General features: G+C 53.4%; 47 protein-coding genes. 21 read left to right on the forward strand and 26 right to left on the reverse strand.

The features are described from left to right. Positions 1–41: 41 nt before the first annotated feature. Positions 42–839: a M48 family metallopeptidase gene (locus NNL38_RS16720; protein ID WP_255391565.1), complete on the forward strand. Its 798-nt coding sequence runs from the start codon at positions 42–44 to the stop codon at positions 837–839. 73 nt (positions 840–912) lie between these two features. Here NNL38_RS16720 and NNL38_RS16725 read toward each other — a convergent pair whose 3' ends face one another. From NNL38_RS16725 to NNL38_RS16735, 3 genes are all read right to left on the reverse strand, one after another. Beyond that, a complete protein-coding gene (locus tag NNL38_RS16725; RefSeq protein ID WP_255391566.1) occupies positions 913–1,908 on the reverse strand; it encodes an OmpA family protein in 996 nt (331 codons plus the stop codon). A gap of 230 nt (positions 1,909–2,138) precedes the next feature. Beyond that, complete coding sequence (locus NNL38_RS16730) at positions 2,139–2,582, reverse strand: PAS domain-containing protein (protein ID WP_255391567.1); 444 nt, start codon at positions 2,580–2,582, stop codon at positions 2,139–2,141. 3 nt (positions 2,583–2,585) lie between these two features. Then, positions 2,586–3,590, reverse strand: a complete 1,005-nt coding sequence (locus NNL38_RS16735) for a response regulator (protein WP_255391568.1) — start codon at positions 3,588–3,590, stop codon at positions 2,586–2,588. Positions 3,591–3,811: 221 nt separating this feature from the next. Here NNL38_RS16735 and NNL38_RS16740 point away from each other — a divergent pair, with 221 nt between their 5' ends. Continuing rightward, positions 3,812–5,308, forward strand: a complete 1,497-nt coding sequence (locus tag NNL38_RS16740) for an FAD-dependent oxidoreductase (protein ID WP_369414629.1) — start codon at positions 3,812–3,814, stop codon at positions 5,306–5,308. Between the two features lie 84 nt (positions 5,309–5,392). Here NNL38_RS16740 and NNL38_RS16745 read toward each other — a convergent pair whose 3' ends face one another. From NNL38_RS16745 to NNL38_RS16755, 3 genes are all read right to left on the reverse strand, one after another. Continuing rightward, entirely contained in the window at positions 5,393–5,707 is a 315-nt protein-coding gene (locus NNL38_RS16745) for a cupin domain-containing protein (RefSeq protein WP_255391569.1), read from the reverse strand. An 83-nt stretch (positions 5,708–5,790) separates the two neighbouring features. Further along, positions 5,791–6,453, reverse strand: coding sequence for a chromosome segregation ATPase (locus NNL38_RS16750; protein ID WP_255391570.1), 663 nt, complete (start codon positions 6,451–6,453; stop codon positions 5,791–5,793). Positions 6,454–6,673: 220 nt separating this feature from the next. Next, entirely contained in the window at positions 6,674–7,732 is a 1,059-nt protein-coding gene (locus NNL38_RS16755; RefSeq protein WP_255391571.1) for a PTS sugar transporter subunit IIC, read from the reverse strand. 299 nt (positions 7,733–8,031) lie between these two features. Here NNL38_RS16755 and NNL38_RS16760 point away from each other — a divergent pair, with 299 nt between their 5' ends. Beyond that, on the forward strand, positions 8,032–8,937 hold the full coding sequence (locus tag NNL38_RS16760; RefSeq protein WP_255391572.1) for a DNA ligase: 906 nt from the start codon (positions 8,032–8,034) through the stop codon (positions 8,935–8,937). Positions 8,938–9,007: 70 nt separating this feature from the next. Here the strand turns inward: NNL38_RS16760 and NNL38_RS16765 are convergent, their stop codons facing one another. Next, positions 9,008–10,900, reverse strand: coding sequence for a methyl-accepting chemotaxis protein (locus NNL38_RS16765; RefSeq protein WP_255391573.1), 1,893 nt, complete (start codon positions 10,898–10,900; stop codon positions 9,008–9,010). Between the two features lie 226 nt (positions 10,901–11,126). Between NNL38_RS16765 and NNL38_RS16770 the strand changes: the two genes are divergently transcribed. From NNL38_RS16770 to NNL38_RS16780, 3 genes are read left to right on the forward strand one after another with little or no spacing between them, the layout of a single operon-like run. Continuing rightward, positions 11,127–11,492, forward strand: coding sequence for a PepSY domain-containing protein (locus tag NNL38_RS16770; RefSeq protein ID WP_255391574.1), 366 nt, complete (start codon positions 11,127–11,129; stop codon positions 11,490–11,492). Continuing rightward, complete coding sequence (locus NNL38_RS16775) at positions 11,489–12,148, forward strand: response regulator transcription factor (protein WP_255391575.1); 660 nt, start codon at positions 11,489–11,491, stop codon at positions 12,146–12,148. The genes NNL38_RS16770 and NNL38_RS16775 overlap by 4 nt, the downstream gene beginning before the upstream one ends. Continuing rightward, positions 12,138–13,481: an ATP-binding protein gene (locus NNL38_RS16780; RefSeq protein WP_255391576.1), complete on the forward strand. Its 1,344-nt coding sequence runs from the start codon at positions 12,138–12,140 to the stop codon at positions 13,479–13,481. The genes NNL38_RS16775 and NNL38_RS16780 overlap by 11 nt, the downstream gene beginning before the upstream one ends. A gap of 58 nt (positions 13,482–13,539) precedes the next feature. On the opposite strand, the gene NNL38_RS16785 is transcribed toward NNL38_RS16780, so the two are convergent. Further along, entirely contained in the window at positions 13,540–13,779 is a 240-nt protein-coding gene (locus NNL38_RS16785) for a hypothetical protein (RefSeq protein ID WP_255391577.1), read from the reverse strand. A gap of 265 nt (positions 13,780–14,044) precedes the next feature. On the opposite strand from NNL38_RS16785, the gene NNL38_RS16790 reads away from it, so the two are divergent. The 3 genes from NNL38_RS16790 (at position 14,045) to NNL38_RS16800 (ending at position 17,680) form a co-directional block, all read left to right on the forward strand. Beyond that, complete coding sequence (locus NNL38_RS16790) at positions 14,045–15,691, forward strand: ABC-ATPase domain-containing protein (protein WP_255391578.1); 1,647 nt, start codon at positions 14,045–14,047, stop codon at positions 15,689–15,691. 202 nt (positions 15,692–15,893) lie between these two features. After that, positions 15,894–16,814, forward strand: a complete 921-nt coding sequence (locus tag NNL38_RS16795; RefSeq protein ID WP_255392266.1) for a lipase family alpha/beta hydrolase — start codon at positions 15,894–15,896, stop codon at positions 16,812–16,814. A 2-nt stretch (positions 16,815–16,816) separates the two neighbouring features. Then, on the forward strand, positions 16,817–17,680 hold the full coding sequence (locus NNL38_RS16800) for a lipase secretion chaperone (protein WP_255391579.1): 864 nt from the start codon (positions 16,817–16,819) through the stop codon (positions 17,678–17,680). Between the two features lie 43 nt (positions 17,681–17,723). Here the strand turns inward: NNL38_RS16800 and ltrA are convergent, their stop codons facing one another. From ltrA to NNL38_RS16825, 5 genes are all read right to left on the reverse strand, one after another. Beyond that, positions 17,724–19,016, reverse strand: a complete 1,293-nt coding sequence (ltrA, locus tag NNL38_RS16805; RefSeq protein ID WP_369414631.1) for a group II intron reverse transcriptase/maturase — start codon at positions 19,014–19,016, stop codon at positions 17,724–17,726. Between the two features lie 624 nt (positions 19,017–19,640). Then, positions 19,641–21,215 (reverse strand): methyl-accepting chemotaxis protein, encoded by a 1,575-nt coding sequence (locus tag NNL38_RS16810; protein WP_255391580.1) that lies wholly within the window; start codon positions 21,213–21,215, stop codon positions 19,641–19,643. Positions 21,216–21,487: 272 nt separating this feature from the next. Beyond that, positions 21,488–23,635: a 1,4-alpha-glucan branching protein GlgB gene (gene glgB, locus NNL38_RS16815; RefSeq protein WP_255391581.1), complete on the reverse strand. Its 2,148-nt coding sequence runs from the start codon at positions 23,633–23,635 to the stop codon at positions 21,488–21,490. Between the two features lie 60 nt (positions 23,636–23,695). Further along, on the reverse strand, positions 23,696–25,876 hold the full coding sequence (gene malQ / locus NNL38_RS16820; RefSeq protein WP_255391582.1) for a 4-alpha-glucanotransferase: 2,181 nt from the start codon (positions 25,874–25,876) through the stop codon (positions 23,696–23,698). Between the two features lie 84 nt (positions 25,877–25,960). Further along, entirely contained in the window at positions 25,961–28,420 is a 2,460-nt protein-coding gene (locus NNL38_RS16825) for a glycogen/starch/alpha-glucan phosphorylase (protein ID WP_255391583.1), read from the reverse strand. A gap of 481 nt (positions 28,421–28,901) precedes the next feature. Between NNL38_RS16825 and malT the strand changes: the two genes are divergently transcribed. The 5 genes from malT to NNL38_RS16850 all read left to right on the forward strand — a co-directional run bounded on the left by malT (position 28,902) and on the right by NNL38_RS16850 (position 34,867). Next, on the forward strand, positions 28,902–31,610 hold the full coding sequence (malT, locus tag NNL38_RS16830; protein ID WP_255391584.1) for an HTH-type transcriptional regulator MalT: 2,709 nt from the start codon (positions 28,902–28,904) through the stop codon (positions 31,608–31,610). Between the two features lie 52 nt (positions 31,611–31,662). Next, the gene (locus NNL38_RS16835) at positions 31,663–32,340 is read left to right on the forward strand and encodes a DUF4336 domain-containing protein (protein WP_255391585.1); all 678 of its coding nucleotides are present in this window, start codon (positions 31,663–31,665) and stop codon (positions 32,338–32,340) included. A gap of 148 nt (positions 32,341–32,488) precedes the next feature. Beyond that, positions 32,489–32,773, forward strand: a complete 285-nt coding sequence (locus tag NNL38_RS16840; RefSeq protein ID WP_255391586.1) for a D-fructose-6-phosphate amidotransferase — start codon at positions 32,489–32,491, stop codon at positions 32,771–32,773. Positions 32,774–32,965: 192 nt separating this feature from the next. Next, positions 32,966–34,030, forward strand: a complete 1,065-nt coding sequence (locus tag NNL38_RS16845) for a M14 family zinc carboxypeptidase (RefSeq protein WP_255391587.1) — start codon at positions 32,966–32,968, stop codon at positions 34,028–34,030. 15 nt (positions 34,031–34,045) lie between these two features. Beyond that, on the forward strand, positions 34,046–34,867 hold the full coding sequence (locus tag NNL38_RS16850; protein WP_255391588.1) for an alpha/beta fold hydrolase: 822 nt from the start codon (positions 34,046–34,048) through the stop codon (positions 34,865–34,867). Positions 34,868–34,942: 75 nt separating this feature from the next. Here the strand turns inward: NNL38_RS16850 and NNL38_RS16855 are convergent, their stop codons facing one another. The 5 genes from NNL38_RS16855 to NNL38_RS16875 form a co-directional block, all read right to left on the reverse strand. After that, the gene (locus tag NNL38_RS16855; protein ID WP_255391590.1) at positions 34,943–35,599 is read right to left on the reverse strand and encodes a CAP domain-containing protein; all 657 of its coding nucleotides are present in this window, start codon (positions 35,597–35,599) and stop codon (positions 34,943–34,945) included. A 634-nt stretch (positions 35,600–36,233) separates the two neighbouring features. Then, on the reverse strand, positions 36,234–37,313 hold the full coding sequence (modC, locus tag NNL38_RS16860; protein WP_255391591.1) for a molybdenum ABC transporter ATP-binding protein ModC: 1,080 nt from the start codon (positions 37,311–37,313) through the stop codon (positions 36,234–36,236). After that, positions 37,307–37,999 (reverse strand): molybdate ABC transporter permease subunit, encoded by a 693-nt coding sequence (modB, locus tag NNL38_RS16865; protein ID WP_255391592.1) that lies wholly within the window; start codon positions 37,997–37,999, stop codon positions 37,307–37,309. The genes modC and modB overlap by 7 nt, the downstream gene beginning before the upstream one ends. Beyond that, complete coding sequence (gene modA, locus NNL38_RS16870; RefSeq protein ID WP_255392268.1) at positions 37,989–38,756, reverse strand: molybdate ABC transporter substrate-binding protein; 768 nt, start codon at positions 38,754–38,756, stop codon at positions 37,989–37,991. The genes modB and modA overlap by 11 nt, the downstream gene beginning before the upstream one ends. A gap of 120 nt (positions 38,757–38,876) precedes the next feature. Then, the gene (locus NNL38_RS16875) at positions 38,877–39,569 is read right to left on the reverse strand and encodes an FMN-dependent NADH-azoreductase (RefSeq protein ID WP_255391593.1); all 693 of its coding nucleotides are present in this window, start codon (positions 39,567–39,569) and stop codon (positions 38,877–38,879) included. A gap of 116 nt (positions 39,570–39,685) precedes the next feature. On the opposite strand from NNL38_RS16875, the gene NNL38_RS16880 reads away from it, so the two are divergent. After that, complete coding sequence (locus tag NNL38_RS16880) at positions 39,686–40,621, forward strand: LysR substrate-binding domain-containing protein (protein ID WP_255391594.1); 936 nt, start codon at positions 39,686–39,688, stop codon at positions 40,619–40,621. A 136-nt stretch (positions 40,622–40,757) separates the two neighbouring features. Here the strand turns inward: NNL38_RS16880 and NNL38_RS16885 are convergent, their stop codons facing one another. Next, positions 40,758–41,672, reverse strand: a complete 915-nt coding sequence (locus tag NNL38_RS16885; protein ID WP_255391595.1) for a LysR family transcriptional regulator — start codon at positions 41,670–41,672, stop codon at positions 40,758–40,760. A 90-nt stretch (positions 41,673–41,762) separates the two neighbouring features. Here NNL38_RS16885 and NNL38_RS16890 point away from each other — a divergent pair, with 90 nt between their 5' ends. Continuing rightward, positions 41,763–42,686 (forward strand): DMT family transporter, encoded by a 924-nt coding sequence (locus NNL38_RS16890; RefSeq protein WP_255391596.1) that lies wholly within the window; start codon positions 41,763–41,765, stop codon positions 42,684–42,686. Positions 42,687–42,910: 224 nt separating this feature from the next. Here the strand turns inward: NNL38_RS16890 and NNL38_RS16895 are convergent, their stop codons facing one another. Beyond that, positions 42,911–44,050: an MFS transporter gene (locus NNL38_RS16895; protein WP_255392269.1), complete on the reverse strand. Its 1,140-nt coding sequence runs from the start codon at positions 44,048–44,050 to the stop codon at positions 42,911–42,913. 21 nt (positions 44,051–44,071) lie between these two features. On the opposite strand from NNL38_RS16895, the gene NNL38_RS16900 reads away from it, so the two are divergent. Then, positions 44,072–44,290 (forward strand): hypothetical protein, encoded by a 219-nt coding sequence (locus NNL38_RS16900; RefSeq protein WP_255391597.1) that lies wholly within the window; start codon positions 44,072–44,074, stop codon positions 44,288–44,290. A gap of 336 nt (positions 44,291–44,626) precedes the next feature. Here the strand turns inward: NNL38_RS16900 and NNL38_RS16905 are convergent, their stop codons facing one another. The 3 genes from NNL38_RS16905 to NNL38_RS16915 form a co-directional block, all read right to left on the reverse strand. After that, the gene (locus NNL38_RS16905) at positions 44,627–45,478 is read right to left on the reverse strand and encodes a GNAT family N-acetyltransferase (RefSeq protein ID WP_255391598.1); all 852 of its coding nucleotides are present in this window, start codon (positions 45,476–45,478) and stop codon (positions 44,627–44,629) included. A gap of 168 nt (positions 45,479–45,646) precedes the next feature. Next, positions 45,647–47,479, reverse strand: coding sequence for a SagB/ThcOx family dehydrogenase (locus NNL38_RS16910; RefSeq protein ID WP_255391599.1), 1,833 nt, complete (start codon positions 47,477–47,479; stop codon positions 45,647–45,649). Further along, on the reverse strand, positions 47,476–49,635 hold the full coding sequence (locus NNL38_RS16915; RefSeq protein WP_255391600.1) for a thioredoxin domain-containing protein: 2,160 nt from the start codon (positions 49,633–49,635) through the stop codon (positions 47,476–47,478). The genes NNL38_RS16910 and NNL38_RS16915 overlap by 4 nt, the downstream gene beginning before the upstream one ends. Before the next feature lie 454 nt (positions 49,636–50,089). Between NNL38_RS16915 and NNL38_RS16920 the strand changes: the two genes are divergently transcribed. The 4 genes from NNL38_RS16920 (at position 50,090) to NNL38_RS16935 (ending at position 53,567) form a co-directional block, all read left to right on the forward strand. After that, positions 50,090–50,377, forward strand: coding sequence for a hypothetical protein (locus NNL38_RS16920; protein ID WP_255391601.1), 288 nt, complete (start codon positions 50,090–50,092; stop codon positions 50,375–50,377). A gap of 150 nt (positions 50,378–50,527) precedes the next feature. Beyond that, the gene (locus NNL38_RS16925; RefSeq protein WP_255392270.1) at positions 50,528–51,550 is read left to right on the forward strand and encodes an efflux RND transporter periplasmic adaptor subunit; all 1,023 of its coding nucleotides are present in this window, start codon (positions 50,528–50,530) and stop codon (positions 51,548–51,550) included. A 10-nt stretch (positions 51,551–51,560) separates the two neighbouring features. Continuing rightward, on the forward strand, positions 51,561–52,814 hold the full coding sequence (locus tag NNL38_RS16930; protein WP_255391602.1) for an ABC transporter permease: 1,254 nt from the start codon (positions 51,561–51,563) through the stop codon (positions 52,812–52,814). Between the two features lie 9 nt (positions 52,815–52,823). Next, complete coding sequence (locus tag NNL38_RS16935; protein WP_255391604.1) at positions 52,824–53,567, forward strand: ABC transporter ATP-binding protein; 744 nt, start codon at positions 52,824–52,826, stop codon at positions 53,565–53,567. 25 nt (positions 53,568–53,592) lie between these two features. Here the strand turns inward: NNL38_RS16935 and NNL38_RS16940 are convergent, their stop codons facing one another. The 3 genes from NNL38_RS16940 to dsdA form a co-directional block, all read right to left on the reverse strand. Beyond that, complete coding sequence (locus NNL38_RS16940; RefSeq protein WP_255392330.1) at positions 53,593–54,636, reverse strand: chromosome partitioning protein ParA; 1,044 nt, start codon at positions 54,634–54,636, stop codon at positions 53,593–53,595. After that, a complete protein-coding gene (locus tag NNL38_RS16945) occupies positions 54,582–55,907 on the reverse strand; it encodes a sphingomyelin phosphodiesterase (protein ID WP_255391605.1) in 1,326 nt (441 codons plus the stop codon). The genes NNL38_RS16940 and NNL38_RS16945 overlap by 55 nt, the downstream gene beginning before the upstream one ends. A gap of 266 nt (positions 55,908–56,173) precedes the next feature. Beyond that, entirely contained in the window at positions 56,174–57,505 is a 1,332-nt protein-coding gene (gene dsdA / locus NNL38_RS16950; RefSeq protein WP_255391606.1) for a D-serine ammonia-lyase, read from the reverse strand. Positions 57,506–57,671 lie beyond the last annotated feature (166 nt).

Raw genomic sequence — 57,671 nt, forward strand, 5'->3', positions numbered from 1 at the left:
ATCGGTCGCTATTTCTATACTTGAATGGAAGGAGCCGGAACATGAATCCACTAAACGCGATACGCAAAGCAACCCTGTTGGCCGCCACTATCGCCCTGGCTAGCTGCGTCAGCTCACCGACCGGCCGGCAGCAGGTCTTACTTTTTTCCAGCCAGGATATGTCTCAGCTGGGCGCTCGCTCTTTTGAAGAGATTAAACAACAAGAGACTATCAATCAGGAGCCAGCGACCAACCGCTACGTCCAATGCGTTACCAACAGCATCACTGCCAAGCTGGACTCCAGCCTGCCAGGGCAATGGGAAGTGGTGGTGTTTGACAGTGAGCAAGTCAATGCTTTTGCGCTGCCGGGCGGGAAAATTGGCGTTTATACCGGGTTGTTGAACGTGGCCAAAAACCAGGATCAATTAGCGACTGTGATAGGCCATGAAATTGGCCATGTCCTGGCTCAACACAGCAATGAACGCCTATCGCGGAGCCAACTGGCCAATGTCGGCTTACAATTGTCGAGTGTGGCATTCAGCGGCACCGAGTACCACGATCTCGCGATGGCCGGGCTAGGTCTTGGGGTCCAGTACGGTGTGTTAATGCCATACGGCAGAGCACAGGAGTCGGAATCAGACATCATTGGACTACACCTGATGGCCAAGGCTGGCTTTAACCCCAATGAAAGTATCAGTCTGTGGCAGAATATGGCGGCGGCTTCAGGTCGTGGACAGCCGCCGGAACTGCTGTCGACACACCCTTCTCATGCATCCCGGATTGCGGATCTAAAGGCAGAGATCAACAAACTCCCCAGTTTCAACGCCCCCCGCCCGAACTGTGAGCGCCCGGCGAGCTGACCGCAACACACAAAAAGCGCCATACAGGCGCTTTTTACCATTGGCATCAGATGCCTTACAATCCGCTGGCAGCTTAATTTCTCAACTCAAACCCCGGCGTGTACACTTCAACCCGGCGGTTTTTCGCCTGCCCTGCAGCCGTATCATTCGGGGCAATCGGCTCACTTTCCCCTTTGCCCATAACTACAATACGATCTTGGGTCAGCCCGAAGTGGCCTTTAAGGTACTGGGCAACAGCCGCCGCGCGTTCTTCCGACAGCTTGAGGTTATATGCATCGGTGCCTCGGGCATCGGTGTGACCAACGACATAGAGTTTCGAGTCCGGATATTCGGTCAAACGCGTTGCAATCGGCTTCATCAGGGCAATATCTTCCGGGGAGATCGATTTGCTGTCAAAAGCAAACGGTAGATTTACACTGATCGCCGGTACTTTGGTTACCGTCGGAGTTGGCTCTGGCATCGGTTCAGGTTCCGACATCGGTTCCGGTTCAATCACAGGCACCGGCGCCGCAGCTCCCCAATGATAAACCAGACTCACACCATAGAAATGAATGTCGGTTTCGCCAGGCGCGGTATCACCCAGCTGGTGATAATACTGATACTCTAACCGGGTCGATAAGCTGTCATTGAAGTAATATTCAGCCCCGATACCCGCCGTTGCAGCAACGCCTTTGTCATCCTTATCCAGAACACTATTATCGACATCAAAAATGAAACCACCGAGCTTACCGTATAGATCCACCACCGGAGATGCCGCCCAGGTAAATTTACCGACAAAATCCACGCCTTGTACTTCCACCCCGCCACTGCCGTTTTTAACATCAGCCTGGCCTAAATAAGTATATCCACCCTCGACGCTAAACCAGTCGTTTTGCTGGAAGCCGATAAATACACCACCGCCCCAATCATCCCGATCAAAGTTGCTTTCAGCACCATCCAGCGCCTTGTCGAAATTATCATAATTCGTGCCGCCAACTCGGGCACCGGCATACCATGGATGATCTGTTGCAGCATTCACCGCCCCCGAAACCAAGAGAACAAGGGGAAGGATTTTGAATTTTTTTGTCATATCTGGATATTCCTATTGAGTTATTTTTACACCACTACCTCTATTGGTTTAGAACGGAAACAACAGGTTGACAAGCAAACAACGGGAAAATATGTCCAAAAAAAGCCTTCTAACACATTGATCAGAAGGCTGATTCTCAATGTTAAGACAGATCTTAGGAAAGGAACAGCACCTTTCCATTATCTTGTTGTCAGGTGCTGTGAGGAAAAATTGGTACTTTTTTGTGCAACCTATCCAGAGAGCTTCCCTTCCGCGATCGCCTCCGCCGTTGCATCTTCGACCGCCATGAACAAATACTCCACCTCACCCTTGGGCGACGTCATCGGGTTCAGCGTGACATTCTGATACATATAGGGTGCCTGCTGGGTGATCGGCCTGACATTGCGACATTTGAACAAATAAGGCCGCTGACGCCAGATCACAAAACTACGGCACCCCAACTCAAACACCGGCTTGGATTTGCTTTTAAACCAGTATGCCGGGATCTCCGGGAACAGGCTGAACAGGTTTTGACCAATCGCTTCATGGGGTTGAATCCCGCTATGATGGGTCATAAAACCATTCCAGACATGCACGGTATACGTTTTATCCAGCACCACCAGGCCAATATCAACATGCTGAACCATGTCAACCATCCAGTGGAACTGTTCAAATTCTGCAGGGAGTGAATACATGGTTTAGTCCTCGTCCATCAGGTATGACAACTTGTTATCGAGCAACGGTAGTGATTCATCAACAAACATCAGTAACATATCGCATTTAATCTGAGTCCCTTCAATCCCGTAACTCACCTCAAACGTCATGGTTCTGCGCCAACTGCCCTCCGCCAATGAGATCATCTCTTCAATCGGGCGATGCTGGCCCAGTAACACCGGATGGCTCTGGAAAAACTTCACTTCCGCTTGCTGCCCCAAGCCTTTGAGAAAAGAGCCGACCAACAAATTGCTGACATCCATCAGCAGCTCTAGCTCACTGTCACCTTCATGCTCAACCGGATAATCCATCATGGCGGTGAGATCTTTCATACTGGAATCACTGAGCAGCACCAAGGCTTCCCCGGCAATCCCCTCGCCACTAAACCCCTGGCAGATCCCCGACATGGTGCTGTTGCTGGCCAGGTGTCGCAGAGTCATTTGCAGCTCACTGACTTCAAAGACATTCACATTCGGTAGCGGCAGATTCACAAATACATTAAAGTGCCGAGCCAGCGCATCGGCGGCGCGACCGATCGCGACGTTTGCCACCTCCAGGTAAATATCCCGCCGTTTCAAAGCCGGAGTCGACACCCGCTGGATCACGGTATCGAGCCCCGGCGACTCGGGCGAGATCAACCCTTGCAGTTGCGCTTTCAGCAGGCCTTTATCCACTGGCTTTTGCAAAAATGCTTTCGCGCCCAGGGCCTGGACCCTCGCCTGGGCTTGCGGTTGAATATCCCCCGAAACAACGACCACCGGAACGTCAATGCCCCGCTGCTGTATGTTTTCCAACGTTTGGTAACCATCCATTTCCGGCATCGTCAGATCCAGAAACATGAGGTCGAATGGCTGTTCCCCGAGACACTGTAACGCCTCCAAACCATTGACCGCGAAGGTTACTGTCGCCTCCATTGAAGCTGGCAATGCCCGGGCCATCTGCTTACGCGCCAGTGCCGAGTCATCACAAATTAAGATTGAGGTCGCCATACAAGATCCTTAGGCAGGTAAATAATGCCCGTTTGTAATAGTTATACTTTAAAGAGATATCTCTGCTGTGATGATAGCAGCTAGGAAACACACATTTACAATGTAAATGTCCACAGGCCAGTTGATTTTTAGGCACCTAAACCGTCAAGTATTTAAAACGTGATCAAGGCACAGTAAAATGGGAACCATTCTCAAGGTATGACAAAAGCGACTTTCAGCAGATGATGCATGTTAACGGTTCCCACAGTACTGATCCGCAGCAGCCTTTCAAAATCGGTGTTGTCGGTGGTGGTATCGCAGGCTCAACGATTGCCCTTCGCCTGGCAGAGCTGGGAATTGAAGTCCAGTTATTTGAATCCGGCACCAGTCTGGTCAACGGTCCGCCGATTTGCCACCTCCATGCTGGCGGCAACCTGTACCGCGAAATCTCCGATCAGCAGTGCCTGACCTTGCTTCACGAATCAATTGATACCCTCCGAATCTTTCCCCATGCCGCCAACATTCGTCCGACAGTCATTGCCGTGCCTCAGCAAGACCCGGGGGATCCGGCAGCCTTGCTCCCACGCCTGAACCTGCTACAACAAGCTTACCAAACCATCGTGGCTGAGAATCCGGCCAACGAAGTGCTGGGTGATCCTGCGCACTACTATAAGCTCTATCACCGGGATGAGTTAGAACAACTCGCGCGGATGCCTCTGCCGGAAACCCCGGCTTCGCTTGATGACTGGATGATCCCCGTCGCCAGAAACCTGGAATTTGACGCGTTCAAATTCCCGCTGGTTCTGGTTCAGGAATACGGGCTGAGTGTCTTCCGTTTGGCGGCGACGGCGACCCTGGCTGCCGAGAAAATTCCACACTGCCAAGTAGAAACAGAAGCGCAGGTCATTGATATTCAACAGGATAGCAGTACCGGTCGCTGGTCTGTGACTTACCAGCAATACAAGCCATTATACCAGGATCATCGCACGTACACGACGGAAGTGGATTATCTGATCAACGCCTGCGGGTTCAGAACGGGACAACTGGATGATATGGCGCAGCTGCCGCGGGATCGCATGGTCGAGTTCAAGGCCGCCTATATTACCCACTGGGCCGAGTGTGAAGGTGTGTGGCCGGAAGTGATTTTTCATGGCCAGCGCGGAACCCCCCAGGGAATGGCGCAGCTGACCCCTTATCCAGACGGCTACTTCCAGCTCCACGGCATGACACCAGAAATCACCCTGTTTCAAGATGGCCTGGCTCGCAGTACCGAAAGCAGTGCGCAGCCCGTGCTTAGACAGCGTTTTATCCGCAAGCTTCGGGATGGCTGGCAAGCTGATGAAATTGATACCCGAACCTCACGCGCTATTGCCCATATGGCTCAGTTCGTACCGGCATATCAAAGTGCAACCGTTGGCGGTAACCCACTGTTCGGTGCCCAGCAGATCCCCGGTAATGATCCTTCCCTGCGTGCAGCGGATCTGTCTTTTGCTGGCCAACGCTATGCCCGGGCAGAAGTTGTTAAAGCGTCCTCTGCCCTATCTGCCGCCAACCAGGTTCTCTCTCAACTGATTGAAGAAAAGCTGTTACCAGCACCAGCCAAGTTGAAATTATCCCTGGAGCAACAGCTTCCAATCATGACTGGCTTACCCCCTGATGCCGTCATTCAGAAAGCCGAACAACTTGCCGAGGAGAGAAAATACCCGACCGCCATGGCACGGCTGTATCAAGCCAGTTGAGCTGTTTCACTGACAGATATCCCACAATCCAGATAAACGGCCTGCCTTGAGGCCGTTTCTTCCACCCTGCTTTCTCTCAAGAAACTACTGATAAAAGACCGCCAGCCAGATCGTCTCCTGGTCCGGTGTAGTCCAGGAAACCTGATGACGTTCATGGGCCGGGATATTGAGGTAATCCCCTTCCTGTAAGTGAACCTCCCGTTGATCGGCTTCAAACAAGATTCTCGCTTCCCCTTTCACCACCAACACCCATTCATGTTCATCCTGATCGTACCAATCCCCTTTCGGCGTTGTGTGACCACGCGAGAGAATTCGTTCAATCCGCACCGAAGAGGTTTTGATAATATCTTCAAATACTTCTTCGGGTAATGACGCCGGAATGCGGTTCAAAAGGTTCATAGTGACTTCCACTCCCATAAAAAAATCAGATAAAAAAGGCGAAGCCTGAGCTTCGCCTGATCTGTATGCAATGAAGCAACACCTTACTTTTTCGGTAAACTGACTTCAATCTTTTGATTGAGCGCATCCAGCTCTTTTTGCAGCGCCGTCAACTGTGCTTCTTTTTCGGCGACAGCCCGGAGTTTGGCATTAAATTTGTCGCAATCAGCCTGTGAGACCCAGTTCCAACCCGATCCGGACTTAAACTCGTCACAAGCTTGCTTGAATTCATTGGCCACCCGTTTGGCTTTCTTCACATCAGCTTCGGCCTGAGCCACCTGCTTTTGCAGCAACAACTGCTGTTGGTACAGGGCTTTTGAGTCGCTTAAAACTGTTTGCTGTTTTTCCGCCGTTGATTTGAGTGCGACCACCTGTGTATCCAGCTGCTTTTTGCTCACCGCCAGCTTCTTCTGCTGCTGTTTCAGCGATGAGAACTGCTTTTCATAAGCTGCTTTCTGCTTCTCAAAATCTGCCTTGGCTTGTGTCAGTTGCTCATTCAACTGCTCAATTTCCAGTGCTTTCTCCGCCTCATATGTTTCGAAGCGCTCTTCCAACTGTTGATGTTTGGCCGCCCAATCGGCATTTTTCTGTTGCAGCGTCTCATACTCTTCCTGCGTCGGTCCCGGTGAGCGATACCAAACAGCCGAAGCAAGAACACCACCCAAGATAAACCCGGCCAATAATGAAGCTTTCCAAGACGATGTCATACCCATACCACCCACAAATAAATCATCCCTTTTCAAATCAGATCACAGCAGCGGCTCGAAGCAGGCTCAGCGATCAAACCGTTTCATCATATTAATAGACGAATGATATCAGTCAGATACTCGGGTTATGTCAGCTTTCTATCAAATTATCAAAATTGAAGCAGCGACGGAAACAAAAAAGGAGCAGAACCCTGCCCCTTCTCACGTTCTAAAAGCGGGGTTACTTCGAATTGAGGTTCAGCGTCAGATCGCCGGGCTTAATCCAGCCGACCTTGCGCATCAACTCCGCAATGACCCAGGTGATCAGCGCCGGCAGCAAGAGGTGCAACAAAAGGATTGATCCGTAGATTTCACCGCCCTGCCAACCGGCATTATCCAGCGCAATAAAAGACTGGATCTGTCCGACCAGTCCGGAGGTCCCCATCCCGGCCCCCAGCGGCGTGTTTTCCATCGCGAACACCACCGTGGCGAGCGGGCCAAGGATCGCAGAGGCGATAATCGGTGGCAGCCAGACTTTGTAGTTCTTCACGATATTCGGCATTTGCAGCATGGATGTACCCAGGCCCTGAGCAACTACCCCGCCCCAGCGGTTTTCCCGGAAGCTCATCACAGCGAAACCAACCATCTGCGCGCAGCAACCCACCGTGGCCGCACCTGCCGCCAGCCCGTTCAGGCTCAGCATAATCGCAATGGCCGCACTACTGATCGGCAGCGTTAATGCCATGCCCATCAGCACAGCCACCACAGCGCCCATGAGTAAAGGTTGCAGTTGGGTTGCGGACATAATCACATCCCCCAGTGCTCCCATCATCGCAGCAACGGAAGGACCGACCATGGTCCCGACGCCAACGCCGACGATCACCGTTACAGCTGGCGTCAATAAGATATCCACTTTGGTTTCATTGGCCACCAGCTTGCCGCATTCTGTTGCCGCGACAGTTGCGATAAACGCTCCGACCGGGCCACCCAGCGCGGCACCCGCAGCACCCGCCGTGGTGGCCGAAAACAGGACTAGGGGCGGCGCTTTCAGCGCATAAGCCACGGCAACCCCAATCGCCGGCCCGGTCATCTGTCTCGCGATCGGCCACAAGGTCTCCGAGAACAACGGAATGCCGAATTTGGCACCCAGCGTATTCAAAATCGAGCCAATCAGTAAAGAAGAAAACAGGCCAAGTGCCATAAAGCTCATGGCATGCACCAGGTAAGTTCGTGGAGAAATGTCGATCTGTTTTCGGCGGAGCAAGTCACCCACGGAGGTTTGCGCTAATTGCATGGTCATACGTCACTGTATCAAAAGGTCGAGGGGCTGAATTATCAAAGCAGCTGATTTTACCTGAGCTCGCCAGCCTCAGCCATATTCAACCGGGTTATCAAGTGGTTATATATGCATGTTTTCAGCCTAAAGCTCCGCCCCCAAAATGGACCGCCTTCACAACGACGCCACCTCAGGAGAGCTGGCTTGCGGCTGCACTTGATCGCTCGCCGCAAATTCAGCCATGAATACGCCAAGACTATTTACGGCCGACCGCCAGCTTCATAACGTCACCTGTAATCAATACGACTTATCCAGGTGATCACATGGCAGAACCGACACTGACTATGCCTGTTTCCGGCCTGTCCCAGTTGGCAGCGCTCATCTCGCTCTTCATCTCACCGTTTCACCTCCAGGCCGCCGATGCGCCGGCCCTGATGAAAGCCACAACCTTCGACAGTCAGCAACTGGCCAGCAACACCGGACTCACCGACCCTATTGACGCTTATTTCGTCAGCGAGAAGCTCGATGGTATTCGCGCCCACTGGACCGGAACACAGCTGGTGACCCGTACTGGTAACCCAATTCATGCGCCTGAGTGGTTTCTCGCAGCCTTCCCCGAAGGCATCGCTCTGGATGGCGAACTCTGGGCCGGGCGCGATCAGTTTCAGCGGGTAACCACCACCGTGCTGGATCAGCAGCCCAACCCGGAGCAATGGCAGCACATTCAATTCATGGCCTTTGATCTGCCAAGCTCCGACGAGCCCTTTCAGCAGCGCCTGAACTTACTCACCCAACACATCAAGCGGATTCAGCAACCTTTTATTCAACTGGTGCCGCAACAGCGTTATGCCAGCCTGGCCGAGCTGGAATCAGCTCTGGACCAGCTCACCGCCGATCAGGGAGAAGGCCTGATCCTGCAACATCGACACAACCGCTATCAGCCCGGACGCGCAAGCCAGTTACTGAAACTCAAACACTATCAGGACGCAGAAGCGGTCGTCATTGGCTACGAGGAGGGGAAAGGGAAATACCACGGGCAGATGGGATCGGTCTGGGTCCTCACCGCAGACAATCAGAAATTTAAAATCGGCTCCGGATTCAGTGACAACGAGCGGCTCAACCCGCCACCGCTCGGCAGTACGATCCAGTTCCGCTACAGCGGTTATACCAGCAGCGGCCTCCCCCGCTTTGCACGTTATATTCGCCAGCGAAGTAGCCCGGAGAGCTAGGTGGTGCCAACGCCTCAGGCCTAAAAAAGCCGCTCCATTGAGCGGCTTGTTGATCAGTCTGGATACAGGCTTAAAGCTTATAGCGTTTCACCTCGAGTTCCAGCTTATCCGCCAGGCGCTTCAGTCCGTCGGCCTGACTCGCCGCTTCCTGAGCTTCCTGCGCCAGCTGATTTGCCACTTCCTGAACCCCCTCGGTATTTCGACTAATCTCAGCTGTGACACTGGACTGCTCTTCAGCCGCCGAAGCAATCTGGGTCGCCATATCACTAATCACATTAATCTCGCGGGCAATACTATTGATACTGGTTCCTGCCGCATCAACATCCTGTACACTGGTTTCAGCCAGATGATGACTGTCAGACATCACCATGACCGCCTGCTTGGTGGTCGATTGCAGCGTTTCGATCATCCCTTGAATTTCTTCCGTTGAAGTATGGGTCCGCTGCGACAGCACCCGGACTTCGTCAGCAACGACGGCAAAACCCCGGCCTTGATCACCGGCCCGTGCCGCTTCAATCGCTGCATTGAGCGCCAGCAAGTTGGTTTGCTCTGCAATATCACGAATCGTCGCCAGAATTGAGCTGATCTTCAGTGCATGTTCGTTCAGATCCTCAATGATCCCCACCGCACTGTTCACTTCCTGGGCCAGATTCCCGATCGACGCCTGGCTCTGGCTGACCTGCCCGTGTCCTTCCTGAGACATGGTCACTGCATTCTCCGCGGTTTTGGCCGTATTGTCGGCGTTCCCCGCAATTTCATGCGTTGCGCTGGCCATTTCAGTCACGGCCGTCGCCACCATAGTGATCTCATCCTGCTGACGACGAATACGCTCGCTCCGCTCTGAAGCCGCTCCCGCGGTTTCCGCCGCAGAGTGATTCAGTTGCAGGGTAATATCGCGCAAGTTCATCGCCATGGTATGCAGGCGCGAAACGAAATGGTTGAAGTTCTCAGCCAGACGCCCGACTTCATCGTCAGAGTGAACGGCAATCCGCACCGTCAGATCACCATCCCCATCAGCGATGTCAGACAAAGCTGATGAAACACGATCCAACCCTTGCAGCAGTTTGCTCACCAGCCAGGCAGTAAACACAGAAACGGTCACCAGGATCAGCAAACCTATCAGACTCAGCTGGATCAATAGCGCCTGCAAAGGCGCTTCCAGCGTTGCTTTATCCATCACCAGAGTAATGGCCCATCCGGTATTTGGGATTACATCAACCACAACCGCCTTATCGCGGCCATCCAACTGGGTAAAGAGCAGCTCTCCGGATACTGCTGCTTGCTTGAGGGCCTGAACATTCATCCCGCGGCCCAGTTCGGCTAACGATTTCATTTGCATCGCATTGTCAGGATGGGCAACAACCCGATCGCTGTTCAGGTCAAGCAGCATGGCATAGCCGTCACCCGAGACTTGAATATCCAAAATATCCTTCACCAGTTTATCCAAGGCCAGGTTTGCACCAACCACACCCAGCATCTCGCCATTCATATAAACCGGCTCAGCCAGGGTTACGACGAGTGTTTGCATGGTGTGACTCACATACGGCATAGTAGTGATCTGTTTCCCGGCGGCAGACGCTTCTTTATACCAGCCGCGGCTGCGCGGATCATAACCCGCTTTATTTAATGCCGGATCATGGCGGTGCATCACACCATCCCGCGTGCCGTAATAGGCCAGACCAAAACCACCCGATATCAGAGTCTGCTTGAGGTGTCCGACGATATCCAGATTCGGCTCCCGCTCAATCGCGTTCACAGTCGCTTCGACCGCATACTGGCGTCCATTGAACCAATCTCCGATCCCTTTACTATACGCTTCCGCCGTACGAAGCCCTTCACTTTCAATCCCCTGCCAGGCTTGCTCTTTCAGGGTCTGATAAGCGATCCCGCCAAATACCAGGATCGTCACAAATATTAACGACAAGCTTGATAACACAAGCTTCATCTTCAGGGTTAAGCGCATAGAACATCCTACTAATCACTACATTCATCAAGGTTAAAAATATATATGCGCACAGAATAATATGCTACCTGTAACCCTTTAGGATGAGTGAAAGATCACTGAATCTTCAGGCGCAGTACCCATTTTTATTTGTGACGCGCCATTATTACGTGAAAACGTTAAAGTAATACGGCAAAGACGCCTTAATTCATTTTCGATTCATCAAGATACCCGTACAATCCGAACTATGCTTATCAATCAATTATTACGGCCCCTGTTCTTGGCCCTCTGCCTGCTCTGGGCGCTGCTTGCGCCCCTTGGCAGCTTTGCTGCGCCGGCAATTGAGATCGAAGAAGATCAGGACGAAGTGATCCAAGCCGTGCAGCAAGGTCTTATCCAACCCTATTCCGCGCTGCAACAAGTCGTCGCGCGTCAACTGCATGGGCGAATTATCAAGGTCGAGCTTGAAGAAGATGACGGGATCTGGGTGTATGAACTCAAGCTGATCGATCCCAAGAACAACATCATTAAAGTTGAATATGATGCGAAGTCACTGACAATGATAGAAATCAAAGGCCGTAACCTGGAAAACATTATCAAGGTAGCAGAATGAAAATACTGGTTGTCGAAGACGAACTCACCCTGGGTGAGCAAATTGTTCACGGTCTGGAGCAAACCGGCTGGGTGGCGGAACTTTCCACCGACGGCATTGATGCACTCTATCGCGCCACATCCGAGCCATGGGACGCCATTGTCCTGGATCTGGGACTGCCAATGCTGGACGGTTTGACTGTTCTCAAAGGGATCCGTGAGGAGAATGTCAGCTGTCCGGTGGTGATCCTCAGTGCCCGTAATGAGCTGACTCAGCGAGTCGAAGGCCTCAATGCCGGCGCTGATGACTACCTCACTAAACCATTTCAGATGGTGGAGTTGGTTGCCCGCCTGCGCGCGCAGCTGAGGCGCTCTTCCGGCAATGCCTCCCCCGTAATCCAAGCCAATGGGATCAGCCTCGATACCCGAACCTCAAAAGTGCTCTATCAGGGAGAAGCGATTGAGCTTACAGCCCTGGAATTTAAAGTACTCTCTTATATGATGCACCACGTCAATAAGGTCATTTCACGGACCGAGCTGGTCGAACATATCTATAAGCAGGATTTTGATCGGGACTCCAATACCATTGAAGTCTTTATCGGCCGGATCCGCCGCAAAATAAAAAGTGACGTGATTCAAACGGTTCGGGGGCTTGGATACCGCATCAATGCCGATTAAGTTCATGACCCGGCAACTGCCCAGCCTGCGCAGTCGCCTGCTGCTGGCAGCAACAGTCTGGTTAGTCGCAATCACACTGGCCGCGGGGTACCTGGTCCCCAGCTTTATCAAGAGTTATCTGATTGACCAGGAGGCGCAGCAACTCGCGCTGTATGTCGATGAGCTAACCGCGCGTGTCGAGTTCAACCCGAATGGCCGTATCACACTGCCGGAGCGACTGTCCAATCCGAGATTTCGCTCCCCGTATAGTGGCTTGTACTGGACCGTGATCGTCAACGACAACCAGTTCCGCTCCCGCTCCCTGTGGGATGCACGCATTACCGGGGATAAAGCCAGCGGCTATACGGGACCGAAACAGCAATCCCTGTTGGTGGTCCAGCGCACGATCCTGCTGCCGGAAAGCGACGCTCCCGTGACCTTAATGGTGGCTTCGGACCAAGCCAAGCTCAATGCGACCTTACAGCAACTGACCCAGGGGCTCTGGTTGATCCTGCTGATCATGGCCGCCGGCATCCTGCTCCTGATCTGGCTGCAGATCAGTTGGTCCCTGCTCCCCCTGCGAACGCTGCAACAAAGCCTCAAACAGGTCCGGGATGGCCAGGCCACTGAGCTGGCCGGGGTGTATCCACTGGAAGTCAAACCTGTCATTGACGATCTCAACGCCCTCCTGTTCCACTATCAGGAGCTGCTGGAGCGGGCCCGAAACCATGCCGGGAATCTCTCCCATGCGTTGAAAACGCCGATCGCAATCCTCAACAATGAAGTTACCAATCTTGAGCCGCAAGACAGACAAAAGCTATCTCCAGCGCTGACCCAGCTTCAGCAACACATTGACTACCACCTGGGCCGTGCGCGTATGGCGGGAGCTGCCAACATCTTAGCCGCCAGGACTCTCGCCTCACCCCGGGTGGATGCCATTGCGATGGCGATGGACAAAGTCTATGCCGTTCGCGGCGTCACGCTGGTCAATGAACTCGACAGTGAACTGAGCGTCGCGGTGGAAACGCGGGATCTGGATGAGATGGTAGGCAACCTGATTGAGAACAGTTACAAGTGGGCCAATCAGCTGATCCGTGTTCACCAGACCGAACAAGATCAGCACACAGTTAAAATCTCAATTGAAGATGACGGTCCGGGTATGGCCAGTCAGAATTACGCCGCGGTTTTGCAGCGCGGCGTCAAACTCGATGAGACAACGCCGGGCAGCGGGCTGGGGCTCAGTATTGTCAATGAGCTGGCGCACAGCTACCGGGGCAAACTGACGCTGACTCACAGCTCGCTCGGCGGCATCAAGGCCGTGCTGGAGCTGCCCCGTCCGCGAAGCAAGGCCTAACATTGCCATGTTAGTTTCTGGCAAAACGGTGATGCATCCACACGCTGCCAGAAACGGGCTATACCGGCCACAGGGTGAGGTTCACGATCCGGATAATCACACCGAGGATAAACGCACTCACGCCGAGCCGGTACGCTTTATATTCTGCGACATTCATACTGACACGCTGATAGAACATTTTCGCAACCCCGGTCCAGTCGCGGGTTCGCTTTCCATACTGGAAAATGCTCCTGGTGATCAGCATCAGCCCGCAAGCAATCAGTATGATTTCCGCAAATTGTAATGTGGTTTCCGGCATGACTTCTCCCTTCCTCGCTGTACTCCGTCCAGCTTTCAAGGTAACGCCTTTCGGTGATTTCACAATTAGACCAAAGTGGAAACTCAATTCACGGTATTCTGACCTCCTTACTTGAGCTTTCCCCGACTCAATTGTGAAAGCATCGCACCTTTCATTCGACAAAGCCGCTATGCTTCGGGAATGAAAAGAGATAAAGATACCGATTAACAAACCTTTCGTGTAAAATCCGCCCCCCGGAATTCTCAACGAACGATATCGAGGCGATATGCAATTACTCGAAGCCAAACTACAAAAAATTGACCGTCATAACTACCGCAGCTATTCCAGCTTACGCGGAGAATATCATTTCGTTGACTTCGACTTTTTCATTGATACAACCCAGGCCGATCCATTCGCCCCGGCTTCGCGAGTCCGCGCCCGTCGCAAATGGTCTCTGACCGATCTGGCCTGGCTCAAAGCGCAATCCGCCGACTATCAGCGCGCTGCGCGTGACTTCATCGCCCGTCAATTTGCTGATCTTGCCCAACAGGTCAATGAAATTCAGATTGACCGCCCAGGTCAGACCATCCTGGACCGAACCGCCGTTGTCTTTGATGACGAAGGGATTGAACTTCGCTTCCGCATTGATCTGCCATCCGATGGCCGCACCATTATTGCCAAGAAAACGGCCAATCTGCTGACCTTCACCATGCCGAAGATCATTCGCCGCGCGACCATTGCCCGTGAGCTGCCGATGGATGAGCTGAAACGTCATTGTGAAACGGTCGAAGATCAGGTCGCACTACGCCGCCAGCTCAAAGACAAAAACCTGGTCGCCTTTGTTGCCGATGAGTCGATTCTGCCACGGCTGGCGGGCAACAGCGAATTGCCGCTGCCTGATGCCATCCCTTTCGTCAGCCCGGAAAACCTGGCGGTTGAACTTGAAGCGCCGCATAAAGGCAAACTGCGCGGCATGGGGATCCCGAAAGGTATCACCATGATTGTCGGCGGTGGCTTCCATGGTAAATCAACCCTGCTGAATGCCATTGAGTCTTCGGTTTATGACCACATTCCAGGCGATGGCCGTGACTTTATCGTTACCGATGAAACTGCGACCAAAATCCGCGCTGAGGATGGCCGCTGTGTCCACCAGGTCGATTTGAGCCCGTACATCAGCAACCTGCCGATGGGCAAAGAGACCAGCGCGTTCAGCACCCAGAATGCATCGGGTTCAACCTCTCAGGCCTCCTGGCTGCAAGAATCCCTTGAAGCCGGTGCTCAGACCCTGCTGATCGATGAAGATACCTCGGCGTCAAACTTTATGATCCGCGATGAGCGGATGCAGGCACTGATTGCCAAAAGTGATGAACCGATCACGCCGCTGGTGGACCGGATCTCCCTGATCCGAGACCAGCTCGATGTCTCTGTGCTTCTGGTGATGGGGGGCTCCGGCGATTACCTGGATGTAGCCGATACCGTGATTCAGATGCACAACTACGAAGCGATCGATGTCACCGAAAAAGCGCGCAAAGTGGTCGCCTCACATCCCACCCGCCGCCAGCTGGAAGGATCAGCTGAATTGCGCCTGCCACGAACCCGTAAACTGAACCGTTCGGCACTGCAAACCATGCTGGAAGACGGTAAATTCCGGATCCAGGTCAAGGGCAAGAATGCACTACGTTTCGGCCGCGAGTTTATAGATTTACAAGCACTGGAGCAGGTTGCTGATGCAAGCCAACTGCACACGGTCGGCTGGCTGTGGTTCCTGCTTGCACAGCAAAAAGGCTGGGAAAGCTCGCCATGCAAAGCCTTCGGCAAATTACTCGATGACAACTGGTTCCAGATGATGCCCAAACATGGCGATCTGGCCAAGCCACGGGTGATTGAAGTCATGGCTGTTCTCAACCGGATGCGCGCGGCTGAGTTCAAGTAAGCCTCTCGCCCAAACGCATCAAAGCACAATCACGGCGGCCCTCAGGCCGCCTTTTTTATGCTGTTGAAAACCCGGCCATTTATTGGCAGCTGATCACAATTCAATCATTTATCAATTCGTTTTGCCGGGAATGGACTAGGCTGAATTTTACTCATCGGAGGTCTAACAAGGAGAGTCAACTTTGAAACGTATCCTCACCCTCATGCTGTTTTGCCTGCTGCCGCTGACCGGCTTTGCCGGCACATCAGCCACCAGTCTCAGCCAGAAAGGCTATACCGAAACAAAATACCCAATCGTCCTGGTCCATGGCCTGTTCGGCTTTGACAGCCTGGCCGGGATTGATTACTTTTACGGCATTCCCCAAGCCCTGAGCAAAAGCGGGGCGACCGTGTATGTCGCCCAAGTCTCAGCGACCAACAGCACAGAGCTTCGCGGCGAGCAACTGCTGGCGCAAGTCGAGGAAGTACTTGCCATCAGCGGTGCAGAAAAAGTCAACCTGATCGGCCATAGCCATGGCGGCCCCACCGCGCGCTATGTTGCCTCCGTTGCCCCTGAGTTGGTCGCATCCGTCACCAGTGTTGGTGGCGTCCACAAAGGCTCCCGGATCGCTGACATTGTGCGCGGCAAAGTCGCTCCAGGTTCCTTGCCGGAAAATTTTGCAGTCACCCTTGCCGAAGGCCTGGTGTCTCTGATCAACTTGCTCTCCGGCGGCAGCGATCTGCCTCAGGATCCGCTGGCCTCCCTGGCAGCCCTGACCACCGAAGGCTCGCTGGCTTTCAACCAGAAGTATCCGGAAGGGGTGCCACAAAGCGACTGCGGTGAAGGCGATTACGTGGCAGACAATGGTGTGTACTACTATTCCTGGACCGGGACTCATAACTTCACCAACGCACTGGATCCGACAGATGCAGCCATCATGGTGCTGGGCCTGGCGTTTGATGAACCCAATGACGGGCTGGTGAGCCAGTGCAGTACCCACCTTGGCAAAGTGATCCGCAACGACTACAAAATGAATCACTTAGACGAGATCAACGGCCTGCTGGGTGTTACGCATCTGTTTGAGACCGCGCCGACCACGCTGTATCGTCAACACGCCAATCGTTTACAGTTACAAGGATTGTAATCATGAAAAAGACCGTACTGGCGGCCCTGGGTGTTATCGCGACCGTTGGTACGGTCGCTTCTATCCCACCCTCCGATGAGCCATCAAAAACCACGGCTGCTTCGCAGCTGGATACCCAAGTCGATCAGGAATCATCCCGGGATACCTTCGAGTATTTTCTGTCAGGGCTTGGCGAAATCAATTTGCCTGCAGTCAATGATCATTTTGAATCTTACAACCAGTCTCAAGCAGCACCACTGCAGATTGATGAAGGTTTATTTCAGCGCTTTGTTGACTATAAAGCCGCGCTACAATCACTGGATTCGCCTGATTTCGTCACCTTGACGCCAGCAGCGCTGCAAGCCTTGCACGATCGGCTACTGACACTGCAACAACAATTTTTCTCAACCGAGCAGCAGGCACAACTTTTTGCCGAAGAGAACCAGCTCAGACAGCTGGCGCTCACCCGGTTAATGCTCAAACAGCAAGCCGACAGCGAGGCCGATTTTCAAACCCTGTGGCAGCAGGAAATTGATCGCCTGCCCCCCGACCTGAAACAGAGTTATCACAACGCCAGGCTGTTAGGAGCGCTCCAGCAAACCTATACCCTTTCACCACAGGCGCGCTACCTCCAGCAAGAGGCATTAGTCGGACCGGAAGCGGCCGATCGGTTAGCCAAACTTTCACAACAGCGCCAGACGTTTCAGGATACCCTGCAACAGTATCTGGCTCACCGCGATACGATCCTCGCCGATCCCGGTTTCACGGTTCAGGAACAAGCGGCGGAAATCCGTCGACTTCGGGAGGCCAGTTTTCCCGCGCATCAGCACCGCAGGGTGATCGCATTAGAATCAATGCAAAACCAGCCACGACACCAACTGAACTAACACGTAAAATCGAGTAGGAGGAGGCCTCACGGCCTCCGTCCTCTCACACCACCGTACAAGCGTGGGTCGCATACGGCGGTTCCGAATATATTTTCAGTGACTCGTACCCATCTCGCAACGAGTACAGACCCATCTCCTTGAACCATTTCATTGGCATGGCCTGATTGAGCTGGGGCGATAAAGCCAAGTGCCACCACCCTTTATCTGACATCGCCAGCTTCCACGCATTGCGTTCGCTTACACCCTCTTGGCGTAACCATGTCGCTATACTGTATCTGCGCTTGCGCTGCTTGAGGCGATAGCACCGTAAGCGCCGCCTTATCCATTCATCCAAGCGCTGCATCGCGCTTTTCCGTATGGCAAGCTTGAAGTAGTGTTGCCAACCTCTTAGGTATTGAGTGAGTTCGACTAGGACTGTCTTCAACTCTCGCCCTCGATTCCGCTTCGTTATTTGACGCACTCGCTTCTTCATCTGAGTTTGTGCTGTCTTCGAGATATGGATGCTTCCATCTCGTTGAAAGCGATGGCCTAGGTAAGTCCGCTCTGTCACTCTCGTTGCCGCACTTTTCTCACGGTTAACCCTGAGTTTCAGTTTCTGCTCCAAGAACTCCGTGATTGAGGCTTTTACTCGATTGGCGGCTTCCTCACTGTGCACGTAGATTTGGCAGTCGTCTGCATATCGGCAGAACTTATGCCCTCTTCGCTCAAGCTCTTTATCCAACTCATCTAATACGATATTTGATAGCAGCGGAGATAATGGTCCACCCTGTGGCGTCCCTCGTTGCCTCTGCTCAACTAACCCGTTTCGCATTATGCCTGCCTGTAGGTATGACCTGACCAGCTTCAGGACCCGTTTATCTGTGATGTCCTCCGATAGCCTGTGCATCAGTTTATCGTGGTTCACAGTATCGAAGTATTTCGCCAGGTCTATGTCGACTACATAACCCCGCCCCTCCCTGATGTAGTGGCTTGCTGCCACCAATGCATGGTGGGTACTGCGGTTAGGCCTGAACCCATAACTGTTGCTTGAGAACTGAGGTTCGTAGATATCTGTCAGTACTAAGGTAATGGCCTGTTGGACTACCCTATCAAGTACAGTTGGGATACCTAGCTGCCTCACTCCCCCGCTAGGTTTGGGAATTTCTACACCCAGAACGGGTTGGGGTTGGTAGCTCCCGTCCAGAAGGCTCTGGCGGAGCGCTTGCCCATTAGAAGACTGCCGAAGCATCGAGATAGTCGCTGTTATGTCGAGTTTATCAACCCCAGCACATCCCTTGTTCTTCTTCACTCTTCTCAGGGCTTGGTTCAGATTTGTTGAGGAGCAGATCCGCTCCATCAACTGAGTTGAGGTCACCAAGACTCGTCCTCCTGTCTACGCCGATCATGCTTGTCATTCTTCGTGGCCATGAGCGTCACTTGCGGTGTTGCCCAGTAGTACGTAGAGATGTTGTTCATCTTGCTATGACCCCACATGATTGAGTGTCTAGTGACTGCTTCTTGATATATTCAGTTCCGGCCTTCCCTTGGGTTGTACTTCCCCAAGGTACTATGCCTTCTGCTGACTTCTTATTACCCGTCACACAACATCACTGTTGTATTAGTCTCATCCGAGACAGGTCGTAAGATCTCCCGAGGTAAGACGTTGTTCTTTCCCTTGGCTGTGCCTGATTTACCCGTACACACTTCCCGTCGAGGCATTGGGCTGTTCTATATATTGCTAGGTTACCCAAGTTGTACTGGCCTACTATCAGGTTTCTGTTCGTCACACCCAAGTTTTGCCGTTTGCTTCCTTCAGATCCCACCTCACGGTGGGCACCCTTGCATAGGCTAACGGTTCTCGCTCGACTGAGTCCGTAGAGGACTTTCACCTCCTAGAACAACGCCATGCTCGGCGCACAAGAAAGAGGACGATTGGCAAGAGCCAATCGTCCTCAATAAGTCACGTTGTAACTTGAATACATCAGGCCCGCTTAAACTGCACCATCAGGCGCTGCAGCGCTTCCAGCCGTTCAACCAGCATCCGGGTACTTTCTACCGAACGATCACTGGTTTCAGCCGTTGCCACCGACAATCCACTGATCTGCTCAACATTGTGGGCAATTTCATCACTGACACCGGCCTGCTCTTCTACCGCGGAGGCGATTTGATGACTGCTGTCGGTAACCTGATCCAATACGGCATTGATCTCCTTCAAGCGCTCACCGGTTTCGTTCGCCTGCTGACGACATTGCTCCGACAGCTCCCCGCCTCGCTCAACCGCCTTGACCGCCTGACCGGCCGTTTCCTGCAGCCGATTGATCATCTGGTGGATCTCACTGGTTGAAGACTGAGTTTTTTGCGCCAGCGAACGCACTTCATCGGCGACCACCGCAAAGCCGCGGCCAGCTTCCCCGGCCCGCGCCGCTTCAATCGCAGCATTGAGCGCCAGCAAGTTGGTCTGATCAGCAATCGAGCCGATCACATCGAGGATACCCTCAATCTGGCGACTGCTTTCAGACAGGTTATTAATCACGGTTTTCGAATTTTCCAGCTCCTGGTACAGCGACTGTACGGAATCCATGGTGGTTTCCACACTTCGCTGCCCGCTGATAGCCACATCCTGCGCCTGGGTGGTCAGCGTCGAGGCCTGCGCCGCACTTTCAGCCACTTCACGGATGGAAGCGCTCATTTGGCCCATGGCAACACTCACCTCCTCCGTCGCTTGCGACTGGCGGGCTAAGTTGGTTTTAATTTGCTGGGCATTAGCAAATTCATCTTCCGCCGACAGCAGTATATCTCCGGAAGTCTCACTGGCCCGGCCGACAATCGCCCGCAGTTCAGCCTTTCGCATCCGCAGCGCTAGTTCTATCTGGGAAAAGTCATCCAGCTTTCCGGTATAAATCGGTTCCATCAGCGGATTTTCGTACGCTTCCCGGGCATGCTGACGGATCGTTTTCAACCGCGAATTTGCCTGGACACTCAGCGCGACCCCAGCCAGAAGCGTCAGAAATAACAGCGCGGAGTACAGGGTTGGTACTTCGACAAAAACTGGCACCAGAGAGCCGATCAATGCCGCCCCCAGTAAGGCGCTGATCCACACCCCCTGACGAAATCGGAAGTTTCGCCCGCTTTGCTGATCCAAACTGGCATAGGCCTTCGCCGCCCGTTTAGCCTCATCATCCGTCGGACGACTTCGCACCGATTGGTATTCAACAATCTGCCCCTGCGCATCAGTAATGGGGGTGACAAACGCTGATACCCAGTAATAATCGCCATTCTTGCAGCGATTCTTGACCAACCCCATCCAGCTTTTGCCGGCCTGGACATATTGCCAAAGCTGACCGAATGCTTTCTTCGGCATGTCACGGTGTCTGACCAGGTTATGCAGATTGCCGACCAGCTCTTCTTCGGCATACCCGGCCACATCGCAGAAGTTTTGGTTGGCGTAGGTGATACAACTTTTCGGATCTGTGGTAGAAATCAGATCGAGTGTCTCTGAATATTCAACAGCTCGGCCCTCCTGGAGGGCCGAGTCTGAGTGGTTATTTATTGTCATTCTTAACTCTTGTCGTTATCTTTTTTATCGTACTGAAGACTGAAAGTAACTTTTGTGAAACATTATTGCGCAATGATAGTGACATCCATTCCATTGTAATACTTTGATGTGGGATAATTTTGACACTTTAAGGTCAAAAAAATAACACTGCCGCACAAACACAAGCAAAGGCTGCTATACGTCTTTTCGGTCTATAGAACGACAAAGCCCGCGATAGTGATCACGGGCTTGAAGAGTTTGAATACATTCAATATCGAAATTGTGGTGAAAAGCTATTTTTCCCTGAAGGAAAAGAACAGCGTCGACAACGGCGGCAAATCCAGTGTAATTGAATATGACAACCCGTGATGCGGCTCTGAAGCCGTAGTGGCACTCACGGTCACCGGCGCCTGACTGCCCCAATACTGCTGATCATCGGTATTGAGCAACAATTCATATTCACCGGCTGCCGGAACCCCCAGGGTATAGCCAGGCCGGGGTACCGGGGTAAAGTTCGAGACCACCAGCACTTTGTCACCATTCAGCGCAAAACGCTCATGGGCCAGCACACTTTGCTCGGCATCATCCTGCACCCGCCATTCAAACCCTGCCGGGGAGCAATCTTGCTCGTACAGTGCCGGTGTTCGGGTGTACAGGTGGTTCAGATCCCGAACCAAAGCCTGCATCCCGTGGTGACGCGGATACTGTAACCAATGCCATTCGAGCTGTCCTTCATGGGCCCACTCGGCACTTTGTGCAATTTCAGCCCCCATAAAGTTAAGCTTCTTGCCCGGCTGGCCGTACATATAGCCCATAAACGCGCGCAGATTGGCGGTTTGTTGCCATTCATCACCCGGCATTTTATTGAGCAGTGATCCCTTGCCGTAGACCACCTCATCATGAGACAGCGACAATACATAGTTTTCGCTGAAGGCATACACCATCGGGAAAGTGATCGTATTGTGATGATGCTGACGATGCACCGGCTCTTCTTTCATATAGGAGAGACTGTCGTGCATCCAGCCCATATTCCACTTAAAGCCAAAGCCCAAACCGCCGAGATCGGTCGGCTTGGAGACCCCCGGATAAGCGGTCGACTCTTCCGCAATGGTCATTGCATTCGGATAGAGGCGATACACTTCCTCGTTCATCCAACGAAGCAGGCTCACAGCGTCAAAATTAACGTTGCCCCCTTCATGGTTCGGGATCCACTGGTCATGCTCGCGGGAATAATCCAGGTACAGCATGGATGCCACTGCATCCACCCGCAGACCGTCAATGTGGTAGTGCTCAAACCAGAACAGTGCGTTCGAGACCAAGAAGCGACGGACATGGTCGCGGCCGTAGTCATAAATGTAACTTTGCCAATCCTGATGCCAGCCACGGCGCGGATCCGGATCGTTAAACAACGCCGTGCCGTCAAAGTTCGCCAAACCATGATCGTCCGACGGGAAATGCGCCGGCACCCAGTCCAACACTACACCAATGCCAGCCTGGTGACATTGATCGACAAAATACTTAAAGTCATCCGGCGAGCCGTAACGGCTGGTCGGCGCAAACAGGCCAATCGGCTGATAACCCCAGGAGCCGTAAAACGGATGCTCGGAAATTGGCATCAGTTCCACATGGGTGTACCCCATTTCCGTCAGGTACGGGATCAACTCATCGGCCAGTTCACGGTAATTGAGAAAATCACCATTGTCTTTGGTGCGCCAGGAGCCGGCATGCAATTCATAGAATGACAGCGCTTGCTGATGCTTGGCAGTAACCGGCCGTGATTGCCACGATTGATCCTGCCATTGATAGCGAGACTGATCATAAACCACCGAGGCGAAAGACGGATACTGCTCACCGTGATAACCCCAGGGATCAGCTTTATGCGGCAATCCTTCACCCAGACTGTCTTTCAGTTCGAACTTATACAGCTCGCCTTCAGCCAACCCCGGAATAAACAGCCCCCACAAACCGTGATCCAGCTTTTGCAGCGGATGGCGACGGCCATCCCAGGCATTAAAGTGACCGACCACGCTTACCGCCGATGCATTCGGCGCAAACACCAGGAAACGAACCCCGGTGACCGGTTGCCCGCCTCGATTCAGCGTCACCAATTGCGCCCCCATTTCACTGTGCATCAAGGCAGGCGTGGTCAGTGCCTCATCAGCTGGGAGTAACTGATGAAATTGGTACGGGTCAACGAAGGTCTGGCGGCTATCCGGCCAGCAGACTTCGAGCTGATACAATGCCGTGGTAAAGTCGGCGTCGTCTGACAGGATGAAACCGCTGTCCGCATCTCGGATCATCGGAAAACGTTCACCGTCGGCGGCGATAGCCACCACGCTGTCTGCACCGGGCATCCATACCCGAAGCGCGATCTCATCCGATTGGTATTGTGGGCCTAAGAAAGAAAATGGGTCTGAAAATGCAGCTCTTTCGAGCTGCATGTATTCCTTGTTCCTGCGGGTCACTGTCATGGTGGTGTCCAACGCGTCACTCCTGGTTGACTATTGGTGGGCGGCTTTTTCTCGTGTTTCGGTCAAACGTCGAGTCAGGTCAATAATATGCTGGCGGGTAAAAATATCGTCCAGCGTAGTCGACAGCTTACGGCGCCAGTTCGGGTACTCATCCACAGTGCCCGGAATGTTGACCGGCTGATCCATTTCCAGCCAGTCTTCCAGCTGCAAACTCAGCAATGCACTGCCGCCAGCTGCCAGGTGAAGCTGCATCCCTTCGCTCAAGTAGCGATCCATCGGGACATATGCAGCATCATGCCCAACCCCTTCTGGAAGATAACCATGCCATGCCAAACTATCAAGGATTTTTTGTTTGCTCTCGGCACGGCCATCAAACAGGCCTTGCAGTTGTGCTTCGTCCGGATACAGCCCCAGCTCTTTACCCATCTTCAGGTCATCACAGTGCCAGAAACCACGCAAAGTTGGCATGTCGTGGGTACACAGGGCCGCCATCGACTGTTGCGGATAATGCTCAGGCGAGTAGAAGCCGCCATCTTCCGCCGTCTCAAAGAAGAAGACTTTGTAAGAGTGGATCCCGGCTGTTGCCAGCTTGTCGACGATCTCATCCGGCACCGTTCCCAGGTCTTCACCAATCACCGTACACTGATGACGGTGGCTTTCCAGCGCCAGGATCGCCATCATATCTTCTACCGGGTAGTAGATGTACGCCCCGTCTTTTGCGCCCTCACCTTTCGGGATCCACCACAGGCGCAACAAGCCCAAAACGTGGTCGATGCGAAGGGCACCACAACTGCGCATGTTGGCACGGAGCAACTGGACAAAAGGCTCGTAGGCAGTTTCTTTCAGCACTTCCGGGTTCAGTGGCGGCAAGCCCCAGTTCTGGCCCAGTGGACCCAGGATATCCGGCGGCGCACCGACACTCACATCCTGACACAGGGCACCGTGATCCGCCCAGGTTTCAGCACCGGAGTCACAGACGCCAACGGCCAGATCACGGTAAAGGCCGATAACCATGCCTTTCTCTTCAGCCAGTTCATTCACCTCAGCCAGTTGCGTGTCGGCAACCCACTGCAGATACATGTACAACTGTACGTCTTTGCCGTGTTGCTTAATAAAGGTTTGTACCGCCGGATTGTCGAAATGGCGATAGGCTTCCGGGAACACCGGCCAGCCCCAGACATGCTCATCATCCTGTTTGAGGTGTGCATGCAGGGCATCAAACGCGGCCTGATGCAGCAGGCTTTCCCCACCGCGCTCGACAAACTCGAGGAATTGCTGGGCACGGGCCGTATTCTGCTCCAGGTGGCGCGCCTGGAAGGTCTCAAACAACATCGGCAGCACTGCCATTTTCAGGCAGGATACTTCGCTGTAGTTGACCCAGTTTGCATCACGCGCTTCGGTCAGGCGCTGCTGAAATTCCTGGCTGCCAACCAGTTGCTGCGCGGCATCACATTGACCAAACTCAGGCACCGAGCTGACATCAATGTACATCAGGTTCAGCCAGCGACGTGACGACGGGCTGTAAGGGCTCGCCCCTTCCGGGTTGGCCGGGAACAGTGAGTGAATCGGGTTCAGGCCGACAAAATCTCCCCCGCGCGCAGCCACATCCGCGACCAGTTGCTTGAGATCGCCAAAATCACCAATCCCCCAGTTATGATTGGTCCGGATCGAGTACAGCTGAACGCTGGTGCCCCAAAGTTTCTTGTCATTGAGCAAGGCTTCCTGCTTATAACAAGATTGAGGCGTGACGATCAAAGTCATTTCAAACGGAGATTTACGACGCTTACGATACACTTCAAGCTTATGATAGCCCCAGGCCAGTTCACTTGGCAGCGCAAACACCAGCGGGCCGCCGTCTTCGCGGTCATCACTGATCAGCTGAGATTGCAGCCAGCCTTCCATCACTTCGCCCTGCTCGGTTTCCAGACGCCAGCTGAAATCGCTGATGCGGGCACTGAGGCCCAAGTACATCGCGATATGCATCGGCTCACCACTGCGGATCACCTTCACCGGCGCCAGCACATCCGGGCGCTGTTTTTTGTTGGCGGACTCCAACAAAGCTTCATCACTTTTGGTGTCGTAGCCCAAGGCAGCCAGCAGACGACGGATCGTTTCGCTGTCCACCTTGGCTTCATCTCCCCAGGCACTGACATAGCTATCGGCAATACCAACCATGTCAGCTACTTGTTTTAATACTTGATCGTCTTTCATCGTTCTCTCCGATAGCGGCCTTGCGACCGCTACGATGTTAGGGTCATTGCTGATATCTATCCAGACGTTATCACCAGCGGTGAATTAACGGCTTACCGGCTCGAGCTTCCAGATGTTATTGGCATAATCACGGATACTCCGGTCTGAGCTGAACTTGCTCATCAGGGCTGTGTTGAGAATCGCTTTACGAGCCCACGTTTTCTGATCGCGATATTCTGCGTCAATTTTCTCGTGCGTTTTCACGTAGTCCGCAAAGTCAGCCAGCACCAGGTAAGGGTCACCACCGTCCAGCAGATTATGGCGAATCGCGGCCAGTTGCCCCGGATAGCCCGGTGTGAACTCATCGGTCTCCAGCACATCCAGCGCAGCGCGAAGCAGGCTATCAGCATGGTAGTAGCGGTAAGGGTCGTAGCCCTCTTGTTTTAGTTTTTGAACTTCATCGACCAGCAGGCCGAAGATAAAGATGTTGTCATCGCCAACTTCTTCGCGCATTTCAACATTGGCGCCATCCATGGTGCCGATGGTCAGGGCGCCATTCATCGCAAACTTCATATTGCCGGTACCGGAAGCTTCCTTACCTGCGGTAGAGATCTGCTCGGAGACATCTGCCGCCGGGAACAGGATTTCTGCCAGGCTGACGCGGTAATCCGGAATGAACACCACTTTCAGTTTACCTTTCAGACGCGGATCATTGTTCACCTTGGCGGCCACCTGGTTAATGGCAAAGATAATGTCTTTGGCCAGGGCATAGCCCGGCGCTGCCTTGGCACCGAAGAAGAACACGCGCGGGTGCATGTCAAACGTCGGATCGTTGATCAGACGATGATACAGCGACAGGATGTGCAGCAGATTCAGGTGCTGGCGTTTGTACTCATGCAGACGTTTGATCTGAATATCAAAGATAGCATTGGTATCGAGGTCGATATCCATGTTCTCTTTCACCCAGTCAGCCAGGCGCTGCTTGTTCTCTTGCTTCACCGCCATGTAACGCTTCTGGAATGCTTCATCGTCGGCAAACTTGGTCAGATCTGCCACTTTTTCCAGCTTCAGTGGCCAGTCCTCGCCCACTTTCTCACTGATCAGGGCGGACAGACCCGGGTTACAGTACTTAATCCAGCGGCGCGGCGTGACCCCGTTGGTCACATTGGTCAGGCGGCCCGGGAACAGCTCGTTGAATTCAGGGAACAGATCCCGCTTCACCAGCTCAGAGTGCAGCGCTGCTACCCCGTTCACCGCATAGGTGCTGACCACACACAGGTTTGCCATGCGCACCATGCGCTGCGGGCCTTCCTGAATAATGGACAGCTTGCGCTTCACTTCATTGTTGCCCGGCCAGGTCTTCTCGACCAGCGTCATGAAACGATGGTTAATTTCAAAGATGATTTCCATGTGGCGCGGCAGCATTTGCGCAATCAGTGCCTCGCTCCAGGTTTCCAGCGCTTCCGGCAGCAGGGTGTGATTGGTGTAGGCAAACGTCTTCGAAGAAATGGCCCATGCTGCATCCCAACCCAGCTTGAATTCATCAATCAGGATACGCATCAGTTCCGGAATGGCGATGGTCGGGTGCGTATCGTTCAGCTGAATGGTTTCCAGCTTAGACAGCTCTTCAATGGTGTTCCCGGCACCAATGTGGCGACGCAGGATATCGGCCACCGAACAGGCACAGTGGAAATACTGCTGCATCAGGCGCAGCGCTTTACCCTGATCGTGATTGTCATTCGGGTACAGCACTTTCGTCACGTTTCCGGCTTCCAGCGCCGGATATTGCGCACCCACATAGTCACCGTCGTTAAAACGTGCCAGGTTGAACGGTGCACTGGAGCGGCACTCCCAGAGGCGCAGCGGGTAAACGCTCTGGTTGTCGTAACCAACAATCGGCAGATCCCAGGCCACACCTTCAACCGTCATGCCCGGCACCCAGCGGCGGCAGGCGTTGCCATGTTCGTCCGTGTAGGCTTCAACATGACCGTACAGGCTCACCGTCTGAGCCAGCTCAGGACGCATCACTTCCCATGGATAACCTTCAAGGCCACGCCATGCATCCGGTGCTTCCACCTGACGGCCGTCCACAAACGACTGACGGAAAAGGCCATATTCATAATGCAGGCCGTAACCCACTGCCGGGTATTCCTGGGCAGCCAGAGAATCCATAAAACAAGCAGCCAGACGACCCAGACCACCATTACCCAGTGCCGGATCACGCTCTTCTTCCAGCAGATCAGTCAGATTTTGCCCCAACTCTTCCATCGCAGCAGCAACGTTTTCATACAGACCCATACTGATCAGGTTGTTCCCGGTCAGGCGACCAATCAGGAACTCAAGCGACAGGTAGTTTACACTGCGGGCTTTTTCTGCCGCCAATTTCTGTTCAGTCGCCAGCAGGTTGCCGGTGCTGATTTCAGCCAGGGCACGGCCCATCGCCAGATACCAGCTCCGGGTTGTCGCCGTCTCTGCAGTATTGGCATAGGTGGTGGATAGGTGTTTCTCGACAGCTGCTTTAAAGGCCGCTTTATCGAATTGCTTTGTCTGACCATTCATAGACATGGCTCAATCTCGCTCTAAGGATGATTTCCAACTGATGTCCATGTTGCCTTCGTTCCCCCCTAAAAACATCCTCCCGCAAGACGGTGGATGAGGGAGGAGTGGCAGGGGCGTAGTTCATCTGCTCCCTCCCTTTATGTGACGCTCTGCAAAGTTTCGAGGCGGAGGCCGCTTCCTGGCAAACAACAAATGCAACATGATTCACAACCACAGCTTAAATCAGATGTGCAACATCGGTCTTAATCTTTGGTGAATAATTCGATATATGTGACAGCCCTCATAAATTTAGGGATGAGAGCGCACACAATTGCTGAATTAAACATGAACCCGGGTAAAGTTATGGCGTAGATCAAATATTGTGAAATTAAAAAGTTGCATGATTTTTATTGCTAAAGATCGAAAAGTTGGCTGAAAACATAAGAAAAATCACAAAAAGCCCGAAAACCTTCGATCGTTCCCGAAACCTTACAAAGACAACAAGACTATGTGGATACCTTCTAAACTGACCCGTCCTGCGCGCCTTCATAATGCAATCCTGCGTCCTCGTTTGCTGGAAACCCTTGAACAGGCGCCTTTTTATCGTCTTGTGTTATTTCGCTCTCCGGCTGGTTACGGCAAAACGACCATGGCCGCGCAATGGTTGAACGAACACCCGCATACCGGCTGGTTCAGCATCGATGAAAATGATAACGATACCTTCCGGTTCGCCAATTACCTGCTTCAGGCTATCAATAAAGCCACCGGCAATGCCTGCCTGAAAACCCAGGCAATGGCTGAGCGCCGTCAGTTCGCCTGTCTCTCCACCCTGTTTAGTGAACTCTTCGGAGAACTCGGCGAATACCACCAACAAACCTACCTGGTGCTCGACGATTACCACGTCATCAACAACGACGACATTCATGACGGCATGCGTTTTTTCCTCAAAAGCATGCCGGATAACCTGACGCTGGTGGTCACCAGCCGGACCCTGCCGCCACTGGGCACCGCTAACCTGCGGGTCCGTGATCAGCTGATTGAAGTGGATAACCACCGGCTGGCATTTGATGAAGAAGAAACCCGGCGATTTTTCGATAAGCGGGTTAGCAACAGCGTGGAATCCGATGTCCTCACCACCCTGCGCGAGCAGGTTGAAGGCTGGCCGTCCGCATTGCAACTGATTGCCTTACATGCCCAGCAAAAACCAGACAACCTGGTCGAATCAGCCGTGTCGATGGCCAGCTTTAACCGCGGCCATCTGTGGGATTACCTGGCTGAAGAAGTATTCGACCAACTGGATCGGGAAACCCGGCAATTCCTGCTGCAATGCTCGGTATTGGATATGTTCAACGCTGAACTGGTCTCAGAGCTGACCGGGCGAACGGACGCCCTGGCAATGCTGGAGTCTCTCAACCGCTATGGGTTGTTTCTCAACCCGTTGGAAGGCGAAAACAACTGGTACCGCTTCCACAACCTGTTCGCCGAGTTCCTGCGCCACCAGCGCTACTCGCAAATCCCTCAGCAACGGGCCGAGCTGCATTCCCTGGCAGCCAAAGCCTGGCTGAAACAGAATTCGCCCCAACAGGCTCTGCTGCATGCGCTGAAAATCGAAGATAAAGAGCTGAGTGTTCATATTCTGTCGGAGTTTGGCTGGGAGATGTTCCACCATGGCGAACTGAACCTGCTGGAAGACAGCATCGCCCTGCTTGACCGTGAGCAGGTCTTCAGCACTCCAAGACTTGCCCTGCTCCGCCTGTGGCTGATGCAAAGCCAGCACCGCTACAATGATGTGGGTGAGTTGATTGCCGAAGCCGAAGCCCAGATGCAGAAACACAATGTCGTGCTTGATGACGCCCTCCAAGGCGAATTCAATGCACTACGAGCTCAGGTAGCGATTAACCAGAGCAAACCGGAAGATGCCCTGGTACTTTCCGAACAGGCCCTCGGCCAGCTGCCGTCTACTACCTACCGCAGCCGAATCGTCGCCACCTCCGTGGTCGGTGAAGTGCACCACTGCCTCGGCAACCTCAGCCGTGCCCTGCCAATGATGCAGCAAACCGAAAAAATGGCGCGCCAGTATCATGTCTATCACCAGGCGCTATGGGCAATCCTACAGCAGAGTGAAATTCTGCTGGCCCAGGGTTATGTCCAGTCTGCGTTTGAACTGTTGGATCAGGCTTTCAAACTGGTTAAAGAACAGCACCTGCAGCAAGTGCCACTGCATGAATTCCTGCTCCGCCTGCGGGCACAAATTTTGTGGTGCTGGAACCGCCTCGACGAAGCAGAGGAAGCCGCTCAGAAGAGCCTGGACGTGCTGGCACCCTTTGATGAAACCAAGTCGCTCCACGCCTATTCGATGCTGGCCCGCATTGCCGTCACCCGCGGCGAGCAGGACAAAGCCGCCCGCTATCTCGAGCTGTGTAACAGTATGATGGACCGCTCTGTCTATCACATTGACTGGCGTGCCAATACCGATTTGGCCAACCTGTTCTACTGGCAGCTCAAAGGCGATATCGACAGCATTCAGGCCTGGCTAAAGAAAGCAGAAGAGCCCGAAGCCGCCTGCAACCACTTCCAGCAGCTGCAATGGCGTAACATCGCCCGCGCCTGCCTCAACGTTGGTGAGCTGGAGCGCTCCCAGCGCATCCTCAATATGTTGCTGGAAAGCTGTGACAAACATAACCTGATCACCGACAAAAACCGTAATCTGGTGGTGCAGGCCGTACTGAGCAAACGTCTCAATCAGCGAGAGCTGGCCCTTACCCACTTGCATGAAGCGCTGGTGCTGACCAACAGCACCGGCATGGTCGGGATCTTCCTCTGTGACGGCGGCGAGATCAGCGATTTATTACAGGAGCTGGTCGACAGCAAACGCCTGAGCGAGCTGGAATTACACCGGGCCCGTCAGTTACTGCGCGAAATGACCAGCAAAGAGCGCAACCGCTCGGTGCATTTTGATGAGAACTTTGTCGAAAAACTATTGAACCTGCCGGATGTTCCGGAGCTGATCCGCACCAGTCCATTAACCCAGCGTGAATGGCAGGTGCTTGGGTTGATCTACACTGGTTATAGTAATGAACAAATTGCATCTGAGCTTGATGTTGCCTCGACAACGATCAAAACTCATATCCGAAACCTGTATCAAAAGCTGAACATTGCCAATCGTCAGCAGGCGATTGAGACGGCTGAGAATCTACTCAAACTCATGGGGTTCTGATCCCACGCTCAGCGCAGACAGATCAGACCCGGTCAAAGGTTAAGGATGACCGATGAACGAATGGAGCGAAAACCGGATCTGGTACCAGGATATGCCGTTCAAAGCGAACGGCATTCCCGTGGGGGCACGGATGACGGTGATCCGGCTGGATGACAATAAACTCTTTATTCACTCGCCGGTGCAATTGACCACCAAACTGCAGTTGGAACTGTCCAAACTCGGGCAGGTCCACGCCATTGTCAGCCCCAATATGAACCACCACCTCTTTATGTCTGAATGGTGGCTGGCCTATCCGAATGCGTATTTCTTTGCCCCACCCGGCCTGCAAAACAAGCGAACCGATTTGGTATTCGATGATGCATTAGGCGCCGATACGCCTGCCCTCTGGCGTCATCAGCTGCATCAAACCTTATTGCGTGGCAGCGATAAAATGGAAGAAGTGCTGTTTTGCGATCCGCAATCCAATACCCTGATTGTCGGTGACACCCTGGCCTGGCTGGGAAACGCAACTCACCCGCTGACGATTGGATTGGCGCTGCTCAACGGCTGCTTCAAATCCCCGGCCATGCCGCTCTACTGGCGACTGACTTTTAAGGACAAAACCCGGCTGCGTCAGTCGTTGCAAGAAATCCTGACCTGGCCCTTTGACCGGATCATTCTCTCCCATGGCCAGTTGATCGGAAATAACGGCAAAGCACACTTTCATCAGGCGTTCAAATGGGCACTATAGCCACCCCATGAAACTGTCATCATTTGTTTTAAATCAATAAACTATCGCATTGCTTCCCCAGCACACACCTTGCGTGACAAAGATCACAAATCAAGGCTGAGTTGGGCGTATTATTTATCGCCTGAGCGAACTTTTTGAGGGAATCAACATGACTGCATCCAAACTTTACTTTCGGGACCTGCTGGGTTTAACCATGATCTTATCGGCAATTATGGTAGCACTGGGCAGCATCTTTGGGGTGCTGGCTCTCCTCACTCACTTCGCCCATGAAGATGTGATTGCCGCGACTTTTTTTCACGAGTCCGTCCCGCTCTTTGTTTTTCTGATCCCCTTCTTTCTCATCAGCCGCTATATCAACCGTCCGCAGTGGGTCTGCTCTGTCCAGCAATACCTGTTGGAAGCCGCCATCAATGCAAGTCGCAAGACGCAATAGACGGGACAGCGAACCATTCCTGCCGAAGTCGTTTCACGCCAAACGGCCCTCGAGCGGAGATGAAACTGTTATATTGCTGAAATATTCGCGTCAAACTCTGCCCGCATCCTAAAATCATTCACAGGATGTCACGGTTTCCTCCTCCGGCGAAGGCGGAGGAAACCCCAAAGGATACGCCTCGGGAGGCAGAATTTGCACACATCAATGCTCTACGCCCGCCTGCCCGAGCTTGGTCAGCTGGAAGCGCTGGTCAAACATCAGCTCCCCCATATTCGAACTGTTCCCGTCGAGACCCGCAAACTCACGACTGTCTTGCTTGATGCACTTCCTATTCCGCTATATGCCGTCAGCCTGGGCGCGCAGGATCCTCAGGCGCCGGGACTAGTCATTGTCGGCGGTGTCCACGGGCTGGAGCGGATTGGTTCGCAAGTCGTGCTGACCTTAATGAACAGCTTATGCCAACGCCTCCATTGGGACACCGCCCTGCAACATAAACTCCAGGCTATCCGGCTGGTCTTTCTGCCGCTGCTCAACCCGGTCGGGATGGCAAAGCGCTATCGCTCTAATGGCAATCATATCGATTTGATGCGTAATGCCCCCATCGACAGCAAAGAGCCGACCGCCTGGCTGGTCGGCGGCCACCGGTTCAGCAAGCGCCTGCCCTGGTTTCGTGGTGAGATTGGCCTTGGCATGGAAGCCGAAGCACAGGCACTGGTCGATCTGATCGAACAGGAATCGGCGCACCGGCCACTGACGCTGGCACTGGACTGTCATTCCGGCTTTGGCAGCAAAGACAGACTCTGGTTTCCCTATGCCAAAAGCCGACACCAGCCGATGAAAAAAATCGGCGACATCTATCATCTCAAAGAGCTGTTTTTCAACGCCTATCCGCATCAGAACTATATTTTCGAGCCACAGGCGCTGCACTACACCTGTCATGGTGACTTGTGGGATTATCTTTATGATCGCTCCGAGGCCGGCGGCACTCACCTGCTGCCGATCACGCTCGAGATGGGCTCCTGGCGCTGGGTCCGCAAAAACCCGCTGCAACTGGCCGACCGGCTGGGGCTGTTCCACCCGATGAAACCACACCGGATCCAGCGCGTGTTAAGAACCCACCTGACTCTGATGGAGTTCTTGATCAATGCCACCTATGCTTACCAATCGTGGTATCAGGGAGAGCTCAGCCAGTGCTACGCGGATACCGCCACGTCCTTGTGGTACCCCGACGCAACGCCGTTAAACCTGAACGACTAAATTGAATGGGTCGCCATGAAAACAATCGATATGGAAAGCCACCCGAACAGCGGGCCTGCAATTCGCTCTGCTTCAACATCATCTCAGCGTCCTCTGGTCTTGCTGCGGGGACTGTTACGGGAACAACGCCACTGGGGGGCCTTCTATACCTTACTCTGCCAACAATATCCTGAGCGTGCTGTGATTTGCCTTGATCTCGCCGGCAATGGCAAACGATATCAGGCTCAGTCGCCAGCCAATATCCGGGAGATGGTTCATGATCTGCGCGTCCAGTTACGCCTGCAGGACACGGTGATTGATGAGATTGATCTGATTGCGATTTCGATGGGCGGCATGATCGCCCTGGAGTGGATGACGTGTTACCCGGATGAGATCCATTCAGTCGTACTCATCAACACCAGCGTTCGTCCTTATTCCCCGTTTTATCACCGCTTAAACTGGCGGCAGCTGCCGCGGATCGTCCGTGCCCTGTTCAGCTCGCCGGAGATTCAGGAAACCACCATCATGCACCTGACGTCGAATTTCCCGCAACAGCATCAGGCAGTCCTCGAACAGTGGATCGCCTGGCGTGCGCAGTGCCCGGTCAGCCGCGCTAATGCCATCGTACAACTTGCAGCAGCCGCCAGATATCGCGCCCGCTATTCACCAACAAAACCCACCCTGCTGCTGGCATCGCACCAGGATCAGCTGGTTGATGTCCGTTGCAGTCAAGCCCTGGCAACCCGCTGGCAGGTTCCCCTGCTGCTGCACCCAAGCGCCGGTCATGATTTACCGCTCGATGATCCACACTGGCTACTAGATCAAATTCACCATTTTGACCACACCTGCCAGATGTAAAGGACGCCCATAACAAAATCGCCGCAAGTCCCTGAAGGCTTGCGGCGATCACGTCTCTTAAACAGCTGGCGCAGATTAACGTGGACGGGCAAACACCTGAGTCCAGTAAATGCCGTACTGTGCACTTGAGTTGGTCACGGAAGACGCACCCATCTGAGTAAAGTTGGCGCTCATGATGTTTTTACAGTGACCCGGGCTCTTCAACCAACCATCCATCACTGCAGTAATTGACTTCTGACCGGCCGCAATATTTTCACCGGTTGCCGACCAGCTATAACCTTGATCGGTCACACGATCGCTTGGCGAATCGCCATTCAGGCCCGTGTGGCTGAAGAAGTTATAGTTCGCCATGTTACTGGAGTGAACAAACGCCGCCTGCTCCAGCGCGTAATCCCAAGTCAGTGCAGGCACGGCCGGCATCATCTGGCCGCCACAGTCACGTGCTTGGGCACGGGCCGCATTCACCGCTGCCAGCATTTGCTCAGCGAAATCACCATTTGAAGCGCTATCGCCACTGCCTGTGTTGTCGTTATTTTCCGAGCCACTGCCCGTGTTGCCGCTGCCGCTACTACCGCTACCACCGTTGTTCCCGTCAAAGCCGTTGTCACCGGAAACTGCAGAGCCGTTACCGGTATTGCCGCTGGAAGTCGCGCTGTCACCAGAGCCGCCGCCTGAGCCACCACAACCTGTAATGATTAATGAAGAAAGAATTAAGAGTGCAAGTGTTCGCATGGGTACATCCAGTTAATATGTTGAATTTGTGTTTTCAAAATACACTTAGATGCTGTTCGGATAGCAAAAAAGTTTATTATGAAAGCAATATTTTTAGCTGAGCTAATGCTCGGATAACCTTAATGTGCGAAACAATATACTGACCATAGGCTGAACACATCAATATGCAACGGTTACTTTTTATCCATCCTGACAGACTTTTGACAAACTCATTCTGTTTAAATTTTGAACAATCATTCATTTTAATTCTGATAAAACAGTTAGGTAAATGAGTGTCGCTATACTTATCCTCATGTATAACTCAGCAGACAGCCAGATAAGAAAAGTCAGGCATATTTTTTTCGACACTTAGACGCGTAACCAAACCCCAAAAAATATAAAACACGAAATCTGAGAAAATATAACTTTTTAAACAACAAAATAATGACAGTAATTATTTTTTTGTCGTCTTTATTTATGGCAATTTTTTATATGACACAGAAACTTATTTGTTACATCATTGTTAATGATAATAGATTTAAGCTGACGAAAAAAAACCGGATGAATCCATCCGGCTTGTATTCAGTGCTTCTTGAGCACCATCTTCTTGAACTCTATATAGGAAGGGGGGCGTAACACCACTTTCGCGTCGTGATTACGCCAAATCGTTCTGAGTTACACTGACCCCTTTAATTTGTGCGTAAACTTCATCCCCAGCGGTTAACTGCAAATCTTCTGCCGCCCACAACGTCAGGTTGGCCCAGATCCGGGATTCACCTATCCGGAGTTGCACCGCAACATGCTGCTCCTCATCCGGCGGCAACACCTTATCAATACTGGCTCTGAGGATGTTTCGGATACTAGTCTGGTGCGGCTGCACCCTGGTCAGGGAGACATCATTGGCATGGATCCGGACCCGCACCCACTCGCCCAGCGACCGATTCAGCCGGCCAACCCAGAGGCTGGCATGCGGATCGAGAACAACTTGGGTCAGCGTATATCTGGGGTGGTGATGGTTGACCCGGGCACTGATCAACGAGCTCTGCTCTTTGGCAGGCAGCCAGGGCCGCATTTCAGCGGAACCCCAGACACTGTTTACATGTCCGGCAATCACCACCTTGCCCTGATTCAGCATCACCATATGATCCGCCAGCCGCAAGATCTCATCCAGGCTGTGAGTCACATAAAGAATTGGGATTTTTACCCGTTTTGCCAGAGATTCCAGATACGGCATCAACTCTTGCTTGCGCGGTAAATCCAGCGAAGCCAGCGGCTCATCCATCAACAGCATCTCCGGACGGCTCAGCAGAGCCCGGCCAATAGCCACTCGCTGCTTTTCGCCGCCGGACAGCGACGCCGGATAACGTTTGAGTAAGTGTTCAATCCCCAGTAGGGCGACAACATCATCAACATGTGCCTGATCCACCGTCCGGCAGCCGTAAGTCAGATTTCCGGTGACGGTGTAATGTGGAAACAATCGTGCATCCTGAAAAACATAACCAATCCGGCGTTTCTCCGGTGGCAGGAATACCCCGCGTCGGCTGTCATACAAAACATGCTCGCCGAGCTGAATTCGTCCGCTGTCGGGTTGACTCAAACCGCTGATCACATTGATCAGCGAAGTTTTGCCGGTGCCGGAACGGCCGAAAATCGCGGTAATCCCCTCCATCGGTAGGTCCAGCTTCACATCCAGTGCCAGGCTACCCAGCTGTTGTTGAATATCCAGTGTCAGCATGGGGCCTCCAACCGATTGCGCGCCAGTCTGGCCAGCCACTCAGAAATCAATAAAGACACCAGTGCAATCACAATCGCAATGATGCACAGGCGTGCCGCTTCTGTTTCCGCGCCCGGCGTTTCAATAAAGGAGTACATCGCCAATGGAATGGTTTGAGTCTCGCCGGGAATGTTTGATACAAAGGTAATCGTCGCGCCAAACTCTCCCAACGCCCGGGCAAACGCCAGGATTGTCCCGGTCAGGATCCCGGGCAGGGTCAGCGGCAGTGTGATGGTGAAAAAGACTTTCACCGGTCCCGCCCCCAAAGTGCGAGCGGCCTGCTCCAGTTTGGTATCGACACTTTCCAGCGCCAGCCGGATTGAGCGCACCATCAACGGAAAGGCAACCACCGCCACGGCAACAGCGGCACCACGCCAGCTGAAACTAAACGTGATACCGAACCAGTCATAGAGCCATTGGCCCACCACACCCTGCCGCCCCAGGACAATCAGCAGTAAATAGCCAATCACCACCGGCGGCAATACTAAAGGTAGGTGGATCAATCCATCGACAAATCCCTTTCCGATAAACTGTCGCCGCGCCAACAACCAGGCCAACCCGATCCCGAACGGTATACTGACCAACACTGCAACACCGGCCACCTTCAAGCTCAGCAGCAGCGCCAGCCATTCGTAATCAGTGAGCACGCGCCGCAACCCCAAAGCCGTATTTCTCGAAAATCATCTGCGCCTGCTCCGATTGCAGAAAATCAAAGTAAGCTCTCGCCGCTGCATCAGCCTGCCCCTTCACCAACGCCGTCGGGTAAGTGATCGGGGTATGACTCGATGCCGGCAACTCCGCAACAATTTTGACTTTCTCCGACACTAAAGCATCGGTTTTGTACACAATCCCCAGTAGAGCTTCCTCGCGCTCTACCAGCAACAGCGCCGAGCGAACATTGTTGGCCCGCGCAAGTAAAGGCATTGCTTGTGGCCAGAGGCCCAGATTTTCCAGTGATTGTTTGGCATACATCCCTGCCGGCACATGGTTCGGATCGCCCGTTGCCAGACGCGTCCCTTGGAGCGCCACGGTTAGATCCCAGGAGGCCGAAATTTCGATCTGCTCTGCCAGGTAGCTTTCCGGTGCCACCATCACCAGACTATTGGTCAGCAGTGCTTTTCGGCTATCCGGTTCAATCGCCTTTTGCTGCTCTACATAATCCATCCATTTTTCATTGGCCGAGAGATAAATATCCGCCGGTGCCCCCTGGGCGATCTGTCGGGCCAGAGCTGACGAAGAAGCAAATGACAAGATCGATGCCGTGCCCGTTTGCTGCTCATATAGTGCCGCAACTTCCTTCATTGCATTGGTCAGCGACGCCGCTGCAAACACCGTGACTTTCTCCGCAGCCGACACACTACCCGCAGCCACGAAAGCACAACACGCAAACAACCCGGACTTCAACTTCTTCACAACCTGACTCCTGAATTCTTTATCAATAAAACAGCGATATATACATTACTATATATCGCTGTCCGGGCCTAGTTGTTCTTAAAAAACATCATCATCCTAAAGACAGCTTGTTCACGCCGGGGACGGCACCAAAACGGATGATTGATCACGCAACTGGCCAGCCAGCGCAATCGCGGCTGCTTTGGCGTCAGCCAGCGATTGTTCATGACGCGCATCACCAAACTCCTGATACTCAGAGCGGATCTCATAAAACGAATTCACCCCGAGATACTTGCTGAGCACCTCGATGTGGGTGCCCAGATGGTTCATGTGGGCTTTAATCCCGCCCGGCTCAAAGCCAAACTCGCCCGCAGAAGAGAGCAACACCAGGGTTTTGCCCTGAAACATGGGCTCAAGCGGCGTGTCACCCCGGTTTAAATCAAATGTGAACGTCTTATTGATTCGGATCACCTGATCAAACCAGGCTTTCAGCGCTGCCGGCATGCCGTAGTTGTACATCGGTGCCGTCATGATGATCAGATCAGCCGCTTCAACTTCCGCAATCAGGGTATCTGAAAGCGCCAGCAGTTGATGTTGCGCCACGCTGCGTTGCGCTTCCGGGGTAAACACCGCGGCAATCCAGTCTTGCGAAATGAACTCAGGCGGCATTGCGCCGACATCCCGGTAGACAATCGTATCCTGATGACTTTTCTTCATCCATTCATCGATGAACAAGGCGCCGAGTTGTTTCGAGATAGAATTGTATCCGGCAATGACATGATCGGTCCGGCGGGCGCTAGAATCGATAACAAGTAAATTTTTCATGTGGTAACCTTCTTAACAAAGTGTGCTGAACGGGATCATTCTCACCAAAGCAGTACATTTTGACAAAAGGGATTAATTTTCAGACAGGTGAATAAATTTCACTTATAGGGAGCGCTATGTTTGGTCAACTGCCGTCACTCAGGAGTATCAGAACCTTTGAATCTGCGGCACGGTTGGGCAGTTTTAAAGAAGCGGCCCTGGAGCTGCATGTTTCACCAACGGCCGTATCGCATCAGATCCGCACGTTAGAGGGGCAGCTCCAGGTCAAGCTGTTCGAACGTCATACCCGCGCCGTTGTGTTGACTGCCGATGGTGAAAAGCTTGCCCGGGTCGCCCATCAAATGCTGCGGGCGCTTTCGGACACCCTCAATGAAATCACCCATCGCGATGCGCCCCTGACCATTGGGACCACCACTGCATTTGCCGCAATGTGGCTGGTGCCTCATCTGAGCGAATTTCGCAGCGCGCACCCAAATATCGATATTCAGGTGAAAGCAGATGATCAACCGGTAGATATAACTACCCAGCACCAGGTCGATCTGGTCATCCGCTACGGGATCATGCCGGATGATGATCCCGACGCTTCACTGCTGTTTCGCGAATCGCTCCAGTGCTATGCAGCACCCGCGTACTGGCAAAGCCTCCTCCGGCCTGCAGCCTCCCCGGCCAGCATCTTGTGTACCCGGTGGAAAAACCCGGCACTGCCCCCAGTTCATGATCAGCAAAGACTCAGAAACCTGTTCCCCAACCAACAGCCAATCACGGTTCGTGAATTTGAAGAAGAAAACCAGATCATCCAGGCCGCCCTTGCCGGGCAGGGGATAGCGCTGGTCAGTCAGTTGCTGGTCGAAACCCCGCTGGCCAACGGTTGGCTGGTCTCTGCGCCGCAAGAGCCCGCTGTAAGCGCAGCCGCGCATCCTTTCTCCGGCCTGGATTATTATTTGAAAATACCTGATCGGAGCCGGACCAACCCGGCGGTTTGCCAATTCGCTGACTGGCTGGGCCGAAAACTCAGTTCTTACCAATCACAGTCAGTCAGTGATCAGAAATAGCGCAGGAAAAATGCTTGAGAACAAGGCGGGGTTTTTCGATAAGCAGTTATTCTACAATCAAAAATTCTAACGCAGTTATCGAGCGTTTTAACAAGCTAGGATGACCAGTTATTGACTACGATTGGAATAAAACGGCTTAGCTCATCTCTAAGTTCCCGTAGTATTGCGACTTCCAGGCAAACACATGGTCAATAAAAGCATCAATCCTCGCGGGCCGGTTCTCCCGGTCCCGGTACATCAGATAAACCTCCCGGTCATGCCCTTTCCAGTCTGGCAGCACCGGAACCAAATGGTGCTCATCTTCCGAGTGTGAATCGAAGTAATAGGGTGGCATCCAGGCGATCCCCAACCCCTGGCTGGCCGCATCCCGCACCAGCAGCACATCATTAGAGGTAAAACAAAACCCTTGATTCAACTGGAATGTTTCCCCTGAGATCTGGTGCTGCATAGCCCAATGAGCATCGGCAGTGATCGTCAGCAGGCGGTGGTCGACCAGTTCAGACGGATGGGTGATTGGCGCATGTTGCTTCAAATACACCGTCGAAGCGCATAACTTGAACGGCAGATGCCATAGCTTGCGGGCAATCCAATCGGTCTCTATCCGATCGCCGATCCGAAAGGTGAGATCAACCTGTCTGGAGAGCAAATCAATCTTTTCATTTTGAACATCCAGTTCGATATGGATATCCGGGTGTTTTTCGGCAAACGCATAAATACAATGCTTGAGCCAAACCTGCGTCATGTTGATCGGAGCCGAGATCTTAATCTTGCCGGACAATCCCAGGCGATCGTCTTCAATCCGCGATTGCACGCTCTCCAGGCCATGAAGGAAGGGCTCACACAGCTGACGATAACGAGCGCCGTCCCGCGTTAACGAGAAGTGATGGGCACTTCGGTTCAACAACCGACAATTAAGCTGAGATTCCAGCCGTTTCATTCGCCGACTCAAGGTGGCAAGCGGAATATTGAGCCGGTCTGCCGCCTGGGTCAGGCTCTCATACTGGGTTGCTTGCACAAACAGGTGTAAATCATCCAGAGAATGACCTTTCATTTTTGAGATAAACCCTCTTAAAACTGTCGCTTAACAATCACTAATGCAATTTATATGCTTTGGCTTCCTGTTTCAAACCTGAGGTTCACCATGCCAAACCATGCCTTTACCTGGCTCGGGGTCGTCATCGCGATTTTTTTCTGGGCCAGTAATTTCAATGCCATTCAAGCTATCGGCGACGATATCTCACCGCTGATGGGCGCAACCTTACGCTTTTCCGTTGCGGCTCTGGTGCTGCTGGGGCTCAGAGCGTTACGCGCCGGGCCAGAGTCCGTACTGCAACCGCGCGACAGACTTGCCCTGTTTTTCATCGCGCTGGTCGGCGTCCTGATCCAAAACTTTGCTATTTTCAGCGCGATGCAATACACATCACCGGTCAATGCCGCGATTGTCGCCGCCAACATGCCACTCGCCGGTATTCTGCTTTCCGCCTTGCTGCTTCATACCGCCATTTACAGTTTCCATATCACGGGGGCGCTGATCAGTTTGGCCGGGGTCCTGCTGGTGATCACCCAAGCCAATTTCACCGCGCTGACCTTCAATCCGGGTGATGGGTTGATGCTTGTTTCGCTCACCAGTGGCTGTCTGTTCACAATTCTGGCCAAGCGTTGGGTCGCACATATCCCGCTGAGCCAACAGTTGCGTTGGATGATGAGCTTTGGTGTTCTGCAGATGTCCACTGTAGTCTGGCTCGTCGATACCCCCGTCCATGCCCTGAAAGCTATGACTGCTCAAGATGCCGCCTTGATCATATACATGGGACTGGGCGGAACACTGATTGCATATTACTTCTGGATGAAAGGTGCTCAGCGGCTGGGGCCGGACCGGGTCACTTCCTTGTTTAACCTGATGCCGGTTTTTACGGTCGCGATCAGCGTCCTGACGGGTGGTGATGTCGGATGGATTCAGATTGCCGGGATCTTCCTGGTGGGATGCGGCATCCTGATCGGGAATGCCTATCCGGTGTTAAAACAGAAACTCACAGCGCTCCGTCTCAAACAACAACCTCAATAAATAGCAAACGGGCACTCAGGTGTCCGTTCGGCTCTCAACCAACCTGCGATCAATAAAGCTGACACAAATAGCTCAACCTTGTAGTGAATCAAATTAAAGTGAATCACAACTAATTAGCCCTCTAAGCATAAGAGGGCTTTCGCTTTATATGCAATACATCTACACAGCCCACCCACATGGTTTCAAAGTACGAGAACTCTCAAACATATGCAGGCCTGTGCTGCCTAGCTGCTTTTCCCGACCGGCCGTAGCGCAAGAATCGCAACACCGAACACAACCGCAGCAAGCCCGGCCACCCACGGCGCGCCGAGTGAATACGCCAATCCCGCAGAGCCGGACCACAGAGCAACGCCAAGGTGCATCATGCTCATCCCCATGGCCATCAATGCGCCGCGATCCGTTTCAGAAAGCTGCGCGATATGATTCTGAAGCGCCGGGGAGCCGACCCCACCGGCCAACGACCACAGCGCCAATACCGGTGCAGCCGCAAGAAAAGTCAGTTCATCGCCGGTGAACACCCACAGGCTACAGCCTAAGCAAACCACCAAGGCGCCCCGCATCACGACCCGGCCACTGCCAGCACGTCGCATCACCCGCGACAACGCCAGGTTGCCCAGTACGCTGACCACGCCGAGAGATGCATACACCATCCCGATCAAGGCAACCTCAAGCCCCGCACCATCGCGGAGTCGCTGGCCGATCAGGTTAAACACCCCAATCCCACCGCCAAGGCCAAAGCCCATCGCCATCAGCGCCCCCGCGGCTCCCGGAATTAGCAACGGATTGAAGGATGAGCCGGACCCGCGGCTCACGAGACGCGTAGCGAAATGTGCTTTCGCGGTGAACACCAATGCCAGCGCTACCAACAAAGCCGCTGCGCCCAGTACGATGAACGCTACCCGCCACGAATACCACTCGGTCAACAGTGCCCCAATGCCCGGGCTTGCAATCATCCCGAGGGTCAGCCCTGCCTGTACCAGTACAATTTGCTTCATCGCGTGTTTGCCGGGCTGATCGCCGGCCAGCGCGAAGGCAATTGGTAACATCCCGGCGCTGGCCAAACCGGTCACAACACGGGTCACTAAAGCCCATTCAAAATCATCAACCAGTCCGGTGGCAATCGAGGCTAACCCGAAGAGGACACACGCCGGAACGATGAGTTTCATCCGCCCAATCCGGTCAGACAAACGACCGAAGTATGGCGCAGCCAGGGCAATTGCCAAGCTATATGCCGTAATAAAGAACGTGACCCGCTCCGGCTTCACCCCCAAATCGAGGCCAATCGGCGCCAGAATGGGGCCCAGCAGCAGCTCATCGGCCCCCACCAGAAACGCAATCAAAAAGAGCAATGTCGAAGTAAACATTGAAATCATAGGGAACTCACTGTGTTCAAAAATAAAAAGGGGCCGGTCGCAATAAACCGGCCCCTTGATCTTGTGATTCAAGAAAATGATGTATCGAATTTTGGATACAAAAAGGCCGGTGATGAAGCATCATCACCGGCCATCGCTCGATCATTTCATCAGATACAATCTGTCCTGCGCTTTTCGCGCATCACAGCATCTGATGAAGATTCAGTCATACCAATCAAAGTCAGTCAGTGATCAGAAATAGCGCAGGAAAAATGTTTGAGAACAAGGCAGAATTTTTAGATCAGTAGTGATTCTACAATCAAAAATTCTAACGTCGTTATCGAGCATTTTAACAAGCTAGGATGGCCTCTTATTGACTGCGATTGGTATCATTCAGGCTCCGGGCAACACTTCATCGTGGAACTGCACGGAGCGAAGCCTTCTGACGAAGCGCTTCAGGACAATATAAATCATGGTCAAGCGTCTTTATGTTTGAACTCGGCGGGGAAAATATCCTGTGAAGCGTTTAAAGTCAACGGCAATTGGCAAATGGCAAACACCCACGACCTCACCTGCCCTCACACACCTTTACCCGATTTCAAAAGAAGTTACGCCATAAATGCGATTGAGCGGCAGTTCCGGCTCACTTTGGGTGTACATCCGCGCGGTTTCAAATGACACTGTCATTTGGTAACGCTCCGCCAATGCCACAGCCTCCGCGTTGACTTCCGGCACATCAAGAAAAATCGCATCACGCTCACTCACGGTTGATTTCAACGCCAGGAACAGCTGCTCGGCCATTCCCGGGGTATCGGCATATATAGGGCCGATTTTATAACCCGAGCGACATTGACGGATCACGCCATACCCGGTTAGTTGTCCATCTTTAACTATCCCGTAGGCTTGCGCAGATGGCTGGCGGAGCCAGGTTTGCAGAAATTGAGGACGCGGTGCAGGAAAAAAGGCCTGGTCATAAGATTGAAGCTGGTCGATCGACAGTGCTGACAGAGGAACAATCGAAGGGCTAAGCGCAGGGCCGCCACCGCCAGCACCTTCATAGCGAATATTGCGATAAGCCAGCTGAAAGCCTGACTTCTTGTAATTGTCCTGCTGCGCCACCACCCCATCCAGTGCAATATTACAACCTTCGAGAGACTCCAGTGCGGTATTCCAGATTTGAATACCGTAACCTTTGCCACGATATTCCGGTTTCACGATATAAAAGCCAATGAAGCCAAACGAGGCGTCATAACGAATAGCTGAGATCGTCGCAATCGGTTCATCCCCGAGCAGGCCAATCAAGAACCCATTCGGATCGGCGGCGTAATAATTGGCAGCATCGTCTAGCCCCGGATTCCACCCTTCCTGCGCGGCCCACTCAATCGCCAAATCAACCTCTTCCCGGGTCATGGTCCGAATCACAAACGGCTTTTTCATCATGATACTCCTCTATCATCTTATTTTTTTGTCGCCGATAATCTTGCGAGCAGCATAGCATGAGCAGTAACGTTCAATTGGCTCGACCACTGTGTCTATTTTTGCATGCACCCGTAGTGTTCTGCCTGAAGTCTGACCCGGATGTCAGCAAGGAGGCGAATGCATAGGACGTTATGACTCGAAACCATCCGGTTCCAGGAAATAATAGGCTGCGCGGGTTTCCAATCGCGTATCTTCTATGGGGCCGCCCATGGTGAAGTGATACAAACTCTGAAAACTGTGATCTTCAATCCCGAACAGTTGATGGACTGGATCATCGAAAAAGCAGCCAATCCCTGTCGCCCGGATCGCCTTGGCTTCTGCTTCTAAATAGAGCATCTGTCCGACCATCCCGGTTTCCCAAAACAAGTGCCGATACCACCACGGTCCCAGTGTCCGGATCGGCAGCTCGAATTCAGCCAGCATCGCGCAACTGAACGCGCCACCGCTGGCGATGCTCTGATGGCAACTCACCAATTGCGACACTTCCTGGGCATCCCCTTCGCATAGGCAATACAACGGCAGATGTTGCGGGCAGCCTGCCGGGGCTCGCCAGATAAATTCGGGATTCGTCGCCTGACGCAGCCGCTCACCAACCGACACGTCTCTGATCAACGCATAAAGCCCGGGCGGCAGCCCCGTGACCCGATGCACAAAGAGTCCGAGGTGTACCCGGGCTGGCCAACCATACACAGAAAACAGGCGGGGATTTTCTCGTGGCAAAGTGCGGCTGAGGATGTGGTAGAACAGCGGGCGACTGATATGAGTGCTGCCGTCCATATCCAACGCACTACGACGCTGGCGGATGACCTGCCCTGCCGTGAGCGGAGAGTTACCGATTTGCGACTTGATCTCTGAGCTTTGATTCACAACAGACGGCTGATCAGTTCCGCCCGCTTTGCCCGGCTTCGGCTTAACTTTTGTTTCCGCACTCGCTTCTGCTTCCAGGTTCAAGTCCGTTTTCGGTTTACGCGCAGCCTCAGCCACTTGGTCGATCCAGGGCCAGGGGTGATGCGCATCACTGAGTGAGTTCGCCTGACCCTGCCAGTCGGCGTTGGCAATCCTATTCACCACATCCGGGACGGGCGACCAGCCAGGATCAATGCGCGTTCCTGCCGGGGTCACCACAACAAGCAAATCCGGGCATTCCGCCTCTGTCGGGTCAAAACCATCCCGCGCACGATCCAGACCGATTAAGGTCGCCAGATCCCGATCCGAGATCCCTTCCACCAGCCGGACCTGCCAGCCTTGCAAGCCAGCGGCGATCGACAGCGCCGCCAACGCATGCCCACAATCGTGCTGACAATAGCGAAACGCCCGCTCACCGTACTTCCAGGCTTCCCGCCAGTGAATCGAACTAAGCGCGACGAGAAAACTCCCATCAGGTAATGTCTCACCTTCTGGTACGATGCCCGCGATGAGCGCCTGCCAGTCTGCGGCGTTGAATGTCGCCCGTTGCTCCAGTTGATGGCGCAGCGGATAGTAATGATAGACCCCCGGTGTCTTGGTCTGCCCCGGTATCGCGTCTGCAATCAGATAACACTCGGTCGGATGCAAATTTCCGCTCGACGGATTCACCCGCAACGACCAACGGTTTTGCTGATAGCTTTTCCAGGCTGAGAGCGCCAACGAATAGTAAAAAAGCGCAGATAACGACGCTGTATTAACTGTCTGCGGCGCAATCGCCAGCCCGGAAAAGAACGCGTCGTAGCCCGGCGTGGTGTCCTGCTCAGGCAGCGGCAGTTCGAAGGTTCGGGTGCCGGCATAACAGCGGAACGGGCACGGCTGGTTGGCCCAATCTAAATAGCCCGGCGCTCTGGCGTAGCGATCAAACTGATGCTTAGTACGCTCATGGTAATCAAATATAGCCGTCACAGGATCGAGCACAGGCAACGCCACATGCGTTTCGGCGCGCTGCTCCGGGCCGCCGCCGCATTCTGCGTGATCGTCCTTGCCGGAACTCACGCTGATGGTACCCTGTTCAACTCTTTCACCAGTACCCGGAGCCGGGCTTCTATTTTCTTGCGGCCAACCACCGGCAGTTCACAGGCAGTCCCCTGACAAACATATAAAACCGGTTCATTGTGCTTCATCTGGCGGGTATAAGGCGCCAGCTCGCTGAGTTCAGCTTCATGCTCGGCATCGATTCCCAGCCACACTGCATTGGGCAGAAATTGCCCCCGCAGTGGTGCCATGAGTTCCGGCAACGGAGCCGGACCGGCAAGAACCAGATTCGGACCGGGGTGTTGTATCCAGTCCAGCGCAGTCAACAACATGGTAAATCCGGCCGGATAAGCGTTCACCTGATCGGCAAACGCCCCCACCAGACCATCAAAATAGTTATGCCAGCGTTGCGCTCCTGTCAGTTGATAGAGCATTACCAGGTGATGAGCCATCAGGGCATTGCCTGACGGCGAAGCACCATCGTAGCCATCCTTGGCCCGCACCGCCAACTCGCTATTCGACTCCGTCAGGAAAAAGCCCCCATGGCTGGGATCCCAGAACTTGGCAATCGCCACTTCTGTCCAGCGCAAAGCCTGACGCAGATAGCTCACCTCCAGCGTGGCCTGATGCAGCGCCAGGGCTGCGCCAATCATGCCGGCGTAGTCATCCAGCAACCCCCGCAAGCCGGACTTGCCATTGCGATAGCGCTTGCTGAGCTGATCGGTATCGTCGTTGAGGTGACGTAGCACAAAGTCGAAAGCCTGCCGGGCGGCCTGTAGATCTTCCGGCGCCTCCCGCAGCCATGCACTGCGCGCCAGTGCCGCAATGACCAGACCATTCCAGTCCGTCAGAACCTTGTCATCCCGAAGTGGCGGGACTCGCTGCATACGCTGATTCGCGAGCCGATGGCGAATGCTCTCCCAGCGCTGTTGCCACGCTGGCAACGACTCTCCGGCACTTTCCGCCAGTTGCCGCGGTAAACGTGACAGGTGAAGGATATTCGCACCGCTCTGGCTGCCGGTCGCTTCATCACAGTAGTTTCCCTGTGGCGAGAGATGAAAACATTGAGTCAACCAGCTCAATTCTTCCAGCGTCAGGATGCGACTCAGCTCCTCATGGTGCCAGATATAAAACTTCCCCTCTTCTCCTTCAATATCAGCATCTTCTGCGCTATAAAAACCACCGTCAGGATGCTGCATCCGGGTCGTCAGGTAGTGGGTGATTTCACCGGCCGTCTGATGGTAGAAATCATCTCCGGTCGCCGCAAAAGCCTCACTGTAGGCCTTTAACAACATTGCCTGATCATAGAGCATCTTTTCAAAATGCGGCAGCAGCCAGCGGTTATCCGTACTGTAACGGTGAAAACCAAACCCGACATGGTCGAACAAACCGCCCAATCGCATCATCTGCAGCGACTTCTCCACCATGGCGAGTGCCTGCGGCTGACCATAACGATGCCAATACCGCAGCAGGAACAAGTGCTGGTGTGGCGACGGAAACTTCGGTGCCCGGCCAAATCCCCCATGCAGCGGATCGAAGCTCTGTTCAAACAACTCAAACGCCTGATGTTCAATATTACGGGCAATCGTTCCCGATGTGGCCTGACGCTCTAGCGCCCGGAGCTGATGACTGAGTTGTTGTGCGCCGTTGCACAAAACATCCTGCTGATGTTGCCAGGCATGAATTACACTGGGCAGCAACTCCATCATCCCGGGATGGCTGTAACTCCCTTGCTTGGGCAAATAGGTGGTGGCATAAAACACCTGGCCGTCCGGTGTGAGAAAACAGGTCAGCGGCCAGCCACCTCTGCCAGTCATCGCCTGACAGGCTGCCATGTGGAGATGGTCAACATCCGGCCGCTCCTCCCGATCCACTTTGATCGCCACGTAATCCCGGTTCAGCAACGCCGCCACTTCGACATCTTCAAAAGACTCACGTGCCATTACATGGCACCAGTGACAGGTGGCATACCCGATCGACAGAAAGATCGGCTTACCTTCCCGCTTGGCTTTTTCGAACGCCGCCTCACCCCAGGGGTACCAGTCCACCGGGTTGGCAGCATGCTGCAACAAATACGGGCTTTGCTCGAATACCAGACGGTTCCAGTATCCGCCACCGTTTTCGGGCAGTAGCTCAAGCTCTTTCTCACTGGGAATATCAGCTGGATGTGTGGCCATAAAGCAGCGCCTGTGGGTCATAAAGCAACGAAGAGAGCCCGCCATTAAAAAACAGGCTCTGTGATCAGTCTAGGTACTGAGGCACCGCCTGTCGAACCAGGGCATAACAGAAAGTTTCTCTCACGCTGTCTTATCGGATGGAATAGGCCTCAGAAAAATAATGCTTGCTCGATTCAAACTCATCCCGCAGCGGTAATCGACAGAAATCAGATAATCTTACCGTTGCACCTTCAGTTCAGAACAGCTTGGAGGAAAATACTGTGCTCTGGGTTTATACGCTTACAAATTTACCCCTTTCTGATAAGAAATAATCGTGTCTCAATATTGAAACGGATATTTATCCTGTTTTTTTGCAGACCTCCCCGCCAATATCTATAAATAATATCGTGGCAAATGGAATGGCCAGATAAAATTACAGGAGTGTCCTAATAGTTGATATCAGGATATTAATCAAATGAATATTAAGACAGTTGGCCTTATAGCTGCGCTAGCACTCGTTGCGACTGGCGCTCAAGCTAATTACGGAAAAGATAGCCATAGCTATGGCTATAAATCAAAAGTCAAAGTGAGCTGCACTATTTCCAAGCCATCTTACGGTGACTACTCGAAAAAACGTGACTATAAAAAATACGGCGATTACAAAAAATACTATGGTCACAAGAAGTACTCCGATTATAAGAAACGCTCTGAATACAAAAAAAGGAAACATGTGGTTCGACGTTGTGATAGATACTGGAGTTAATTGGAACGACAAAAATAGCGGCGCTCTTCCCGAGCTGCCGCTATTAATTCTGTAGCTGTGCTTAAGTCCTTTTTAATCAAAGCAAGCGAGCTACCTTCCACGAGGGTGAGGATCACGATGCGCTCACACAGTCAACTTTTTCTCTTCATGATGTTTCTATTCACCTCACTCACTGCATGTAATGATTTACAGCAAGAGACGCAATATTCAGATTCGCCCGATTCACCACAATATACTGAGTCATCCAATTCCCCTCCCAGTTCCGAACTCGACCAGTTCGTTATCGCCTCCGGCAGCTTGAAACCGGTCGGTGAGGTCGAAGTCGGCTCCGAAGTCTCCGGCCGTATCATCGAATTGCTGGTTGATTTCAATGATGTGGTCCATCGCGATCAAATCATCGCCCGCCTGGATCCCGAGTTCTTTGCCGCCCAGCTTCGACAGGCCGAAGCCGCCCTGCATGATGCCAAAGCTACCGTCGATGTACGCAAAGCAACGCTACGGCAGGCGACGCGTTCTTTGGATCGAGTCAAAACTCTTAACAAACGTAGCGCCGCATCGGTGAATACACTTGATGAAGCAGAAACCGATGTCTGGATAGCCCGCGCCGAACTCAAGCGGGCCGAAGCCGTGGTCCGAAACCAGGAAGCGGCACTGGAAGAGGCCCGAATAGCTCTGGAGCGGACCGCGATTCGCGCCCCCATCGACGGTGTCGTCATCTCTCGTGAAGTCATGCGCGGACAAACCGTGGCCGCCAGCCTTGAGGCACCGAAACTATTTAAAATCGCCCGCACGCTGACCGAAATGGAAATTCATGCCCGAATTGATGAGGCGGATATCGGCCTGATCCGGATTGGACAACTTGCCGTGTTTACCGTACCAGCCTACGGTGAACGGCAATTTGAAGCTCGGATCACCCAAATTCGGGTGGCCCCCATCATTGTCGACAACGTTGTAACTTATACCGTGGTGCTGCTGGCAGAAAATCCGGGCGAATCATTGCTACCCGGGATGACAGCGATTGTCGAGATCAATGCCGGAGAGGAGACCATGGCAGCCCCGGCGATGACCCTTCAAGCCGCTCCCGACGGAACAAATAACCACGCCCCCGGCATCCGCGAAGCTATGCTCCACAAAGCCAGACCAACCAGGCCACTGGCTTCCGATGACAGTTAGAGGCTGACCGATGCATTACTGGTTGCACCTGACCCATGCACTGCGAACCATTTTCCGTCACCGTCTGCGGAGCTTCCTGACGATCCTCGGGATCCTGATTGGGGTGGCTGCAGTCGTGACCGTGATCGGCGTCGGGGCCGGCAGTCAGCACCAGGTACTCCAGCGGGTCGAAAGCCTGGGCGCAAATTTGCTGTTTATCGAACCCGGCATGCTGGAAACCGGCGGGGTGCGGCTTAAGCATCACACCCCAACCTTAACCGACCGGGATATTGACGCGATTCGCCAGTGGGTGCCGGGAGTTCAGTCTGCCGCGCCATCCATCTACGCCGACGCCCGGGTGCTCTATCGGGCCCGCAACTGGATCAGCCTGATCCAAGGCACCACCCGAGACTATTTTCAGCTCAGAGGCTGGGAATTGGCCCGGGGACGGATCTTTACCGAGCGCGAAGCTACCCACGCCCGAAAAGTCGCGATTCTGGGCCACACGGTTGCCCGGGAGCTGTTCACTCAGGGGGAGCACACCACTGACAGCGCCGCGGCGGCGATTGGAAAAACCATCCGCATTGGCAAAACCCCGTTCAAGGTGATCGGGGTGTTACAACGCAAAGGCCAGGCCCCCGGCGGCGCCGATCAAGATGATAAAGTGCTGATCCCACTAGGCACCGCCCGGCTGCGTATAATCGGCCTGAGTCAGACCCATCCCGGTGCCGTACACTATGCCCACCTGCGGGTCAAAGATCCGAACCAGATCCACCAGACCATCGCGAATATCCAGCAGGTGCTACGTCGCCAACACCGGATTGCGGACAGCCAGCCCAACGACTTCTTCATCAACGATTTGACCGCAATTCAGGAAAGCATGACCGAAGCAACGCGGACGCTGACCTTCTGGCTGACCTCGGTCGCAGCCATCTCGTTGATCGTTGGGGGGATCAGTATCATGAATGTGATGTTGGTGGCGGTACGTGAAAGAACCGAAGAAATCGGGTTGCGGCGGGCCGTCGGCGCCACCAAACGCGACATCAGAAATCAGTTCCTGATCGAGGCGACCTGCCTGACCAGTATCGGCGGCCTTTCAGGATTGCTCCTGGGCTCCGGTCTGGTGGCCCTTATCGCCCACTTACGAGATTTTCCTGTTGTCATCACACCCAGCGCTATCTTCCTGGCACTGGGATCTGCCGCCGTGGTCGGGGTACTGTCCGGACTCTACCCAGCTCTGCTGGCCGCCCGACTCGATCCCATCCGTGCCCTGAAACAGGAGTAACCGTGAACCATGAATTCTGGTACTGCTCAACTCAACCAAGAAACTATTCGTGAAGAAACTATCACCCCCGCGTCTCGAGAACACTCGGACACACTGGTTCACCTGAGCGGCGTCAGCCGAACTTATCCTATGGGTCAGGCGGAAGTTACCGCCCTGCACGCAGTATCTCTGACCGTAATGCCCGGCGAGTATATCGCGATCACCGGCACCTCAGGCTCCGGCAAATCGACCCTGCTGCAAATTATCGGCTGTCTGGACCGACCGACTCAGGGCCACTATACGCTGAGTGGCACCCGGGTTGATGCACTCTCCGACGCAGACCTATCCCATATCCGCAATGCCCAAGTTGGGTTTGTATTTCAGGCGTTTCACCTGTTACCACAACTCAGTGTACGGGAAAACATTGAGCTGCCGCTGCTGTATCGAAAACTGACCCGTCAACAGCGAAGCCGCAAAGTCCAGGCCGTCATGAACAAAGTGGGACTGGCCAAACGGGAAGCCCACAAACCGTATGAGCTCTCCGGTGGTGAGCGTCAACGGGTGGCAATTGCCCGGGCGCTGGTCGGTGACCCATCACTCCTGCTGGCCGATGAGCCGACCGGAAATCTGGACCAGAAAACCGGAGATGAAATTATGCAAACCATTGAGGGGCTCAACCGCGAAGGCGTCACGGTCCTGATGGTCACCCACGACTTGGTCCGAGCCAGCCGCGCCACCCGGGTCATTGACATGAAAGATGGCCAAATTTTGTGATTTTGCCCGGGAGACTAAACCAAAGCTAGGGCGCAAAGAAAGCCTGGCGAAAGTCGGCGATTTGTTGCTGGGAGTAGCTTTGCCACTGTACTTCCGGCATCGAAGCATAGGTCGTCGCGCGCTGATCCGCCAGTTCCTGTTTCAGTTGACTGAGTTCTGACTGATAATCCCGAACCTGTTGCGTTTGTTGCGCCACTTCTTGCCGGCGCTGCGCGATTGCCACTTGCTCACTTTCACTCAAATACAACTGTGCCAGTTGTGCCGTTACTTCCTGCCGCTGAAGTGCCGTGTAGTGAGCCGGGATCAGCGCAACCGCTTGTTCATACAGGCCAGTATTACTCTCGATGGCCAATGCATCCGAATGACTTTGCCATCTATCCACCAGTTGCAGATAGCTGTCGATAAATGCTTCCGGCGACGAATCCGCCAGAGCCCTGGATTCAAGCTTAAAGTCGTATAGCGCGAACTCATCGGCAAACAGCTCATCAGCCTCAGCTCCCCACACCATTCTTGCCTGCGTTTTGACTATCTCTACCCGCTCGGCAATCTCCGGATTCTGCGCCAAATCCAACTCACCCAAAATTTGCTGCCACGCATCTTTTCGGACGAGATAATCCGCCAGCAGGGCGTATCTTTCTGCACTGAGCGCCTCCTTCAGCACTGCCAGGTGTTCACTGCAATTACCTTGCTGACTGCACGCCAACCAGAATGTCTCCAGCGCATCCCGCAATTCTCGGCCGGAAGCTTGATTCAGGGTCTTACTCTGTGCTTCGAAGCTGGCCGACACTGATAATTGCGACCCTGTCACTTGAATTTGCCCGAGGGTCGGAGTCGTTGCCACCGATTGAGTAGTCACAGTTACCGGAAGATCACGCTCATCGCCAGCGGTTACTTCACCCGGTGCCGGAGCCTCAGAACCCCTGGCGGCTGCGCTGTGATTGTCACCGCCGGATTCCAGCACCCAAAAAATGCCCGCCAAAGCGGCGAGCATAGCAATCAGAGACACGCGGCCCATTACTTGATCACCGCCGATACCGGGAAGTGATCCGACAGGTTGTAATGCTGCCACATCCGTTCATCGGTTGAGCGCGGTACATCGACACGGTTGGTATTTTCCGTTTTATCGCCGTATTCCTGGCTCACCATCACGTAATCGAGATATTCGATGTTTTCGCCACCGGACAATGCTTCACCGGCGAAATCATTGATCCGCGGATCAAACGTCGATGCCGTATAGCCGGTGTAGATTGGCTCGGCAGCATTTAGGTTCGCCATCATCTGCTGGTAATCGCCTGGGAATTTCAACTTGTTGACGTTAAAGTCGCCACTGTAGACCACGGTTTCATGCGCCGGAATATCCAGCGACTCCGCCATCTCACGCATTTGTTTGAACTGACGCTGGCGGTATTCTCTGGCAGTATCGGTATCGAAAGACGCAGTATGGGTGGCAAACACGTGGTACGCCTGACCATTCTTGATGACTTCAGCGTAGTTCACGCCTTTATCGGCAAAACAATCAGTGCCGCTACAGTCCGGGAACACGTATTGCGCCTGATTAACGATCGGATAACGGCTGACGATTACCACACCGCCGTCATGGATGTTAAAACCATCCTGATCAAGCATCTTGGTCTGATACGGATATTCCTTGGCAAGCTCGCGCAGAAACTCATCCCGCCCACCGGCAAAAACTTCCTGCAACGCCAGCACGTCGTAACCTTTGACATGCTCAGGAATGATGTCGAACCGCTCATCAATATGCGAGGCCACGGCCGGCAACATCCAGATGTTGTACGTCATCATCTTCAGGGTGTTTGCGTCCGGTTCGACCGCTTCATCCAGCTTTTCCGGTGTGATGGTGTAATACAGATCGTCATAACGCGCCGTCCTCTCGGACTTAAACGCCAGCTCAACGGCACGATCGCCAAACGATGTCGACTCAAAACGGTGCACATTGCGATCATCTTTCAGCGCCAGCGGTACATCAGCCGCGGTAACGCCGTGTTCAATTGTCGAATTGTACCAGTGACCTGCCATCTTCTGATACAAAGTGACACTTTCCCCCCGAGCGTTCGAAACCACAGTCTCAAACTGGTAAGTTTGGCCCGATTCGACCCCTTCCCAGCGGTTAAAGCTGATGACCGCTTTAGTTTCCCACGGCCCCAGCGCCTGCGTGTGCTGTTGCCACTCGTCGCCCAGTTGCAGTTGATCGGTCCCGGTATGCTTCACCTGAATTGTCAGTGGTTGATCCGAATTGTTGGTGAGATATACATCGGTATCCGCCATCGCCGGTACAGCCAGCAGCAATGGAAGTGCTGCGGTCCACTGTTTGATATTCATTAGTCCATCCTTTTGTTTTTATAAAAGAATGGCCGAACTTAGAGTATTTACGTTACAGATTCTTTATCGATTGGTAAAAATGATAATTAGAACACTGACCGCTTAATAGAAGTGATAAACCGCTTCCAGTTTAAGTGGTAATCCCCTGTTTTAAAAAAGGTTTTAACAACGTTACGGAAGATGCAAGGTGCGACATCAGGAAAAGTGATGTCAATGTGAGCACGAACAAATCAGGCACAGCCGGGGCTGTGCCTGATGAGGAAGCCTTAATCTTGTGATTGAGCGAGATAAGCGGCCATTTCTTCATCCGGCACCATCCCGCCGCCAGTGGCCCAGATCAGGTGAGTGGCATTGTTCATCGTCTGCGCATCGAGCTGAAAGCGCTCGCGGTAGGCTTGAGCATTCGTCACCCAAACCGGCCCCGGCATCCCCGCCAACGCGGACGGCTCCAGCTGAATGTTTTCATACTGATTCAGTTCTCCCAGATGGCGATACATCCGCTCATCGCTGATGGTGTAATAGCCATCCAACAACCTCTCCATCGCCCGGCCGACAAAGCCCGAAGCCCGGCCCACCGCCAGCCCATCGGCGGCGGTCACGTTGTCGATCCCGATATCCTGCACCGCAATACCATCGTGCAGTCCAGTGTGAACCCCCAGCAGCATGCAGGGAGAATGGGTCGGCTCGGCAAAAATACAATGGACATGATCGCCAAAGGCCATTTTGAGCCCAAAGGCCACCCCGCCGGGGCCGCCACCGACGCCACACGGCAGATAAACAAACAGCGGATGCTCGGCATCCACCGTGATACCCAGTTCATTAAACTGTTGCTTCACCCGCTCCCCGGCAACCGAATAACCCAGGAACAGGGTTTTCGAGTTCTCATCATCGATAAAGAAACAGTTCGGATCCTGTTCTGCCTCTTTTCGCCCCTGGGCTACCGCGATACCATAGTCCTGCGCATACTCGACCACCGTCACCCCATGCGATCGAAGCTTACGTTTCTTCCACTCGCGTGCGTCAGCAGACATATGCACTGACACCGAAAAACCCAGCTTGGCGCTCATGATCCCAATCGACATACCCAGGTTGCCGGTCGAGCCGACCGCAATACTGTATTGCTTAAAGAAATCTCTGAAATCATCGCTGAAAAGCTTGCTGTAATCATCGGACGACGTCAGCAGGCCCGCATCCATCGCCAGTTGTTCGGCATGGGTTAACACTTCATAAATCCCGCCACGGGCTTTGATCGAGCCGGAGATCGGCAAATGGCTGTCTTTTTTCAGCAGCAATCGCCCGGTGATTTCAGTCCCGTAATGCGCCGCCAAGGCACGTTGCATCTCAGGGATGGCAACAATATCAGACTCAATGATCCCGTTCGATACTGCGGTTTCCGGAAAGGCTTTCATCAGATACGGCGCAAACCGCTTCAGGCGGTCACTGGCATCACGGATATCAGTTTGATCCAGCCCGACATATGGCAAGCCTTCCGCCAGCGTTGTACTGTTCGGGTTAAACCAGCAGACCTCTTCCAGGGCAATCAGCTGTTTGACCAGCGGGAAATCATCGGTGAGTTGTTCAAGATTCAAAGTACTCATGTTGCTCTCTGTCATTCAATGGCATCCACCTTTATCTGACTATGTGCCATTCGTCACACTTCAGGGGCCGACTAGTCATTGATGTTTCATCTGTCATTCTCATTTTGGGGTATTAGACAGCATCCAGACCGGTGGGTAAATGCGGAGATTTCACAGATGTGAGCCA

Source organism: Photobacterium atrarenae (assembly GCF_024380015.1).
In the GTDB taxonomy this organism is placed as follows: Bacteria; Pseudomonadota; Gammaproteobacteria; order Enterobacterales; family Vibrionaceae; genus Photobacterium; species Photobacterium atrarenae.

Coding starts and splice junctions, on each gene's coding strand:
- NNL38_RS16905 (WP_255391598.1), bottom strand. CDS start 45,478: ATGATGAAAAAGCCGTTTGTGATTCGGACCATGACCCGGGAAGAGGTT.
- NNL38_RS16890 (WP_255391596.1), top strand. CDS start 41,763: ATGCCAAACCATGCCTTTACCTGGCTCGGGGTCGTCATCGCGATTTTT.
- modC (WP_255391591.1), bottom strand. CDS start 37,313: ATGCTGACACTGGATATTCAACAACAGCTGGGTAGCCTGGCACTGGAT.
- NNL38_RS16780 (WP_255391576.1), top strand. CDS start 12,138: ATGCCGATTAAGTTCATGACCCGGCAACTGCCCAGCCTGCGCAGTCGC.
- NNL38_RS16775 (WP_255391575.1), top strand. CDS start 11,489: ATGAAAATACTGGTTGTCGAAGACGAACTCACCCTGGGTGAGCAAATT.
- NNL38_RS16770 (WP_255391574.1), top strand. CDS start 11,127: ATGCTTATCAATCAATTATTACGGCCCCTGTTCTTGGCCCTCTGCCTG.
- NNL38_RS16790 (WP_255391578.1), top strand. CDS start 14,045: ATGCAATTACTCGAAGCCAAACTACAAAAAATTGACCGTCATAACTAC.
- NNL38_RS16750 (WP_255391570.1), bottom strand. CDS start 6,453: ATGACATCGTCTTGGAAAGCTTCATTATTGGCCGGGTTTATCTTGGGT.
- NNL38_RS16785 (WP_255391577.1), bottom strand. CDS start 13,779: ATGCCGGAAACCACATTACAATTTGCGGAAATCATACTGATTGCTTGC.
- NNL38_RS16935 (WP_255391604.1), top strand. CDS start 52,824: ATGAATTCTGGTACTGCTCAACTCAACCAAGAAACTATTCGTGAAGAA.
- NNL38_RS16795 (WP_255392266.1), top strand. CDS start 15,894: ATGCTGTTTTGCCTGCTGCCGCTGACCGGCTTTGCCGGCACATCAGCC.
- NNL38_RS16930 (WP_255391602.1), top strand. CDS start 51,561: ATGCATTACTGGTTGCACCTGACCCATGCACTGCGAACCATTTTCCGT.
- NNL38_RS16925 (WP_255392270.1), top strand. CDS start 50,528: ATGTTTCTATTCACCTCACTCACTGCATGTAATGATTTACAGCAAGAG.
- NNL38_RS16885 (WP_255391595.1), bottom strand. CDS start 41,672: ATGAAAGGTCATTCTCTGGATGATTTACACCTGTTTGTGCAAGCAACC.
- NNL38_RS16895 (WP_255392269.1), bottom strand. CDS start 44,050: ATGTTTACTTCGACATTGCTCTTTTTGATTGCGTTTCTGGTGGGGGCC.
- NNL38_RS16920 (WP_255391601.1), top strand. CDS start 50,090: ATGAATATTAAGACAGTTGGCCTTATAGCTGCGCTAGCACTCGTTGCG.
- dsdA (WP_255391606.1), bottom strand. CDS start 57,505: ATGAGTACTTTGAATCTTGAACAACTCACCGATGATTTCCCGCTGGTC.
- NNL38_RS16810 (WP_255391580.1), bottom strand. CDS start 21,215: ATGACAATAAATAACCACTCAGACTCGGCCCTCCAGGAGGGCCGAGCT.
- NNL38_RS16850 (WP_255391588.1), top strand. CDS start 34,046: ATGAAAACAATCGATATGGAAAGCCACCCGAACAGCGGGCCTGCAATT.
- NNL38_RS16855 (WP_255391590.1), bottom strand. CDS start 35,599: ATGCGAACACTTGCACTCTTAATTCTTTCTTCATTAATCATTACAGGT.
- ltrA (WP_369414631.1), bottom strand. CDS start 19,016: ATGGAGCGGATCTGCTCCTCAACAAATCTGAACCAAGCCCTGAGAAGA.
- NNL38_RS16720 (WP_255391565.1), top strand. CDS start 42: ATGAATCCACTAAACGCGATACGCAAAGCAACCCTGTTGGCCGCCACT.
- NNL38_RS16725 (WP_255391566.1), bottom strand. CDS start 1,908: ATGACAAAAAAATTCAAAATCCTTCCCCTTGTTCTCTTGGTTTCGGGG.
- NNL38_RS16880 (WP_255391594.1), top strand. CDS start 39,686: ATGTTTGGTCAACTGCCGTCACTCAGGAGTATCAGAACCTTTGAATCT.
- NNL38_RS16760 (WP_255391572.1), top strand. CDS start 8,032: ATGGCAGAACCGACACTGACTATGCCTGTTTCCGGCCTGTCCCAGTTG.
- NNL38_RS16740 (WP_369414629.1), top strand. CDS start 3,812: ATGATGCATGTTAACGGTTCCCACAGTACTGATCCGCAGCAGCCTTTC.
- NNL38_RS16730 (WP_255391567.1), bottom strand. CDS start 2,582: ATGTATTCACTCCCTGCAGAATTTGAACAGTTCCACTGGATGGTTGAC.
- NNL38_RS16840 (WP_255391586.1), top strand. CDS start 32,489: ATGACTGCATCCAAACTTTACTTTCGGGACCTGCTGGGTTTAACCATG.
- NNL38_RS16875 (WP_255391593.1), bottom strand. CDS start 39,569: ATGAAAAATTTACTTGTTATCGATTCTAGCGCCCGCCGGACCGATCAT.
- NNL38_RS16765 (WP_255391573.1), bottom strand. CDS start 10,900: ATGCGCTTAACCCTGAAGATGAAGCTTGTGTTATCAAGCTTGTCGTTA.
- NNL38_RS16755 (WP_255391571.1), bottom strand. CDS start 7,732: ATGACCATGCAATTAGCGCAAACCTCCGTGGGTGACTTGCTCCGCCGA.
- glgB (WP_255391581.1), bottom strand. CDS start 23,635: ATGCAGCTCGAAAGAGCTGCATTTTCAGACCCATTTTCTTTCTTAGGC.
- NNL38_RS16835 (WP_255391585.1), top strand. CDS start 31,663: ATGAACGAATGGAGCGAAAACCGGATCTGGTACCAGGATATGCCGTTC.
- NNL38_RS16945 (WP_255391605.1), bottom strand. CDS start 55,907: ATGAATATCAAACAGTGGACCGCAGCACTTCCATTGCTGCTGGCTGTA.
- malQ (WP_255391582.1), bottom strand. CDS start 25,876: ATGAAAGACGATCAAGTATTAAAACAAGTAGCTGACATGGTTGGTATT.
- NNL38_RS16745 (WP_255391569.1), bottom strand. CDS start 5,707: ATGAACCTTTTGAACCGCATTCCGGCGTCATTACCCGAAGAAGTATTT.
- NNL38_RS16735 (WP_255391568.1), bottom strand. CDS start 3,590: ATGGCGACCTCAATCTTAATTTGTGATGACTCGGCACTGGCGCGTAAG.
- NNL38_RS16915 (WP_255391600.1), bottom strand. CDS start 49,635: ATGGCCACACATCCAGCTGATATTCCCAGTGAGAAAGAGCTTGAGCTA.
- NNL38_RS16825 (WP_255391583.1), bottom strand. CDS start 28,420: ATGTCTATGAATGGTCAGACAAAGCAATTCGATAAAGCGGCCTTTAAA.
- malT (WP_255391584.1), top strand. CDS start 28,902: ATGTGGATACCTTCTAAACTGACCCGTCCTGCGCGCCTTCATAATGCA.
- NNL38_RS16800 (WP_255391579.1), top strand. CDS start 16,817: ATGAAAAAGACCGTACTGGCGGCCCTGGGTGTTATCGCGACCGTTGGT.